55 protein-coding genes and 2 tRNA genes (1 of these 57 only partly in view) are annotated in these 56374 nt (G+C 64.8%); 14 read left to right on the top strand and 43 right to left on the bottom strand.

The genetic code is table 11. The annotated features are described in order from the left end of the window. The 4 genes from infB to rimP all read right to left on the bottom strand — a co-directional run. Positions 1–1388 carry the start of a translation initiation factor IF-2 gene (infB, locus tag CXQ89_RS15170; protein ID WP_104161836.1) on the bottom strand. The gene continues 1552 nt to the left of window position 1, outside the view, so 1388 of the gene's 2940 nt are visible here — the first part of the coding sequence; the start codon lies at positions 1386–1388; the stop codon falls past the left edge of the window. A 132-nt stretch (positions 1389–1520) separates the two neighbouring features. Continuing rightward, positions 1521–1898: a YlxR family protein gene (locus CXQ89_RS15165; RefSeq protein WP_104161835.1), complete on the bottom strand. Its 378-nt coding sequence runs from the start codon at positions 1896–1898 to the stop codon at positions 1521–1523. 50 nt (positions 1899–1948) lie between these two features. After that, the gene (nusA, locus tag CXQ89_RS15160; RefSeq protein ID WP_104055377.1) at positions 1949–2920 is read right to left on the bottom strand and encodes a transcription termination factor NusA; all 972 of its coding nucleotides are present in this window, start codon (positions 2918–2920) and stop codon (positions 1949–1951) included. Continuing rightward, the gene (gene rimP, locus CXQ89_RS15155) at positions 2921–3550 is read right to left on the bottom strand and encodes a ribosome maturation factor RimP (protein ID WP_104161834.1); all 630 of its coding nucleotides are present in this window, start codon (positions 3548–3550) and stop codon (positions 2921–2923) included. It lies immediately after the preceding gene. 106 nt (positions 3551–3656) lie between these two features. Between rimP and CXQ89_RS15150 the strand changes: the two genes are divergently transcribed. Together CXQ89_RS15150 and CXQ89_RS15145 are read left to right on the top strand one after the other, a co-directional pair. Then, positions 3657–4856: a DUF4439 domain-containing protein gene (locus CXQ89_RS15150; protein ID WP_219815620.1), complete on the top strand. Its 1200-nt coding sequence runs from the start codon at positions 3657–3659 to the stop codon at positions 4854–4856. 59 nt (positions 4857–4915) lie between these two features. Further along, positions 4916–5866: an aminoglycoside phosphotransferase family protein gene (locus tag CXQ89_RS15145; protein ID WP_104161832.1), complete on the top strand. Its 951-nt coding sequence runs from the start codon at positions 4916–4918 to the stop codon at positions 5864–5866. A 69-nt stretch (positions 5867–5935) separates the two neighbouring features. On the opposite strand, the gene CXQ89_RS15140 is transcribed toward CXQ89_RS15145, so the two are convergent. The 11 genes from CXQ89_RS15140 to dxr form a co-directional block, all read right to left on the bottom strand. Then, a complete protein-coding gene (locus tag CXQ89_RS15140) occupies positions 5936–6733 on the bottom strand; it encodes a TSUP family transporter (RefSeq protein WP_104055373.1) in 798 nt (265 codons plus the stop codon). Between the two features lie 9 nt (positions 6734–6742). Next, positions 6743–8542 (bottom strand): proline--tRNA ligase, encoded by a 1800-nt coding sequence (locus CXQ89_RS15135; protein WP_104104575.1) that lies wholly within the window; start codon positions 8540–8542, stop codon positions 6743–6745. Between the two features lie 190 nt (positions 8543–8732). Further along, complete coding sequence (locus CXQ89_RS15130) at positions 8733–9470, bottom strand: hypothetical protein (RefSeq protein WP_146067277.1); 738 nt, start codon at positions 9468–9470, stop codon at positions 8733–8735. 100 nt (positions 9471–9570) lie between these two features. Then, positions 9571–10296, bottom strand: coding sequence for a hypothetical protein (locus CXQ89_RS15125; protein WP_104161831.1), 726 nt, complete (start codon positions 10294–10296; stop codon positions 9571–9573). A gap of 141 nt (positions 10297–10437) precedes the next feature. Further along, the gene (locus CXQ89_RS15120) at positions 10438–11313 is read right to left on the bottom strand and encodes a DUF4081 domain-containing GNAT family N-acetyltransferase (protein WP_258060125.1); all 876 of its coding nucleotides are present in this window, start codon (positions 11311–11313) and stop codon (positions 10438–10440) included. A gap of 4 nt (positions 11314–11317) precedes the next feature. Then, complete coding sequence (ispG, locus tag CXQ89_RS15115) at positions 11318–12484, bottom strand: flavodoxin-dependent (E)-4-hydroxy-3-methylbut-2-enyl-diphosphate synthase (protein WP_104161938.1); 1167 nt, start codon at positions 12482–12484, stop codon at positions 11318–11320. 111 nt (positions 12485–12595) lie between these two features. Continuing rightward, on the bottom strand, positions 12596–12886 hold the full coding sequence (locus tag CXQ89_RS15110) for a YciI family protein (RefSeq protein WP_104055368.1): 291 nt from the start codon (positions 12884–12886) through the stop codon (positions 12596–12598). 25 nt (positions 12887–12911) lie between these two features. Further along, positions 12912–13397, bottom strand: coding sequence for a hypothetical protein (locus CXQ89_RS15105; RefSeq protein ID WP_104161829.1), 486 nt, complete (start codon positions 13395–13397; stop codon positions 12912–12914). Next, on the bottom strand, positions 13397–14074 hold the full coding sequence (locus CXQ89_RS15100; RefSeq protein WP_258060124.1) for a MarR family transcriptional regulator: 678 nt from the start codon (positions 14072–14074) through the stop codon (positions 13397–13399). Before CXQ89_RS15100 ends, CXQ89_RS15105 begins: the two co-directional genes overlap by 1 nt. Positions 14075–14167: 93 nt before the next feature. Further along, on the bottom strand, positions 14168–15514 hold the full coding sequence (locus CXQ89_RS15095) for an RIP metalloprotease (RefSeq protein WP_104161828.1): 1347 nt from the start codon (positions 15512–15514) through the stop codon (positions 14168–14170). A 39-nt stretch (positions 15515–15553) separates the two neighbouring features. Further along, positions 15554–16798 carry a 1-deoxy-D-xylulose-5-phosphate reductoisomerase gene (gene dxr, locus CXQ89_RS15090; RefSeq protein WP_104161827.1) on the bottom strand — a complete coding sequence of 415 codons (1245 nt, stop codon included), beginning with the start codon at positions 16796–16798 and terminating at the stop codon, positions 15554–15556. Between the two features lie 183 nt (positions 16799–16981). Between dxr and CXQ89_RS18960 the strand changes: the two genes are divergently transcribed. From CXQ89_RS18960 to CXQ89_RS15075, 4 genes are all read left to right on the top strand, one after another. Beyond that, a complete protein-coding gene (locus CXQ89_RS18960; protein WP_374952991.1) occupies positions 16982–17569 on the top strand; it encodes a transposase in 588 nt (195 codons plus the stop codon). Further along, complete coding sequence (locus CXQ89_RS18955) at positions 17566–18042, top strand: transposase (protein ID WP_374952990.1); 477 nt, start codon at positions 17566–17568, stop codon at positions 18040–18042. Before CXQ89_RS18960 ends, CXQ89_RS18955 begins: the two co-directional genes overlap by 4 nt. Positions 18043–18688: 646 nt before the next feature. Further along, positions 18689–19681, top strand: a complete 993-nt coding sequence (locus tag CXQ89_RS15080; protein WP_104161826.1) for a hypothetical protein — start codon at positions 18689–18691, stop codon at positions 19679–19681. Between the two features lie 307 nt (positions 19682–19988). Then, positions 19989–20474 (top strand): hypothetical protein, encoded by a 486-nt coding sequence (locus tag CXQ89_RS15075; protein WP_146067276.1) that lies wholly within the window; start codon positions 19989–19991, stop codon positions 20472–20474. A 591-nt stretch (positions 20475–21065) separates the two neighbouring features. Here the strand turns inward: CXQ89_RS15075 and CXQ89_RS15070 are convergent. The 8 genes from CXQ89_RS15070 to CXQ89_RS15035 all read right to left on the bottom strand — a co-directional run bounded on the left by CXQ89_RS15070 (position 21066) and on the right by CXQ89_RS15035 (position 29642). Then, entirely contained in the window at positions 21066–21785 is a 720-nt protein-coding gene (locus tag CXQ89_RS15070) for an NAD(P)-binding oxidoreductase (protein WP_258060122.1), read from the bottom strand. Between the two features lie 65 nt (positions 21786–21850). Continuing rightward, on the bottom strand, positions 21851–22648 hold the full coding sequence (locus tag CXQ89_RS15065) for a CoA ester lyase (protein ID WP_104161824.1): 798 nt from the start codon (positions 22646–22648) through the stop codon (positions 21851–21853). A gap of 46 nt (positions 22649–22694) precedes the next feature. Further along, positions 22695–23231 carry a MaoC family dehydratase gene (locus CXQ89_RS15060; protein ID WP_181032382.1) on the bottom strand — a complete coding sequence of 179 codons (537 nt, stop codon included), beginning with the start codon at positions 23229–23231 and terminating at the stop codon, positions 22695–22697. Further along, the gene (locus CXQ89_RS15055; protein ID WP_104161823.1) at positions 23221–23862 is read right to left on the bottom strand and encodes a CoA transferase subunit B; all 642 of its coding nucleotides are present in this window, start codon (positions 23860–23862) and stop codon (positions 23221–23223) included. The genes CXQ89_RS15060 and CXQ89_RS15055 overlap by 11 nt, the downstream gene beginning before the upstream one ends. Position 23863: 1 nt before the next feature. Further along, positions 23864–24643: a CoA transferase subunit A gene (locus CXQ89_RS15050; protein WP_104161822.1), complete on the bottom strand. Its 780-nt coding sequence runs from the start codon at positions 24641–24643 to the stop codon at positions 23864–23866. A gap of 68 nt (positions 24644–24711) precedes the next feature. Beyond that, positions 24712–25887, bottom strand: a complete 1176-nt coding sequence (locus tag CXQ89_RS15045) for an acyl-CoA dehydrogenase family protein (RefSeq protein ID WP_104161821.1) — start codon at positions 25885–25887, stop codon at positions 24712–24714. After that, on the bottom strand, positions 25880–28030 hold the full coding sequence (locus tag CXQ89_RS15040) for a biotin carboxylase N-terminal domain-containing protein (protein WP_258060121.1): 2151 nt from the start codon (positions 28028–28030) through the stop codon (positions 25880–25882). Before CXQ89_RS15040 ends, CXQ89_RS15045 begins: the two co-directional genes overlap by 8 nt. A gap of 7 nt (positions 28031–28037) precedes the next feature. Next, positions 28038–29642 carry a carboxyl transferase domain-containing protein gene (locus tag CXQ89_RS15035; RefSeq protein WP_104161819.1) on the bottom strand — a complete coding sequence of 535 codons (1605 nt, stop codon included), beginning with the start codon at positions 29640–29642 and terminating at the stop codon, positions 28038–28040. 159 nt (positions 29643–29801) lie between these two features. On the opposite strand from CXQ89_RS15035, the gene CXQ89_RS15030 reads away from it, so the two are divergent. Then, positions 29802–30458, top strand: a complete 657-nt coding sequence (locus CXQ89_RS15030) for a TetR/AcrR family transcriptional regulator (protein ID WP_104055358.1) — start codon at positions 29802–29804, stop codon at positions 30456–30458. Positions 30459–30495: 37 nt separating this feature from the next. Further along, positions 30496–30963, top strand: a complete 468-nt coding sequence (locus CXQ89_RS15025) for a GNAT family N-acetyltransferase (protein ID WP_104055357.1) — start codon at positions 30496–30498, stop codon at positions 30961–30963. Between the two features lie 73 nt (positions 30964–31036). Here CXQ89_RS15025 and CXQ89_RS15020 read toward each other — a convergent pair whose 3' ends face one another. Genes CXQ89_RS15020 through pdhA form a run of 3 tightly spaced genes read right to left on the bottom strand, consistent with a single transcriptional unit; the run spans position 31037 to position 34736 of the window. Further along, complete coding sequence (locus CXQ89_RS15020) at positions 31037–32524, bottom strand: dihydrolipoamide acetyltransferase family protein (RefSeq protein WP_104161818.1); 1488 nt, start codon at positions 32522–32524, stop codon at positions 31037–31039. After that, on the bottom strand, positions 32521–33558 hold the full coding sequence (locus tag CXQ89_RS15015) for an alpha-ketoacid dehydrogenase subunit beta (RefSeq protein WP_104055355.1): 1038 nt from the start codon (positions 33556–33558) through the stop codon (positions 32521–32523). Before CXQ89_RS15015 ends, CXQ89_RS15020 begins: the two co-directional genes overlap by 4 nt. Continuing rightward, positions 33555–34736 carry a pyruvate dehydrogenase (acetyl-transferring) E1 component subunit alpha gene (gene pdhA / locus CXQ89_RS15010; RefSeq protein WP_104161817.1) on the bottom strand — a complete coding sequence of 394 codons (1182 nt, stop codon included), beginning with the start codon at positions 34734–34736 and terminating at the stop codon, positions 33555–33557. Before pdhA ends, CXQ89_RS15015 begins: the two co-directional genes overlap by 4 nt. A gap of 166 nt (positions 34737–34902) precedes the next feature. On the opposite strand from pdhA, the gene CXQ89_RS15005 reads away from it, so the two are divergent. Continuing rightward, on the top strand, positions 34903–35376 hold the full coding sequence (locus CXQ89_RS15005; RefSeq protein WP_104161816.1) for an Lrp/AsnC family transcriptional regulator: 474 nt from the start codon (positions 34903–34905) through the stop codon (positions 35374–35376). Between the two features lie 72 nt (positions 35377–35448). Here CXQ89_RS15005 and CXQ89_RS15000 read toward each other — a convergent pair whose 3' ends face one another. Both CXQ89_RS15000 and CXQ89_RS14995 read right to left on the bottom strand, forming a co-directional pair. Next, positions 35449–37056, bottom strand: a complete 1608-nt coding sequence (locus CXQ89_RS15000) for a cation acetate symporter (protein WP_372434155.1) — start codon at positions 37054–37056, stop codon at positions 35449–35451. A gap of 14 nt (positions 37057–37070) precedes the next feature. Further along, the gene (locus CXQ89_RS14995; RefSeq protein ID WP_104055351.1) at positions 37071–37442 is read right to left on the bottom strand and encodes a DUF485 domain-containing protein; all 372 of its coding nucleotides are present in this window, start codon (positions 37440–37442) and stop codon (positions 37071–37073) included. Positions 37443–37664: 222 nt separating this feature from the next. On the opposite strand from CXQ89_RS14995, the gene CXQ89_RS14990 reads away from it, so the two are divergent. From CXQ89_RS14990 to CXQ89_RS14975, 4 genes are read left to right on the top strand one after another with little or no spacing between them, the layout of a single operon-like run. Beyond that, positions 37665–38876 (top strand): sensor histidine kinase, encoded by a 1212-nt coding sequence (locus CXQ89_RS14990; RefSeq protein ID WP_104161814.1) that lies wholly within the window; start codon positions 37665–37667, stop codon positions 38874–38876. A gap of 10 nt (positions 38877–38886) precedes the next feature. Then, positions 38887–39639, top strand: a complete 753-nt coding sequence (locus tag CXQ89_RS14985) for a LytTR family DNA-binding domain-containing protein (protein ID WP_104161813.1) — start codon at positions 38887–38889, stop codon at positions 39637–39639. Then, on the top strand, positions 39636–40064 hold the full coding sequence (locus tag CXQ89_RS14980; protein ID WP_258060120.1) for a hypothetical protein: 429 nt from the start codon (positions 39636–39638) through the stop codon (positions 40062–40064). The genes CXQ89_RS14985 and CXQ89_RS14980 overlap by 4 nt, the downstream gene beginning before the upstream one ends. A 31-nt stretch (positions 40065–40095) precedes the next feature. Further along, positions 40096–41580 (top strand): cation acetate symporter, encoded by a 1485-nt coding sequence (locus CXQ89_RS14975; protein ID WP_104161812.1) that lies wholly within the window; start codon positions 40096–40098, stop codon positions 41578–41580. Between the two features lie 50 nt (positions 41581–41630). Here CXQ89_RS14975 and CXQ89_RS14970 read toward each other — a convergent pair whose 3' ends face one another. The 6 genes from CXQ89_RS14970 to rpsB all read right to left on the bottom strand — a co-directional run bounded on the left by CXQ89_RS14970 (position 41631) and on the right by rpsB (position 46869). Then, positions 41631–42209 (bottom strand): DivIVA domain-containing protein, encoded by a 579-nt coding sequence (locus CXQ89_RS14970; protein WP_104055347.1) that lies wholly within the window; start codon positions 42207–42209, stop codon positions 41631–41633. 134 nt (positions 42210–42343) lie between these two features. Then, the gene (locus CXQ89_RS14965; protein WP_374952993.1) at positions 42344–43243 is read right to left on the bottom strand and encodes a phosphatidate cytidylyltransferase; all 900 of its coding nucleotides are present in this window, start codon (positions 43241–43243) and stop codon (positions 42344–42346) included. Positions 43244–43317: 74 nt separating this feature from the next. Further along, positions 43318–43875: a ribosome recycling factor gene (gene frr / locus CXQ89_RS14960; RefSeq protein ID WP_104055345.1), complete on the bottom strand. Its 558-nt coding sequence runs from the start codon at positions 43873–43875 to the stop codon at positions 43318–43320. Between the two features lie 282 nt (positions 43876–44157). Then, positions 44158–44889, bottom strand: coding sequence for a UMP kinase (gene pyrH, locus CXQ89_RS14955; protein WP_104055344.1), 732 nt, complete (start codon positions 44887–44889; stop codon positions 44158–44160). A 135-nt stretch (positions 44890–45024) separates the two neighbouring features. Continuing rightward, the gene (tsf, locus tag CXQ89_RS14950; protein WP_104055343.1) at positions 45025–45864 is read right to left on the bottom strand and encodes a translation elongation factor Ts; all 840 of its coding nucleotides are present in this window, start codon (positions 45862–45864) and stop codon (positions 45025–45027) included. A gap of 135 nt (positions 45865–45999) precedes the next feature. Beyond that, positions 46000–46869 (bottom strand): 30S ribosomal protein S2, encoded by an 870-nt coding sequence (gene rpsB / locus CXQ89_RS14945; protein ID WP_104055573.1) that lies wholly within the window; start codon positions 46867–46869, stop codon positions 46000–46002. Between the two features lie 483 nt (positions 46870–47352). On the opposite strand from rpsB, the gene CXQ89_RS14940 reads away from it, so the two are divergent. After that, positions 47353–47874 (top strand): murein hydrolase activator EnvC, encoded by a 522-nt coding sequence (locus CXQ89_RS14940; protein ID WP_258060119.1) that lies wholly within the window; start codon positions 47353–47355, stop codon positions 47872–47874. A gap of 184 nt (positions 47875–48058) precedes the next feature. Here the strand turns inward: CXQ89_RS14940 and CXQ89_RS14935 are convergent, their stop codons facing one another. The 9 genes from CXQ89_RS14935 to CXQ89_RS14895 form a co-directional block, all read right to left on the bottom strand. Continuing rightward, a complete protein-coding gene (locus CXQ89_RS14935) occupies positions 48059–49243 on the bottom strand; it encodes an acyl-CoA dehydrogenase family protein (protein WP_104055341.1) in 1185 nt (394 codons plus the stop codon). A 214-nt stretch (positions 49244–49457) separates the two neighbouring features. Continuing rightward, positions 49458–49531 (bottom strand) — tRNA-Ile (locus CXQ89_RS14930). A gap of 101 nt (positions 49532–49632) precedes the next feature. Beyond that, on the bottom strand, positions 49633–50832 hold the full coding sequence (locus tag CXQ89_RS14925) for a glycosyltransferase (protein ID WP_104161809.1): 1200 nt from the start codon (positions 50830–50832) through the stop codon (positions 49633–49635). Beyond that, positions 50829–51770 carry a DMT family transporter gene (locus CXQ89_RS14920; protein WP_104161808.1) on the bottom strand — a complete coding sequence of 314 codons (942 nt, stop codon included), beginning with the start codon at positions 51768–51770 and terminating at the stop codon, positions 50829–50831. Before CXQ89_RS14920 ends, CXQ89_RS14925 begins: the two co-directional genes overlap by 4 nt. Beyond that, complete coding sequence (locus tag CXQ89_RS14915) at positions 51770–52390, bottom strand: CDP-alcohol phosphatidyltransferase family protein (RefSeq protein WP_104161807.1); 621 nt, start codon at positions 52388–52390, stop codon at positions 51770–51772. Before CXQ89_RS14915 ends, CXQ89_RS14920 begins: the two co-directional genes overlap by 1 nt. A gap of 31 nt (positions 52391–52421) precedes the next feature. Further along, entirely contained in the window at positions 52422–53210 is a 789-nt protein-coding gene (locus tag CXQ89_RS14910; protein ID WP_181032380.1) for a phage holin family protein, read from the bottom strand. Positions 53211–53306: 96 nt separating this feature from the next. Beyond that, positions 53307–54743, bottom strand: coding sequence for a sugar porter family MFS transporter (locus CXQ89_RS14905; RefSeq protein ID WP_104161805.1), 1437 nt, complete (start codon positions 54741–54743; stop codon positions 53307–53309). 227 nt (positions 54744–54970) lie between these two features. Next, a complete protein-coding gene (locus CXQ89_RS14900; RefSeq protein ID WP_104161804.1) occupies positions 54971–56140 on the bottom strand; it encodes an NADP-dependent malic enzyme in 1170 nt (389 codons plus the stop codon). Between the two features lie 160 nt (positions 56141–56300). Beyond that, positions 56301–56373: transfer RNA gene (locus CXQ89_RS14895), tRNA-Asn, on the bottom strand. Between the last annotated feature and the right edge of the window lies 1 nt (position 56374).

Raw genomic sequence — 56374 nt, 5'->3', positions numbered from 1 at the left:
TCAAGCTCGGCGTCGAAGTCGATGTCGAACGTGCTCAGCAGTTCGCGCTCTTCGTCTTCCGGCGAGACAACCTGGATCTTGTAGCCCAGTTCCGAACCCAGGACACCGAAGGTCTCCTCGTCCAGGGACTGCGTGGCCGTTGCCATTTCACCGAGGTGGAACAGTACGGTCACGAGTGCTGCCGGGTTGGCCTCAATCTTGTCGGCGAAGTCCGTGATGGACGCGCCGCGGCGCAGACGGACAACAGTGTTGCCGTCACCGCGGGGTACTGAAACGCCGCCCAGCGACGGAGCTGACATCTGCTCCAGTTCCTGCCGCTTTGCCCGCTTCGACTTGCGCTGCTTGCCGCGACCTGCGCCGCCCTTGCCGAAAGCACCGGCAGTGCCGCCGCGTCCGCGGCCGCCCTTACCGAAGCCGCCGCCAACGGGTGCGCCGCCGCCTGCACCGGGAGCTCCGCCCGGAGCGCCGCCCGGTCCCCTGCGGGGTCCGCCACCGGCACCGCCGCGTGCCGGGGCTGCCGGACGCTCGGTGCGGTTGGGCATCATGCCCGGGGTGGGACGGGGGCCGCCGGGGCCTGCAGGACGTGCCGACGCCGGACGCGGGGCGCCCGGACGGGGTGCACCCGGACGCGGTGCGCCCGGACGGGGACCACCGGAACCGGCTGCGGGACGGGGACCGCCGGCGCCTGCTGCTGCAGGACGCTCGGTGTTCTCGTCACGGCGGCCCGGACGGGGCATGCCCTGGGACGGAGCAAACGGGTTGTTACCCGGACGCGGTGCGCCCGAACCACGCTCGTTCTCGCCGCGGCCACGGGGGCGCGGCATGCCCTGGGAGGTTGCAAACGGGTTGTTGCCCGGCCGTGCTGCCGGACGCGGAGCGCCCGGACGGGGCGCGTTGCTGCGTCCGCTGTCGCTGGAAGCGGCAGGCTTTTCAGCCTCCGGAGCCTTGGGGCCCGGACGTGCACCGGGCTTGGCGCCCGGCGGCGGAGCGGCAGCGGTGTCTGCTGCGGGAGCTGATGCTGCCGGAGCGGCCGGTGCCGGGGCTGCGGGAGCAGCTGTTTCGGCGGGGGCCGGTGCAGCGGGAGCCGGAGCAGCCGGTGCGGATGCAGCAGGTGCAGGCGCAGAGGGTGCCGGAGCGGGTGCGGACGGTGCCGGAGCAGCGGGTGCTGCTGACGGGCGGGGGCCGGGTGTTCCGGCCTTCTCGGCCGGCTTGGATTCGGGCTTTGATGCGGACGCCGGGAAAGCGCCGCGAAGCTTCTTGACTACGGGTGCCTCAATCGTTGATGAGGCGGAACGGACGAATTCGCCCAGTTCCTGCAGTTTTGCAACTGCGTCCTTCGAGGTGATGCCGAGCTCTTTGGCGAGCTCGTGTACGCGGACCTTGGCCACATTTCTCCTGTCTCGGTCCGCACCGAGCCAGGTACGAACCGTCTATTTCCTGCGGGCTTCCACTGCAGGTGCAGCAAAGCCCATCACAGAGCACAACAAAGCACTCATCGCTGGGTACTCATCGGGTTTCCATCAGATTTCTGACCCGCTTTCAGGTTGGACGGTTTCGAGTCCACTCCCGGTCGGAGCGTCCTCAAGAGCCTTGAACCAAGCTTCCGCATCTGCCGTGTCAGCCGGCCCCCGAAAGGCCCGGTTGAACGCATGCCGCCGAAGCGCTGCTGCAAAGCATGCTGATCCGCGGTGCACCCAGGCCCCGCGGCCAGACATACGACGGCGTTCGTCAACCCGGACGGCATTCCTGCCGTCCGTGCCAACTGCTGCCAGTCGCACCAGAACAGCCTGGTCATCCGTTTTCCTGCACCCTATGCATGTCCTTTTCGGGACGTGCGCTGCAGCGCCTGAGGCTGCAGGGGACAAAAAGAAAGCGGACGGTGACCCGGCCTTGTCCATTCTAACGCGTTTCTCTCCCTGTGCCGCATCCACGCGCAAGACCCTCGCGCTTAGGCGCTCTTGGCGTCGGAAACGATGTCGATTCGCCAGCCGGTCAGCTTGGCTGCCAGGCGGGCATTCTGTCCTTCTTTACCGATGGCCAGGGACAGCTGGTAGTCGGGAACAACAACCCGCGCCGAACGCGTGTCTTCGTCGGTGATGGTGACGGAGTTCACGCGCGACGGCGAGAGGGAGTTGGCGATGAAGGTCGCCGGATCTTCATCGAAGTCCACAATGTCGATCTTCTCGTCATGCAGTTCGGTCATGACCGCGCGGACCCGCGAACCCATCTCGCCGATGCAGGCACCCTTGGCGTTAATGCCCGGGACGTGTCCCTTGACGGCGATCTTGGTCCGGTGGCCTGCTTCGCGGGCCAGGGCAACAATCTCGACGCTGCCGTCTGCGATCTCGGGGACCTCCAGCTCAAAGAGCTTGCGCACCAGACCCGGGTGGGAACGGGAAAGCGTAATGGACGGACCCTTGAAGCCGCGGCGCACGTCCACAACAAAGGCACGCAGCCGGGAACCATGGGTGTATTTCTCGCCCGGAACCTGCTCCGTGGGAGGCAGCAGCGCCTCAACGGAACCCAGGTTGACCTGGATCATGTGCGGGTTGTTGCCCTGCTGGATCTGGCCGGAGACGATTTCTCCCTCACGGCCCTTGAACTCGCCGACGATGGCGTCGTCTTCGACGTCGCGCAGCCGCTGCAGGATGATCTGCCGTGCGGTGCTTGCGGCGATGCGGCCGAACCCGGTGGGAGTGTCATCGAACTCACCCACTGCCTCGCCGTCGTCGTCCAGCTCCGTGGCCCAAATGGTGACGTGCCCATTCTTGCGGTCCAGCTCTGCGCGGGCTTTGTCCTGCGCCCCGGCTGTCTTGTGGTAAGCCACCAAAAGCGCCTGCTCGATGGTCGGAATCAGCAGATCCAGGGGGATCTCCCGTTCGCGTTCCAGCAGCCTCAGCGCACTCATATCAATATCCATTTAGGCCTCCTCAGCTGTGGTTTCTTCATCGCTGTCGGCATCGCCGTCCAGCGGTACGTCGTCTATGTGCGCAAATTCGACTTCAACGCGTCCCTTGCGGATGTTGCCGAACGGCAGAGTGGTCTGCGCGCCCTGCTTGGGCTTCATGCCCTTTTTGACCGGCAGTTCCGGAATCAGCGTGATTCCGGTGTCCTCAACTGAGACCAGGCGGCCCATAACGTCGTCGCCGTCCACAATGTTCACGCTGACCATGCGCCCGACGTTGCGGCGCCAGTGGCGCGGCTCGGTCAGCGGGCGGGACACACCGGGAGAGGAAACTTCCAGGTGGTAGGGGCGTCCGTCGTCGTTGGGGTCCGCGTCCATGGCTTCGGAGACTGCGTGGGCCACGTCAGAGATCCGGTCCAGGCTTACGCCGCCGGCCTCTCCTTCGGGGAGGTCCACGATAACGTGCACCGTGCGGGTGACGCCGGCCATTTTGATCTCGATGTCTTCGAGGAAAAGCTGCTGCTGTTCAACCGTGGGGGCGAGGAAGTTCTTGAGACGCTGGGTTTCAGCGGTGATTTCTGCGTGCATGGCCTTCTTGCGGTAATCCGATGACGTGTCTTTTTTGGGGCTGGGCCGAACCGCCATAGGTGCCTCCCACTAGATGATGTTGTACGTACTAGCGTACCGACTTTCCTGAGTCCCCACGGCATCGCAGCAGACGGGGGACCGTTTCATGGCATCATCGAAGGTAGTGAATAAGCCCCCGTCCCGCACAGCGCCCGCGGCCGGCCGCGCCGGACGGGCGACGGCGGTCCTGGGCGGCGTGAGGCGTACCACTGTTCTGCTGGTCCTGGCAGCCGTGGTCCTCAGTTTCAATATGGTCGCCGGAAACGGTACCTCAGAGGATCGCCCCGCCAGTTTTTCCGAGGTTGCGCAGACCGACGCGCGTGCCGCCGCAATGGAACTGGCCCGGCAGGCGCGTGAGCTGTCCGATTTCTCATCCGAGGACTCCCCCAAGGCCGGGCTGTCCCGCCGGGAGGCCCAGGCTCTCGCTGACGAGTTCAGCGGCCAGGCCGATGTTCTCGCTGAGCAGTCGGTTCTCCTGACGCGCACCGGCAGCCTCCGGCGCGGCAGCCCGCCCCCCGCCGTTTCGGCGGCAGGATCGGTATCCGGTGCGGACGCTCACCCTGCTGCCGCGTATGTGCAGGCGCTGGCGGCATCTGCCCGCAGCAGCCTGGATGCGGCGATGCGGGCCGACGGCGGCACCGCACGGTTGCTGGCTTCCACCGGCGCCGCACAGCAGGTCCTGGCCCTGCGTGCGGCCGAGGCTGCGGGCCTGGATGTCCCCGAGGAATGGGAACCTGCCTCAGTTGTCAGCGCGAGCAGCAAATGCACTGACGCGACAACAGGCTCCGATGCCGCCGGCCGTGGCAGCGTATCGACGCCGCCATCCGGTGTTGCTTCGCCGGGCGCGAAGGAGTCCCCGGAAGCCGCGCGGGAGGACCAGCCCGATGCAGCCGGCGCCCTCCAAAGTGCCGTCGACACGGAATACGGCGCTGCGTACGCCTACGAGGTTGCCATGGCACGCACTTCCGACGCAGATTCCCGTGCGGCCCTGGCTACGGTCCGCGAAGATCATCTGGCTGCCGGTGAACAGGGCGTGGAGCTGCTGCCCGAACTTTGCCTGCCGGCGCTTACCCCGGCACCCGCATACTCCCTGCCGGCGTCGTTCGGCGATGATCCTGCCGAGGCGCTGGCGGATCTGGAAGCATCCCTGCCGGCCGTTTATGCCGATCTGGCCGGGCTCGGCACGGGCAGTCTCCGGGGTTGGGCCATTGACCGGCTGGCGGAACTGAGCACGGATCTGTACATGGAGGACGCCTCAGTGCCGGCAACCCCCGGCTTGGATGCCGGGCCTGAGGGGCTGCCGCGGGCAGCCGGCACCCCTTAGCCTGTAGTCATGCCAGAAAGCTCGCCTCTTTTGTCCGACCCGGCTGCCGGTGTGAAGCCGTGACGTTGCCCGTTTCCATTCCCGCTGCGCTGCGGCGGCAGTACAGCAGCTCCAGGGCCGGCCGCGACTGGCTCTCAGGGCTTCCGCAGGTGATTTCCGAGGCAATGGAGCGCTGGGAGCTCTCCTCGGATCTTCCCCCGGGAACCGAACCGTGGCACGGCCACGGAGCGCTGGTGCTTCCGGTGTCCTCTCCCTGCGGTCCCGCCGTCCTGAAAGCCGCCTATCCGCACCCGGAAGCACTCACCGAGCCTGCAGCCCTGGGCTTATGGTCCGGACACGGCGCGGTGCGGCTGCATGCCAGCCATTCCGACAGCGGCACGCTCCTGCTGGAGAGACTGAACCAGCGGCGGGACCTGACCGGAACGGATATGGACACCGCTGTGGATGTCTGGGGCCAACTCGTGCGGAAGCTGTCCCTGCCGGCGGGGAACTCCCCCGATTGGGCCGGAGTTCCGTCATTGGCGGAACGCGTCGAACAGCTGTCCGACGAGCTGCCCGCTGATTGGGAAGACCTGGGCCGGCCGTTTGACCGGCCGCTGCTGGAAGCGGCCCTGGAAGTGTCCCAGACCCGTGGAGCCGTGGGTAGGCGCAGCAGCAATGACGTGCTGATCCACACCGACCTGCACTTCGAAAACATTCTGTACCGCGACGGCGGTTCCGGCGGAGAAGGTGGTTTTGTCGCCATCGATCCGCAGGCCATGGTTGGTGAGCCGGAATTTGCGGCCGCTCCGATGCTCTGGAACCGCATGGAGGAGCTGGACCGGGACCAGCCCGGGGCAGCGCTGCGGCGGCGGCTCGCCCGACTGTGCAGCGCTGCCGGACTGGACTATGAGGTTGCCCGGCAGTGGAGCGTGCTCCGGGAGGTGGCGAATGCCCTGGAGTACACCCGGGCAGGACAGCGGGACAGCGCCGGCCGCTCGGTGTGGGTGGCCTCCACGCTCGCGGCCTGACCAACGATAGTAAAGACGGTACGGATCCGAGCCGCTGAGAGCGGCACCAAAGGGACCCTCGAGCCGATCCTAGCCGCGGATGTTCTCCACCCAGACGTCATAGCCGAGCTTGCAGATCAGCGCACTGACCACCACCAGGAACACGATGCGGATGAACTTGCTGCCCTGTTTCACGGCCATCCGCGCGCCGATGTAGCCGCCGATCATGTTGGAAAAGCCCAGGACCAGGCCGATTCCCCACAGCAGCGCACCGTTGGGCAGGAAGAAGGCCAGCGCTCCCAGGTTCGTCGCCATGTTCACGATCTTGGCCTTGGCGCTGGCCGCCAGGAAGTTGTAGCCCAGGAATGTCACCATGGCGATGATCAGGAAGGAACCCGTGCCCGGGCCGATCAACCCGTCGTAGAACCCGATCGCCAGGCCGATGCCGGCGGCGGTTCCGTAGTGCCGCCGGCCGGTGTGCCGCAGCTTGGTCAGCTCCCCCACCGTGGGCCGCAGGGCAGTGAAAACAGCCACCGCGATCAACGCGATGACGATGATCGGCTTAAACACCGAGGACGGCAGCGAAACAGCCAGCGCCGCTCCCCCGAAACTGCCGACCAGCGCGACGGCGGCCATGGGCAGGGCAGTTTTCAGGTCCGGGTGGGCACGGCGGTAGTACGTGATGGCGCTGGTGGTGGTGCCGAAGATGGAGCCCATCTTGTTCGTTGCCAGTGCCTGTACCGGGGTAATTCCCGGGATCAGCAGCAGAGCGGGGAGCTGCAGCAGCCCCCCGCCTCCCACTACTGCGTCAATCCAGCCCGCAGCAAGGCCCGCCACCACCACAAGGAGGATGGTGGCGAGCTGGATCTCCTCGAGACCGGAGACCACGCGGCGTCGTTACTGTGCAGCTGCGCGGCGCACGTACTCCACCGCTTCAGCCACCGGAACGTTTTCGGCATTGCCGGTGGCACGGTCCTTGATTTCCACGACGCCGTCAGCCAGTCCGCGGCCGACCACCAGGATGGTCGGAACGCCGATCAGTTCCGCATCGCCGAACTTCACGCCCGGGGACACCTTGGGGCGGTCGTCATAGATAACTTCCAGTCCTGCGGCTTCGAGTTCCTCGGACAGCTTGGCAGCTGCTTCGAAGATTTCCTCGCCGCGCCCGGTGGCCACCACGTGGACATCGGCCGGTGCGACTGAGCGCGGCCAGACGATGCCCTTGTCGTCATGGTTGGACTCCGCCAGGGCTGCGACGGCGCGGGTGACGCCCACACCGTAGGAGCCCATGGTCACGGTGACCAGCTTGCCGTTCTTGTCCAGCACCTTCACGCCGAGCGCCTCAGCGTACTTGCGGCCGAGCTGGAAAATGTGACCCATTTCAATGCCGCGTGCGGCTTCCAGCGGGCCGGTTCCGTCCGGAGCCTCGTCACCCTCGCGGACCTCAACGGCCTCGATGACGCCGTCCCAGGTGAAGTCACGACCGGCCACGAGGCCGATGACGTGCTTGCCTGCGGAGTTGGCGCCGGTAATCCAGCTGGTGCCGGAAACCACGCGCGGGTCCACCAGGTACAGCAGTCCGGTGGCTGACTCGGTGCCAAGGACCGGCTCCTCCACGGACAGTCCCGGGCCGATGTAGCCCTTGACCAGACCCGGGTGCTTCTTGATGTCCTCGTCGGTGGCGGCCTCCACCTCCAGTTCACCGCCGATTTCAACGTGAGCGGCAATGTTGGCTTCGATGCGCTTGAGGTCCACGGCGCGGTCGCCGGGAACGCCGACGACGACGATCCGGCGTTCGCCGGTGGGCAGCGTCACGGCCAGGACCACGTTCTTCAGGGTGTCGGCGGCAGTCCACTCGCCGGATTCGCGGCCAAACCGCTCGTTGGCCACAGCCACCAGGGTTTCAATGGTGGGCGTGTCCGGGGTGTCCACCACTTGGGCGGCAGGGGCACCGGAGTAGTCGATCTCGGACGGGGACACGGTGGTGACGGCTTCGACGTTGGCCGCATAACCGCCGGCGGAGCGTACGTAGGTGTCCTCGCCAACAGGCGTCGGGTGCAGGAATTCCTCGCTCTTGGACCCGCCCATGGCGCCTGAGACGGCGGACACCACAACGATTTCCAGGCCGAGGCGCTCGAAGATCCGGAGGTAGGCGCCGCGGTGTGCCTGGTAGCTGGCCTCCAGGCCGTCGTCGTCAATGTCGAAGGAGTAGGAATCCTTCATGATGAACTCGCGGCCGCGCAGCAGGCCGGCGCGGGGGCGGGCTTCGTCGCGGTATTTGTTCTGGATCTGGAACAGCGAGACCGGCAGGTCCTTGTACGAGTTGTACAGGTCCTTGACCAGCAGGGCGAACATTTCCTCGTGCGTGGGCGCCAGCAGGTAATCCCCGCCCTTGCGGTCCTGCAGCCGGAAAAGGTTGTCGCCGTACTCGGTCCAGCGGTTGGTTGCTTCGTACGGTTCGCGCGGCAGCAGGGCCGGGAAATGAACTTCCTGCGCTCCGATGGCGGCCATTTCCTCGCGGATGATGGTTTCGACCTTGTTCAGGACCCGCAGGCCCAGCGGCAGCCAGGAATAGATGCCGGGAGCGGCACGGCGGATGTAACCGGCACGCACCAGCAGGCGGTGGCTGGCGACGTCGGCGTCGGAGGGGTCTTCACGCAGGGTGCGCAGGAAAAGAGTGGAGAGTCGAAGGACCACGCTGGGTATCCGTTTCTGCAGCCGGTGGCTGCATTCATGCTGGGACAAATGAGGGAAATACTGCTCCCCTCTAATCTAGCGCCTGCCGCCCCCGCTGCCGGACAAGCGGACGACGACGGCGGGGCCGGACCCGCAGCGCAGGTCCGGCCCCGTTCGGGCGGGCGGAGGCCGCGGCCCCCGCCCGGAGCCCCTACTTCTCCAGCTCGGCCAGCACTTCGTTAATGATCGTTTCCGCCTGGGCGATTGCTTCCTCGGACTCCGCAGCAGTCGTGAGATTGCCGGTCATGCTGACCTGGACGTTGGTCGTGCCGGACACTGCACTGACCTGAACGGTGTCAGTTACCTGCTCAGCGGCGGTAATAGTCGTTCGGAACGCCTGGGTTGTCTGTCCGTCTGTGGACGCGTCGAGGGAATCAACCGCAGCGCTAATGACCTGCCCGCCGGCTTCCATCTGGAACTGCGCACAGTCCTCCAGCAGCCGGGTGTTGTCTTGAACCTGCTTGTCCATGATGGACGCACTCGGGTGGCTGGCAATAGTGAGGGTGTCCGTTTCGCTGAGCATGATCATGGCCATATTGGCGCTGTCCAGCGTGGCGGCAATGTCAGCGGATGCCAGGACATCGCACTGCTCCGGAGTGATAACCACCCCGGCCAGCTGATCAGGCGCACCTTCAAGCATGGGAGCCAGGTCCTGCTGGGTGATGACTTCACCCGCCATGCCCCGGTCGGCCAGGATGGCGGCCAAAGCGGTTTCAAGCTCAGCCGGCGTGTACTGCTCCTGCCCCACGGCCAGTGTTGGCGTGGGAGTGGGCGTTGCCGACGGCGAGGATTCGGATGCGGCCTCACTGCCCTCGTTTGAACTGCCGCAGCCGGAAAGTGCAAAAACGCCGGCCACAAGCAGTGCTCCGGCCTTCATGGATTTATTCATGGTTGATCCCCCAATATTCTGCTGCCCGGGTTGTCCCCGCCAGCGGTGATGGTTCCGGTACCTCCTGCCTGCGAAGCTACCGGGAGGCTAATTCGGTGCTTTACTTCTCCAGCTCCGCAAGAACCGCGTCAATGAGTTCCGCGGCCCGGGCTGAAGCTTCCTCCGGGTCCGCTGCGTCACTGTCGGTGAGAACGATGTTGGTGGTGCCCGTTGCGGCTGAGACCTTCAAACCGCTCAGGGTAGTGCCCTCGGCAGTCATCGTCAGGCTGAAGGCCTGAGTCTGCGGTGCCCCGGTGGACACATCGAGGCGCTCAGTGGTGCCGGCGGCGGTGAATTCCTCGTCGCCCATTTCGAACTCGGCACATTCGCCCAGCAGGCCGTCATTGTCCTGCATCTGAGCGTCAAGGGCCGAGGCTTCAGGATGGCTGACCACCGTGAGCTTCTGATCGGAACCGAGCTTTACGGACGCAAGGTTGGCCTGGTCCACGTCGCCGAAGAAGTTCGCAAAACCCGCGATTCCCTCACACTCGGCGGGCGTAACCATGATGTCCTCGGGCAGCGACTGGTCGGTCAGGTACGCACGGAAGGCCGCGTCGTCGGATACTTCACCGGTTCCGCCCTGCGCGGCGTTCACGGCTTCGATAGCCGCCAGGAGCTCATCCGCCGTGTACTGCTCCTGCCCGACGGCCAGCGTGGCCGTGGGAGACGGCGAAGCGGACGCCGCCTCTGAGTCCGAGGCGGAAGCCGGCTCATCGGAGCTGCCGCAGGCAGAAAGAGCCAGCATCCCCGCAAGCAGCAGGGCGCCGGCTTTCATGGTGTTCTTCATTTTCCCCCCAGGGTTGCACCATTGCCGGCAAACCGGCAACGGAACTTGATAGCCAATGCACCTTCTTATAGGCAGTGCACTGATGATCCTAGGGTGGTGATGCGCTTCACGCGAAATCGCCTGTGTGTACTTCGAAGAGGATTAGAAGAGGATGGTGGCGAAGGTGCCAACCTGTTCGAAACCAACGGCTTCATAAGTCGCCCGCGCCGGGGCGTTGTATGAGTTGACATACAGGCTGACCAGCGGCGCCACCTGCCGGGCTGCTTCAACGACGGCGGACATGTACGGTGCGCTCAGTCCCTGTCCGCGGTAGGCGGGGTTCATCCACACGCCCTGGATTTGAACGGCGCTGCTGGAGACCGTGCCGAGTTCGGCTTTGAAGACCACACGGCCGGAGGCATCGAAGTCCACCAGGGACTGCCCGCGCGCGATCAGGGACTTGACCCGCTGCCGGTAGTGGTGGCTTCCCCCGGAGATGGGTGAATAGCCCACTTCCTCTTCGAACATGGCAGCGCACGCGGGCAGGAGGACATCCAGCTCCGAAGCCTGGCTATAGCGGAGCCCGGGAGCGGGCTGCACCTGGGACACTCCGGTCATCTGCAGCAGCGGCTGGTCGCTGCGCACATCGAAGGGCCGGGGGCTGGAGTGCTGCAGTTCCGACCAGATGGACAACACTGCTTCCGCCGGACCGAAGATGGAGGAATAACGGTTTTTGGACCGGCCAAGGAACTGGCCAATCTCCGGACCGTTCTCCGCCGTCACCCCCACCGGAACGACGTTCACTCCCGCCCAGCAGGCGGCACTGAGTTCCCCGCCGTCGAATACTCCCACAATCCGCCCGCCGGCGGACGTGGGCGCTGCGGTACCCGTCGCCTCAAGGTGGGACAACATAAAAATGTTGGCCACCGGATCCTGCTCGGCAAGTTCCCTGAGGGCAGCGGTGTCACCCTTGCCCAGAATGCGCAGCTCGTCGGAACTGCCGCCGCGGACATCGCGTCCGCTGCGGTCAGTTGTCACGGTTTTAGCCGACTGTAACCATGGGGCCACCCGTGCCAGTATTTTCGCCATCGGACTCCCCCATGCTCTCTGCGATCTTCATAGCTTCTTCAATGAGGGTCTCAACGATCTGGTCTTCGGGAACAGTCTTGATGACTTCCCCCTTCACAAAGATCTGGCCCTTGCCGTTTCCGGAGGCCACCCCGAGGTCCGCTTCGCGGGCCTCGCCCGGTCCGTTGACGACGCAGCCCATGACCGCGACGCGGAGGGGAACTTCCATGCCCTCGAGTCCGGCGGTGACCTGCTCTGCGAGAGTGTACACGTCCACCTGGGCGCGTCCGCAGGAAGGGCAGGACACAATCTCCAGCTTCCGCGGACGCAGGTTCAGCGACTGCAGGATCTGGTTGCCCACTTTGATTTCCTCCACCGGCGGGGCCGACAGGGACACGCGGATGGTGTCGCCAATGCCCTTGGACAGGAGGGCCCCGAAGGCGGTTGCGGACTTGATGGTTCCCTGGAACGCGGGACCGGCCTCGGTCACGCCCAGGTGAAGCGGCCAGTCGCCGCGTTCTGCCAGCAGCTCGTAGGCACGCACCATGACCACCGGGTCATTGTGCTTGACCGAGATCTTGAAGTCGTGGAAATCGTGCTCCTCAAAGAGGGACGCTTCCCAGACTGCCGATTCGACCAGGGCCTCGGGGGTTGCCTTGCCGTACTTGGCCAGCAAACGGGGATCCAGGGAGCCCGCGTTGACCCCGATGCGGATGGATGTCCCGTGGTCTTTGGCTGCCTGCGCGATTTCCTTGATCTGGTCATCGAACTTGCGGATGTTGCCCGGGTTCACCCGTACTGCGGCACAACCGGCGTCGATGGCTGCAAAGACATACTTCGGCTGAAAGTGGATGTCCGCGATCACGGGAATCTGGGACTTCTTCGCGATGATCGGCAACGCTGCAGCGTCATCGGCACTGGGGCAGGCAACGCGGACAATGTCACAGCCCGACGCCGTCAACTCCGCGATCTGCTGCAAGGTGGCGTTGATGTCCGTGGTGGGCGTGGTGGTCATGGACTGGACGCTGATGGGGAAATCGGATCCGACTCCCACGGAGCCCACTTTGATCTGGCGGGTTTTTCGCCGCGGTGCCAAGGTGGGCGGCGGTGCTGCTGGCATTCCAAGGTTGACCGAGGTCAAAACGTCCTCCATGTGCCTTATCGGCATGTATTCGGCAAAAGTGCGGTACGGATCCGCGCTAATCCATTATCCACCCGGACGGGCGCCGGGGGTACGAATATCGTTCAGGGCTTAGACAAGGTGAGCGAAGGCACCTACTGCAGGTGACCACTGAGTGGTCTTCATCCCGGAAATGGCCCCGACCGAGGCAAAGGGGTCCTGCTTGAGCAGGGAGAGCAGGTCCGACTCGTCTTCGGCGGTGAAAATCAGCAGCGCTCCCGCTCCGTCCGCGAACGGACCCGATGCGAGCACGCGGCCCTCTTCCACCAGGCCGGACAGCCACTGGCGGTGGCGGGGACGGTGCTCCTCGCGGATGGAGGCGGAATCGGCGTCGTACACGTATTCAACTGCGAAAATGCTCATTAGCCCAGCCTACGGGATGCCTTTCTCACAGCAGGAAGGCGCGCGCTGCCGTGGCCACCGCCACAGCCCACAGCATGGAGGTCAGGGTGCCGATGATGAAACGTTCGGCTGCCGCGGGTGTTTCCTTCAGCTCGGCATACCGCCCCAGGCCCTTGATGGCCACCACATAGGCGATCGCCACCGGTTCTGAGGCGAGGATGGCACCCGCGACGGCCAACCGTTCGAGTACACCGATCACCAGTCCGCCGCGGAGCACGGAACCCGGAGCCGGGGTGCTGCCTGCCCGTACCCGGGGGCCGGCTGCAGGCCCTCCGGACCGGATTCCGCCCGGGGCTGCCCGGCTGCCTGCCACGAGTTCGGCATCGAGGTTCTGATCGGCCGCCGGATCGGCTTCGGAGAACGGCGGTCCGGAATTTTCCACGGCACGGGCCAGCCTCAGCACGGCGGCTGTGACCGGCCAGCCCAACGCTGCTGCTGCCAGCAGGGCCAGGACAACCCACAGAAAGTCCATCACAGGAGCATTCCTTCGCCGGTTGCCGAACCCGGCGTGGTGTTAGTTCGGGCCGGGTCAGTAGAGCGGGCCGGGTCGTCCGGACCGGCCTGTTCATCGGCGCGGGCCAGCAGCACGGCTGCTGCCGGACGGGCAGCCCATTCTTCCTGCCATCCGGCGCGCGCCGTAGTCTTTCCCACGGACTGCGGGGTGATCCCGAGCTTGCGGGCGGCCGCACTCTGGGAGCCCCAGGTTCCGGGTTCCACATGCTCCAGGATGCGCCACTGCTCGGGGGTGCGGTCCCGGATCAGCCGTCCAATCAGCACCAATACGGCTTCAGCCTCAGCTGCTCCCGGCGCTCCGGCGACTGCCAGGGGCGGGCGGTCACCGGTCTTCTTGGCCCGGTCCACGGCTTCACGCGCTGCCACAAAGGCGGGGCCCGAGGCTTCCCGGGTGCTGGCCGGCAGGGGCAGATCAACCGCCCCGACCCCGATTCCCACAGACCAGTGGCCGTTGCGCAGGGCGAGCAGGGCGGCTTCCACCGCCGCACCGGCATCTTTGGTGATGCCCTGGACTTCATCGCCGACCGACCGCTCAAAGGGCCGGTCCATCGGCACCGTCCCGAGCAGCTCCAGCAGCTCCGGCACCCGGTCCCGGCCTTTGCGGCTGCCTTTTTGATCGATCGTCAACACAAACATGTTGAAACCGTATGCGGTTGTAATTGAAATAACAACCGTTTTCGGATTCAATTCTCCGGCGACCCGGCGCAGGCGTTCCGGGGTCGGCACACCCTAGTTGAAGAGGCTTACCGGTTTCACGATGTCCGCGTAGATCAGCAGCACACTCATCCCCATCAGCAGGGCGAAGACCACGTACGTGACCGGCAGCATTTTCGCCAGGTCAAAGTGTCCCGGGTCCGGACGCTTGAACAGCTTCGCTACCCGCCGGCGCAGCCCCTCCCAGAGGGCTCCGGCAACGTGGCCGCCGTCCAGCGGCAGCAGCGGAATCAGGTTGAAGACGAACAGGGCCAGGTTCACGCTGGCCACCAGGCCAACGAGGGTGGCCACCTTACTGGCTACCGGAACTTCCTCCAGGGCTGAAATTTCACCCGCGATGCGGCCCACGCCCACCACGCTGATCGGCCCGTTCGGGTCACGCTCTTCGGAGGAGAACGCTGCCTGCGCCACGTCCACGACCCGCTGCGGCAGGTTGATAACCACTCCCGCAATGCTGCGCAGGTTGTCCCCCACTGCAGGCAGGACCTCAGTACCAGGTTGCCGGACCAGTTCCGTGGCGGCGGCCACCCCGATGAATCCGACTTCCTTCGTCACCGGGTTGCCGGCGTCATCGGTGACGGGGGCGCCGTCGTCGTCCGTCACGGGACGTTCGGTCAGCAGCGGCGTGATCATGGTGTCCTGCTCCACACCGTCGCGCACGTAGGTGACGGGCACCGACCGGCCGGCCGCTTCCTTGATGCGAGCGGAGAGATCGTCCCAGCCGTCCACCGGCTGTCCGTCGAAGGCGGTGATGGTGTCCCCGGGCAGCAGCCCCGCTTCATAGGCGGGTGCGGCCGGGTCCGCGTCGGTGCATTCCGTCTGTCCCTGGGCGGCCTGGTCGGACGTGATCACGCACTGGTTGACCTCGGCGAGCCGGGTGGTGCTCTGCGCCGTCCCGAACCCCATGAGCAGCACGGCGAAAAGCACGACGCCGATCAGCAGGTTCATGAAGGGCCCGCCGAGCATGACGATGATGCGCTTCCAGATCGGCAGGTTGTAGAACATGCGGTTTTCGTCGCCGGGCTGAAGCTGCTCGGCGGCCGCTGCACGGGCATCCGTGGCCAGCTGCTGGAACATGCCGGTGCTTGAACTGCGGACGGTGCCATCGGCGTCGTCGGCCTTGTTCGGCGGGTACATGCCCACCATCGAGACGTAACCGCCCAGCGGCAGTGCTTTGACGCCGTATTCGGTTTCACCGCGGCGCCGGGAGAACACAGTAGGACCGAAACCGATCATGTACTGCGTCACCCGGACCTTGAAGGCCTTCGCCGGCACCAGGTGGCCCACCTCGTGCAGCGCAATGGACACGGCGATACCCACCGCCACGAACAAGACGCCCAGGATGAAGAGCAGAACGGTCAACGGTTTTCCTTCGGTTCAGCGGAACTGCGGGTCATGGCTTTAGCGTCCGCACCGTTTGCGTGCGGCGGTGCGGGCCCATTTCTCGGCTGCCAGGACCGACTCCAGCGTCAGCGGCGCAGTGTCGGTGTGTTCAGCCAGTACGGCGGCGATCGTATCAACGATGTCTGTGAATCCGATGAGACCGTCATGGAAGGCATCCACGGCTTCCTCGTTGGCGGCGTTGTAGACCGCCATTCCGGTTCCTCCGGCCGCCGCTGTGCGCTTGGCCAGCGCGACGGCGGGGAAGGCCTCCTCATCCAGCGGCTCGAAGGTCCATTCCGCGGCCCGGGTCCAGTCACAGGGTTTTGCCGCTCCGGGAACGCGGTGCGGCCAGCCCATGCCCAGCGCGATCGGCAGGCGCATGTCCGGGGGCGACGCCTGGGCAATGGTGGAGCCGTCCACGAACTGGACCATGGAATGGACCACTGACTGGGGATGGACAACGACGTCGATCCGTTCCAGCGGGATGTCGAAGAGCAGGTGGGCTTCGATGACTTCCAGTGCCTTGTTGACCATGGATGCCGAGTTGGTGGTGACCATCCGGCCCATTTTCCAGGTGGGGTGGGCCAGCGCCTGATCGGGGGTGACGTTCTGGAGTTCGGCACGCTTCATGCCGCGGAACGGGCCGCCGGAGGCGGTGACCACCAGCCGGTCCACTTCCTCCGGTGTGCCGGAACGCAGTGCCTGGGCCAGGGCGGAGTGTTCGGAGTCCACGGGGACCAGCTGTCCGGGGGCGGCGGCCTTCTTGACCAGCTCTCCCCCGACAATCAGGGATTCCTTGTTGGCCAGGGCCAGCAGGTGTCCGGCGGCAAGGGCCGCGAGGGTGGGTTCCAGGCCGATGGAACCGGTGATGCCGTTGAGCACCACTTCGGCTTCGGGCCAGGCGGCAATAGCGGTGGCGGCGGAGGGGCCGGTGAAAAGCTCCGGATCGTAGTCCGTGACGCCGGCATCGCGGGCGGCGTCCTGCACCGCTTTGTGCAGGGTGTCGTTGTCCGCCAGGGCGCAGCCGACGGCGGCGGCCCGTGTGTGGACGGCCTGCTGCGCGAGCAGCTCCAGGTTGGAGCCGCCCGCGGCGATGGCGACGATGGTGAAGCGGTCCGGGGCGGCGTCCGCCACATCGATGGCCTGGGTGCCGATGGAACCGGTGGACCCCAGGAGCACTACGCGGCGGGGCACGCCCTCAGTGCTGCCGAAGGGTCGGCCGGTGGCTGCGGACGGGGTGCCTGGAATTCCTGGAAGCTGCATTCTTCCAGTATCGCCCACGGTAATGATGGTAAAGGTCCTGAACCGGCGTGACTCGTCGCCCACCTGACGCGTGCGAACACTGTCTTTCTCATGATTTGTCCACCGGTTCAGGACCTTTACCAAGCCCGTTGAGCCAGGCGGACATGACCTAATAGGAGCCTGAAGCGCTTTAGTCCCATTACCGTGCTGTCTGCCGGCCTGGCCAACGTGCAACACACAAAGACCAGGAAGAGCAGGGCCGTCGCCATATTGGCCGAGGAACTACCCCAAGTCATTGTCGGCGTTGATACCCACGCCGACACCCACCACGTCGCCGTAGTCACCGAATACGGAAAACCCATCGCTGATCAAAAGTTCGCAACAACAGCCGCCGGCTACAGCAAACTGCTTCACTTCATCACCAGCCATGGCACGGTGAGCGCCGTGGGAGTCGAAGGGACAGGTTCCTACGGGGCCGAACTGTCCCGCGTGTTAGCCAAAGAAGAACTGAAGGTCTTCGAGGTTAACCGGCCAAACCGTCAGCAGCGTAGGATCCGGGGAAAGTCAGATCCACTGGACGCCTACCAGGCAGCGCAATCGGTACTCGCCGAGAGAGGCATCTCGACCCCCAAAACCAAAGACGGACCAGTGGAATGCCTCCGCATCCTGCGGACGGCACGGACCTCGGCTATGAAGCGCGCACAATCGCTATCAACCAAATCCGGAGCCTGCTCGTCTCCGCGCCGGAACCGATCCGAGCCAAGTACCGCGGCCTCCCCACATCAGCGATGATCACCGCGCTTGCTCGTTCGCGGCCCTCCGGGCACCCCGCAGACACGGCATACATCACCGCGTTGACGTTGAAAACGCTGGCTTTGCGGTATCAATCCCTGCGATCCGAAATCGCTTCCACCGATGAGCTCCTGCAAGAAATCCTCGACTCATACGCGCCACTGCTGACCGAACTGACAGGCGTAGGCGTTGAAGTCGCCACCCAACTCCTGGTCACAGTCGGAGACAACCCCGAACGGATCAACAACGAAGCTCAATTCGCAGCCCTTACCGGCACCGCACCCGTGCCCGCATCATCGGGCAAAACCCACCGCCACCGACTCAGCAAAGGCGGTGACCGCCAAGCCAACAGCGCCCTCCACCACGTTGTCCTCTCCCGCATGCAATCAGACCACCGAACCCAGGACTACGTTGCCAAACGGATGGCCGACGGCAAGAGCAAAAGAGAAACCATGCGCTGCCTGAAACGCTAGGTCGCCCGGGAGATCTACCGCCAAATATTCAGCCCCATTGCACCACCTGACATCACTGACCTCCGCCCCCTCAGACGGCAGCTCGGCGTCACGCTGCAGCAAGCCGGCGAACAACTCAACCAGTGGCCCTCCAACCTCTCCCGCATAGAACGAGGGATCGCAAGAAACGATCACGTCGCCCAAACGTACCGACAATGGCTCACCCAACAGCACCTGTCCACAACCGGGGACAATTCCCACGGGTTATCCACCGCCACCACCGCCGAGGGAGCTACCCCAACGGCTCCCAAAAAACCAAGCCGTGGATAACCCGAATTGACCCCAGCCCTGGACAGCTCAAGTCGTCCGGGTCCGCTGGCGGGATCTGCGGTCCTCCTGGAACAGTTCAGTCGGCTACGCACCGAGATGCGCGGACTTGTTGTACTTCGTGCCGACTTCGCACTCACTCGCCCCGGTTCTTCGACCTTCTACGTCGCCTTGACTCCGATTCGGTGACGCTCGCAGGGCGTTGGTCGCGACAACGAAAACTTGTACACGGCCTTCGAGCTTGTCATACTAGTGGGACACCGCGAGAACGTATGGCCTCAGCTATCAAGGCACGCCGCTAGACTCGCGGTGCGCTGTCTCGACTAGGGGATCGGTGCGAATGGTAACGCCGAAGATCTTTTACGAGCATCTGCTTGATGGCTTCGAGCTGCGTGAGCGCATCGATAAGGAACTCGAGTTCGAGCAGGACTATCTCAATCACGTTCGCAAGCTTTTGGCCGTCGCTCAAGTGGACGCGGACGTGGACGCAGACTATAGTCGCCCCTTCAGCTTCAGCGGCGGGAAAGTATCTCCCGAGGTCGTCCTCAGCGCTCTCCTGGACCAGGTCCAAGATTGTGTGGGCATCAAGCGCCCTGTGCATTGTGGCCTCTGGCCGAGTGGTGAGCTCGGCGCACGGACGCGTCGGCACGGAGACACGGCGATCATACTCGTTGATGTTGGGCTGTGGTTTTACCTTCGATTCGCTTGTCAGCAGGTCACCCTCGCGGTTGAGGCCATAACGGCTCGGCCGGAACAGTGGGGACCGGACGACGCCTCGAAAGACCCGGGAGGTTTGCTACGAGACTACTTGCATCGATACATAAGCGGAGAGTCCAACCTCCGAGACTCCACACGGCTGACTCTACTGGCGGGGCCGCGAGAGACTTTGCGTCGCGACCTTAATAGGGCGGCGTTGTTGTATGTTGTCGCCCACGAGTACTCTCATGCAATCTCCTCAGATGCGGAGTTGAAAACGGTCGTGTGGAGCGAACGCAACGAACTCGCTAGTCAAGCAGTGGAGAATAATGCGGACCAGCTCGCGGCGAACGTGTTAGGCGCGACGACGTTCACTAGTGGCCCACTCGCCGCCGTCCTGGGTCCGGTACTCACCCTCTATCTTCAAGCCTTCGCGCTGCGGACGCAGCAGGCGAATGGGCTCGATCCGGTCAATTGGACACACCTCGCTCCCGAGATTCGTGCAGAAATCGTGCAGTCGATGCTGATCACGAAACACCCCATGCACGAGGCGGTAGCCATCCGATTTCGGGAGTGGCTGTGGGCCCGCCTACAGTACGAGGAACTTTGGGGGCAGGGGATAGAGAAGGCGACATGACAACACTTCCAAGCGGCAGCGTAGCTCCAAGCGAATTCGGTTGGACGCGGGGCGTTCCCCCGAATTGGACTGATGGCCTGAAGAAAATCGTGGCCGAATCAATTAGCGACCACGTAACCGTCTCCGGGCCTTGCCCGCGCTGCCACCATGGGCTTTGGACGGACGTCGGCCCCGGAATCGTCGGAATTGCCCTCTCAGCCGAGGGGATTGAATTCTTGCTTTATTGCAATTGTGCAGAGCCACACGAGGGCCGCCCGGAAACTGAAACGGCCGGATGCGGTGCGTACGGCCGGGTGGTGATACCCCGGTGACGGCCGTCGATCCGATGCCGAGTGGTCCAAAGCCCGTTACTGGCGGCGGCAACGTGACAGCGGCTGAACTGCAAGCAGACGACTGGGCGCGTCAAGCGATCACGGAGCGTTTACCGAGGTTGCGCGCCGTTGCCACGGCTTGGGGCGCAACAGTGACAGCCCTCACAGCAATCTTTGGTCTGGCCACTTTGACCGACTCTGACGCCGTGGTCTCCAAGCTCGATTCTCCCTTCGACTGGATTTTCGGAGTAAGCGCGGCCCTTGCCGCGATCACAGCAGCACTCGCGATTTTCTTGGCTTCGCTAGCGGCGCAACAAGGAAAGAAGGAGATCCCTCCGGACTTGGCTGAAAGGGTGAGGCTTTACAACGAAACGTTCGAAAATGCGCTCAACCGGCTTGAGTGGTCCCGAAGATGGACTGGAATCTCGATAGTCTTTCTGATTGGGAACTTCGCGATCCGTTGGTACGCACCGAGCAGTTGATCCGCCACGAGACGTTCGGGCTTTTTGGGTGCGAGCGGGATGAAAACGGACCGCCCCGCGAACGACTCGCGGAGCTCGTCGAGCAGCTCGGGCCGGTCTAGCAGCTTCGCGCTGATCGAGCGGCTCGTGCCGTCGTCCGCAGTAGAGGTGGCGCTGCGGCTCCCGACCCCGATGAACGGAGCCGCTCCCGAGCTCTGGCCCCTGGGCTACAAGAGTGCCGGACGCCGACTCTTCTCGCGGGCACGGCTGCCGGTCCCGTTCGGCCGGCAGGATGTCCACGATGAACGAGATCGTCGCTGCGGAGGTTTCACGGGCTGACCCTCTGGGCGGTCAAAGTCGACGCATGGATGAAAGAACAAGGGTGGCTTGAGCGACTTCAGAGGTGAAAGAAGTCATGGCTGTCGGCGCCAAACTGAATTTGACGCCTATAGGAGCATCATGGGGACGGCCGGGTTGTCCGCGATAGGACAGGAGGCACCGGAAAGGACCGGAGGCCGGATCCTTCGTGCAGATAACGGGCTCACACGGGCAACGAGGGTGCAGTTTGGCGGCTCCTGCTGCCGCTGGCCCATCCGCAGCGCAGGAACGCGGCTACAGCGTGATGGGCAGCGCCGCCACGGCGTCCGGAATGTTCGACGTTCCGGACGCCACTTCCAGGATCTGCCGGCTTCCGCGGCCGCTGTTGATCAGCTCCGCCAGGACGGCGGCGACGTCGTGCCGGGGAATGCTGCCCTGCTCCACCGAGGGCGCCAGATCCACCCGCCCCACCGCCGGGTCATTCGTCAGCCGGCCGGGCCGAAGAATGGTCCAGTCCAGGTCCCGGGTCATCAGGTCCTCCTCGGCTGCCAGCTTCGCGGTGAGGTAGGCATACATGACGTCGTCCAGACCCTCCGGTCTGGCACCGTCGCGGACCGCGTCCAATCCCACGGAGGAGATTTGAACGAACCGGACCACACCGGCCTGCTCTGCTCCCTCGGCCAGCAGTACAGCGGCGCCCCGGTCAACGCTGTCCTTCCGCTCCGCCCCGCTGCCCGGTCCCGCTCCGGCGGCGAACACGGCCGCATCGGCTCCGGTCAGCACCTGGATGACATCGTCCAGGATGCTGTTCTCCAGATCGATCACCACTGGTGCCACTCCGTCGGCCTCAAGGTCCCCTGCCTGATCGGGGTTGCGGATCAGACCGGCCACATCGTGGTCATGGGCGACGAGCAACCGGCCCAGTTCGCGGGCAATCTGTCCATGGGCTCCTGCAATGACTATGCGCATCTTTCGAAGGTAGCGCAGCGCACCGCAGGTGTCCCGGGTGGACATCGCAAATCCGGTTCAGGTACCGCAGTCGTACACAGGCATCTGAGCCGGCGAAGGTGGGGACAGGATCAGCGGCCGGCCCGGTCCAGGGTCTGGCGTGCCTGCTTCAGCAACGGGCCGTCGATCATCTCGCCGCGAAAGTTAAAGACTCCTCCGTGGTTAGCGGCTTCGGCAATCACATCCGCGGCATAAGCCACCTCGTCTGCGGACGGCGCATAGGCAGACCGGACCGCCGCCACCTGCCCGGGATGGATGCAGGCCTTCGCAGCGAATCCGGAAGCCACGGCGTCGCGCGCTTCCACTTCCAGTCCCTGAGTGTCCCCAATGTTGCCGTAGATCGAGTCGATGGCACCCTTGCCGAACGCGCCGGCTGCCAGCAGCACGGCAGCGCGGGCGTGCAGGGCAACACCGCGATAGGTGCCGTCCGGACCGCGGCTGGAGTCACCGCCCAGGGAGGCCATCAGGTCCTCGGCACCCCACATCAGAGCGGCAACACAGGAAAGCTGGGCAATCTCCGGCGCCCGAACCACGCCCAGGGCGGTTTCCAGCAGCGCGACGACGGTGAAGTCGGCGAGCGCCTCGCCCATGGCGGAAGCGTCTTCGGATTTGGCGACCATCAGGGTCCGGTACGGAGTCTGGCGCACAGCCGCCAGGTCCTTTTCGAAGTCTTCGGTGCCCACGGGATTGACGCGCACCATGGTGGTGGCCGGATCGAGGGTGGAGGCGATGAGGTTCCGGCGGGCGGCGTCCTTGTCTGCGGGTGCGACGGCGTCTTCCAGATCCAGGATCACGGCATCTGCCCGGTCGGCCGCCTTGGCGAACCGTTCCGGCCGGTCCGCCGGGCAGAAAAGCAGTGCAGGTCCCATGGGGAATGTAGTCACGCGGAGATCTCCTTGAGTTTGGTTCGTTGCTTCAACCTATCTCAGCGCCCGTTCCGGCGGCCCGGGTCCATACCAGGGCGGTCCGGGTACACCGTCCCACCACCTCGCCGTCCTGGTTCCTGCCCGTGTGGGCCAGGGTGACAATCCCCTGCCCCGGCCGGGAACCGGAGAGCCGCTTGTCCAGTACCTCGGTTTCCGTATACAGGGTGTCCCCGTGGAACAGCGGATGCGGGAAGCTGATATCCCCCAGTCCCAGCTGCGCCACGAGAGTGCCCTGGGTCAGCTGCCCCACGGACTGTCCCACCATGGTGGCCAGGGTAAACATGGAGTTCACGAGCCGCTGTCCAAACGGCTGGTCCGCACTGTAGGCAGCGTCCAGGTGCAGTCCCTGGGCGTTCATGGTCAGGGTGGTGAACAGGACGTTGTCCGCCTCGGTGACGGTGCGGCCCGGCCGGTGCCGGTACACCGTGCCCGGCTCGAACTCCTCAAACCAAAGACCGCGCTGCTCCACGACACGCGGTGCCCTGGCCAGCTCTTCGGTGCCGGCGTCCGGTTCCTCATACGTCAAGGCGAACCTCCAGAGGTGCACCGGTGGCGGCAAGGACTTCGTCCACGCTCACTCCGGGTGCGGTTTCGCGCAGTATCAGTCCCTCCGTGCCCACCTCGATGACGGCGAGGTCGGTGACGATCAGGTTCACGCAGGCTCGGCCGGTCAGCGGCAGGGAGCATTCAGAGACGATTTTCGGCTTGCCGCTGCGGTCCGTATGGTCCATCATCACGATCAGCCGCTTGGCGCCGAACACCAGATCCATGGCGCCGCCCATGCCCTTGACCATCTTGCCGGGAATCATCCAGTTGGCAAGGTCTCCGTTGGCAGCCACTTCCATGGCTCCCAGCACGGCCACATCCACGTGCCCGCCGCGGACCATGCCAAACGAGGCCGCGGAATCGAAGAACGAGGCACCGGCGTTCACCGTCACGGTTTCCTTGCCGGCGTTGATCAGGTCCGGGTTCAGGTCTTCTTCCAGCGGATAGGGCCCGACGCCGAGCACACCGTTTTCGGAGTGCAGCACCACTTCCACTCCCTCGGGAATGTAGTTGGGGATGAGGGTGGGCATGCCGATGCCGAGGTTGACGTACTGTCCGTTTTCCAGTTCGCGGGCCACCCGGGCGGCCAGTTCTTCACGGGTCAGGGCCATGTCAGGCCTCCTTCGGGGAAGTTGAGGCAGCTGCCGGGGTCACGGTGCGTTTTTCAATGCGTTTTTCTCCCGGCCCCACCTCCACCACGCGCTGGACAAAGATTCCGGGAACGTGGACGGATGCAGGGTCCAGTTCTCCGGGTTCCACCAGTTCTTCAACTTCGGCGATGGTGATCTGCCCGGCCATGGCGCAGAGCGGGTTGAAGTTCATGGCGGTGGCAGAGAACACCAGGTTTCCGTGCCGGTCCCCCTTCCAGGCATGGACCAGGGCGTAGTCCGGAGTGAGGGATTCTTCCAGCACAAACGGAGCGTCCCGGAAGGTGCGCACCTCCTTGGGCTCCGATGCCTGCAGAACCGCGCCGTCGGCGTCGTACCGCTGCGGCAAACCGCCCTCGCTCACCTGCGTGCCCACTCCGGCGCTGGTGTAGAAGGCGGGAATTCCGGCGCCGCCGGCCCGCAGCTTTTCGGCCAGGGTGCCCTGCGGTGTCAGAACGACTTCCAGCTCCCCGGCCAAAAACTGGCGGGCGAACTCCTTGTTCTCTCCGACGTAGGAACTCACCGTGCGGCGGATGCGGTGATCGGCGAGGAGCCGGCCCAGACCCCAGTCATCCACGCCGCAGTTGTTGCTCACCGTTTCCAGGTCGGTGGCCCCCTGATCATGCAGGGCGTCGATCAGCGCCACGGGGATCCCGCACAGCCCAAAGCCTCCCACAGCCAGCGACGCGCCGTCGGGGATATCTGCCACGGCTTCGGCGGCCGTGGCTATCACCTTGTCAATCATGAATTTGTCCGTTCGTTAATCGTCCTTGACCAACCTGACCTGCACCCCACCGGAGTGTTCCGCCTATCCTAGAGCCCCAGTTCGCGGGCAATGAGCATCAACTGGACCTCTGTGGTGCCCTCGCCGACTTCCAGGATCTTGGAATCGCGGTAATGCCGGGCCACACGGTACTCGTTGATGAAGCCGTAGCCGCCGAAAATCTGCGTGGCGTCGCGGGCGTTGTCCATGGCCGCCTCACCGGCAACCAGCTTGGCCATGGCAGCCTGGGTCTTGAACGGCTTGCCGGCCAGCATCCGCGCCGCTGCGTCATAGTAGGCCAGACGGGCGGTGTGGGCGCGGGTCTGCATGCGGGCGATCTTGAAGGAAATAGCCTGGTTGGTGCCGATGGCGGCGCCGAACTGCTCCCGCTCCCTGGCGTAGCGCAGGGACTCCTCCACGCAGCCCTGTGCCGCTCCCGTGGCCAGGGCGGCGATGGCGATGCGCCCTTCATCGAGGATCTGCAGGAAATTCGCATAACCGCGTCCCTCGGCGCCCAGCAGGTTTGCTTCCGGGACGCGCACGTTCTCCAGCGTCAGCGGATGGGTGTCCGAGGCGTTCCAGCCGACCTTGTTATAGGCCTTTTCCGCGGTGAATCCCGGCGTGTCAGTGGGGACCATGATGGTGGAGATCTGCTTCTTGACCCGGGTTCCGCCCTGCCCGTCCGGGACTTCGGAGGTGCCGGTGACGGCAGTGACGGTGACCAGGCGCGTGACGTCGGTGCCGGAGTTGGTGATGAACTGCTTGCTTCCGTTGATCACCCATTCTCCGTTGTCCCGGTAAGCCTTGGTCCGGGTGCCGCCGGCATCGGAGCCGGCTTCGGACTCCGTCAGGCCAAAGCCGGCGAGCGCTTCACCGGAGGCCAGCATGGGCAGCCACTGCTGCTTCTGCTCCTCGGTGCCGAACCGGTAGACGGGCATGGCGCCCAGGGAAACGCCGGCCTCCAGGGTGATGGCCACCGACTGGTCCACCCGGGCCAGCTGCTCCAGCGCCAGGGCGAGGGCAAAGTAGTCGCCGCCCATGCCGCCGTATTGCTCCGGGAACGGCAGGCCGAACAACCCCATCTCGCCCATCTGCGCCACCACCTTGTAGGGGAAGCTGTGTTCCTCGTCGTGCTGGGCGGAGACGGGGGCCACCACGTTATCCGCGAAGTCACGGACCATGTCCACCAGGTCCTGGTAATCCTCACTCAGTTCAAAATCAGGCATGTCCTGCTCCTTCGAGCGGTTCGGCGGTCCCGGCGGCGGAAGCTGCGGCCGGGGATGCTGGGGATGCTGGGGATGCTGCGGGTTCTTCAGGTGCTGCGGGTTCTCCGGGTTCAGCAGGTTCAGGATCGGGCGTTACCACGGCCAGCACCTGGTCGGCCTTGACCAGGTCTCCGGGGCGCAGGTTGAGGGAGACAACGCCGCCTGCCGGAGCAACAAGCTGGTGCTCCATCTTCATCGCTTCCACGCTGAGCAGCGGCTGGCCGGCGGTGACCCTGTCGCCGTCGGCCACTGCCACGGCCACCACGGTGCCGGGCATCGGCGAGCGCAGCACCGGATCGGCGGCGCCTTCGGCCCTGCCGGCCGACGCCCGGTCCGCAGCCAGCAGTTCAGTCCGGGTCCTGCGCCGCAGGGGCGCGGCGTAACCGGCATCGGCGGTCCACAGGGTCGGCGTTGCACCGTCCTCGCCGGGAAGAGAGGCCAGCATCAGCGGATACATGACGCCGTTCAGCGTCACCAGGGCATGGTGCCCGTCCCGGCGCAGCGAGGCCCGCCGCTCGGGTCCGCCGTTGACGGTGACCGCAGCATCGGAGGCATTGCCGCGGAGGATGACGACGTCGTCGGGCAGCTCGGGATCCGCCGCGGCGAACACGAGGGTCAGCGGTGCCCGCACCCCCAGCCGCCAGCCGTCGGCCCGCCCCCAGGGAGACGGTCCCGCCGCGAGTTCCTCCGCCGTCGCCAGTGCTGCGGCAGCCAGTTCAGCCTCGCCGGGCCGGCGGAAATCCAGGTCCGGAAGCTTGCGCTCGATCATGGTGGTATCCAGGCGCCCGGCCCGCACGTCCGGGTCATTAATCAGCAGGCGCAGGTATTCAATATTGGTGCCGATGCCAAGGATCATTGTCTCGGCCAGCGCCGCGTCCAGCCGGCGCAGCGCGGTGTCCCGGTCCGGGCCCCAGGCGATGATCTTCGCCAGCATCGGGTCATAGCTGGAAGACACCGTCAGACCGGGAAGCAGGGAGGAGTCCACCCGGATTCCCTCCCCCGAGGGCTCCTGCAGGATGTGCACCTGTCCGGAGGTGGGCAGGAAGTCCCGGGCCGGGTTTTCCGCGTAGACACGGGCCTCAACGGCGTGTCCGTGCAGGCGGACGTCGCCCTGGTCCAGGTCCAGCTTTTCTCCGGCGGCAATGCGCACCTGCCATTCCACCAGGTCCAGTCCGGTGACCATTTCCGTGACCGGATGCTCCACCTGCAGCCGGGTGTTCATCTCCATGAAGAAGAACTCACCCGGTGAGGCATCGGAGACCAGGAATTCCACTGTGCCGGCGCCGGTGTAGTCCACGGACCGGGCGGCGTCACAGGCCGCTTCGCCGATGCGGGCACGCGTCGCCTCATCCAGCAGGACCGACGGTGCCTCCTCAATGACCTTCTGGTGCCGGCGCTGCAGCGAGCACTCCCGCTCCCCCAGATGAATGACGTTGCCATGCGTGTCCGCCAGGATCTGGACCTCGATGTGCCGGGGCACCGCGATCAGCCGTTCCAGAAAGAGGGTGTCATCGCCGAAGGCCGAAGCCGCCACGCGGCGTGCGGTGGGCAGCACAGCGGGGAGCTGCTCCGTCCGCTCCACCACGTGCATGCCCTTGCCGCCCCCGCCGGCGGAGGGCTTGATCAGCAGCGGGAACCCCACCCCTGCCGCTGCCGCGATGAGCTGCTCATCGGTCAGTCCGGGCTCGGCGATGCCGGGAACCACGGGAACCCCGTGGGAGGAGACATGGTTCTTGGACCGGATCTTGTCCCCCATCAGCTCCAGGGCCTTTACCCCGGGGCCGATGAACACGATTCCCGCCTCCTCCAGCGCGCGGGCGAAATCCAGGGACTCGCTGAGGAACCCGTAGCCGGGATGGACCGCCTGCGCGCCGGCGGCACGGCAGGCGGCCAGGACGGCCTCCACGTTGAGGTAGCTCTCACGCGGTGCGGCCGGACCCAGCCGCACCGCAACGTCGGCCTCCCGCACGTGCCGGGCGCCGGCGTCGTCGTCGCTGTAAACGGCAGCGGAACGAATGCCCATCCGCCTCAGGGTGGCGATGATGCGGCAGGCAATTTCGCCGCGGTTGGCTACCAGGACGGTGTCAAAGCGCTGTTCAGTCATTAGTGGCTCACATCCGGAAGAGGCCGAAGGAGGTCTCCGGCAGCGGGGCGTTGGCGCAGACGTCCAGGGCCAGGCCCAGGACGGTGCGGGTGTCCGCCGGGTCGATGACGCCGTCATCCCACAGCCGGGCCGTGGAGTAGTACGGGCTGCCCTGGGTTTCGTAGGTGTCGCGGATGGGTGCCTTGAATGCTTCTTCGGCGTCCGCGGCCCATTCCTCGCCGCGGGCTTCAAGCTGGTCGCGCTTGACGGTGGCCAGGACCGCAGAGGCCTGTGCTCCGCCCATGACCGAGATGCGGGCGGCGGGCCACATCCACAAAAAGCGCGGTGAGTAGGCGCGGCCGCACATCGAGTAGTTGCCGGCGCCGAAGGAGCCGCCCACAATCACGGTGAGCTTGGGAACCCGGGCGGTGGCGACGGCGGTGACCATTTTGGCGCCGTTCTTGGCAATGCCGCCGGCCTCGTAGTCCCGGCCCACCATGAAGCCGGAGATGTTCTGCAGGAAGATCAGCGGGATGCCGCGCTGGTCGCACAGCTCTATGAAGTGCGCGCCCTTGAGTGCGGATTCGGAGAACAGGACCCCGTTGTTGGCCACGATGCCCACACGGTGTCCGTGCAGCCGGGCAAAACCGGTGACAAGGGTGGCTCCGTACTCCTTCTTGAACTCGGAGAACTCACTGCCGTCCACCAGGCGGGCGATCAGTTCCCGCACGTCATAGGGGGTCTGCAGGTCAGCGGGCACCGCCCCGTAGATCTCCTCTTCGGAGTACGACGGCGGCCGGGTCGGCAGGATTTCCCAGGCCGGGGTTTGTTCGGGCAGGGTTTCCACGATGGTGCGCACGATTTCCAGTGCGTGGGCGTCATTGTCGGCCAGATGATCGGTCACGCCGCTGATACGCGAGTGCAGGTCTCCGCCGCCAAGTTCTTCAGCGGTGACGATTTCGCCGATGGCTGCCTTCACCAGGGGCGGCCCGCCGAGGAAGATGGTGCCCTGGTTGCGCACGATCACGGTTTCATCGCTCATGGCCGGGACGTAGGCCCCGCCGGCGGTGCAGGAACCCAGCACCGCGGAAATCTGCGGGATCTTCCGGGCGGACATCTGTGCCTGATTGAAGAAGATCCGGCCAAAATGCTCCCGGTCCGGGAAAACGTCGTCCTGCTTGGGCAGGAACGCACCGCCGGAATCCACCAGGTAGATGCACGGCAACCGGTTCTCCAGCGCAATCTCCTGGGCCCGCAGGTGCTTCTTGACCGTCATCGGATAGTACGTGCCGCCTTTGACGGTGGCGTCATTGGACAGCACCATCACGTGGCGGCCCTGCACGAGGCCGATCCCTGCAATCAGGCCTGCCCCCGGGCACTCGTCGTCGTACATGCCGTTGGCTGCCAGCGGCGAAATCTCCAGGAACGGGCTCCCTTCATCCAGCAGCCGGTCCACGCGTTCACGCGGCAGCAGCTTCCCGCGTGCCGCATGGCGTTCCCTGGAGCGAACCGGTCCGCCCAGAGCAGCCTGCGCCAGCCGTTTGCGAAGGTCCTCGGCAAGTTCCGCCTGGGCAACGGCGTTTGTCGAGTAGTCGGGTGAGGCGGGATCCAGCCGGGTTGCAAGGGTCTCCATTGACGTCTCTCTGCTTGGTGCGGGCAGCTGTTCGGCACATGTGCCGGAAGCTCCATCGCCAGTTAATGACGGCTAACTCAAATCAGGTTATTGGTTATTAACTCAGCTGTCCACCACAATGGAAGCTGTTTGTGAATCGAATCTGCCGGAAAGGTTGGCATGAACGCAGCCAAAGAAGGAACAACCCCAGCAGCTCCTTCGAAACACGGAAAACCTGTGTCCGCCGCCCGAACCACCGGACGCAGCCTCGCCAAGGCATCCCGCAGGGCAGCCATGCTTGAGGCCGCTGCCTCGCTTTTCGCTGAACGCGGCTACAACGGAGTTTCCATTGAAGAACTCGGTGCAGCCGCCGGTGTCAGCGGTCCGGCCGTGTACCGGCATTTCAGCGGCAAACCCGCTGTTCTGTCCGCCTTGCTCGTGGGAGTGAGCGAGGACCTCCTGGAGGGCGGGAAAGCTGTCATGGCCGAGTCCGCCACCGCTGAAGCGGCATTGCGGGGACTGGTGGAATTCCAGGTGGACTTCGCCCTGCGACAGGCCAACGTGATCCGGGTCCAGGACCGGGACCTCAACAGCCTGCCCGCCGAGGATGAACGCACGGTGCGGTCCCTCCAGCGCCAGTACGTGGAGGTGTGGGTTGATGCACTGTCCGCCCTGCACCCCGACTGCGGCCTTCCGCTGCTGCGGCACCGGGCCCAGGCGGTCTTCGGACTGATCAACTCCACCTCGCATACCCTGCACGACAAGATGAAGCCCCGGGAGACGCTGCGGCTTCGTTCACTCCTCGAAACAATGGCTTGGGCCGCCCTGAATGCCTAGTAGTCTGATTCAAACCCCTCGAGCAGAAAGACCTGCTGTGATTGAGCTTCGTGCCGTAGTTCCCGCCGACCTGGATGAATTCTTCTCCCATCAGCTGGACCCAAGTGCAAACCATATGGCAGCGTTCGCCGCCAAGAATCCGTCGGACCGCGGTGTGTTTGACCACCACTGGCAGACCATCCTGAACGATCCCAGCGTGACAGTCCGCACCATCGTGGCCGACGGTGACGTGGTTGGCGGCATCATGGCCTACCGCGACGGCGGCGTCCCGGAGATCAGCTATTGGATTGACACCGACCGCTGGGGCCAGGGCATCACCACCAAGGCCGTTGGGCAGTTCCTCGAGGAATTCTCGGAGCGGCCCATCCGGGCCCGGGCTGTTGCGGACAACGCCGGCTCCATCGCCATCCTGGAAAAATACGGCTTCACCGTGGTGGGCGAGGCCCAGGGTTTCTCCAATGCCCGCGGCGCCGTGGTGCGCGAACTCGAGCTCGAACTGCGCTAGCCGCACCGGCAACAACCAAACAGAAACCCGCAGCCCCTGCCAGGGGGCTGCGGGTTTCTGCTGTCCTGCGGAGCTACATCAGCGCAAGCGCCATCGCCGGTTCCTCCAGCACCGCTCCCACATCGCTCAGGAAGCGGGCACCCTGTTCGCCGTCCACCAGCCGGTGGTCAAAGGACAGGCTGAGGGTCATGACCTGGCGCACTGCGAGCGCGCCGTCATGCACCCAGGGCTGCTGGCGGACGGCGCCCAGCGCCAAAATGCCTGCCTCCCCGGGATTGAGGATGGGTGTACCGGCATCAATGCCGAAAACCCCCACATTGGAAATCGAGAACGTTCCGCCGGAAAGGTCCGCCGGCGTCGTTTTGCCGGCCCTCGCGGTCTGCGCCAGCGTTCCCAGTGCAGCGGCCAGCTCACGCAGCCCCAGCGCCTGGGCGTCCTTGATGTTGGGAACCATCAGTCCGCGCGGCGTGGCCGCCGCGATCCCGAGGTTCACGTACCGGTACTGCACGATGTCGCGGGCAGCCTCATCCCACCGCGAATTCAGCGACGGATGCCGCTGAAGCGCCAGGCACACGGCTTTTGCCGCCAGTGTCAACGGGGTCAGCTTGACGCCCTCAAACGTCTTCTGCCCGCGAAGCCGTGCCAGCAGCTCCATCGACTCGGTGACATCAACGGTCAGGAAGACGGTCACATGCGGAGCGGTGAAGGCACTGGCAACCATGGCCGCAGCAGTGTGTTTGCGCATCCCGGCAATGGGAATCCGTTCCTCGCGTACGCCGGATGTTCCGGCCCCGGGCGCCGGACCCGGGTCAGCGGACGACGGCGGCAGCAGCCGGGCGCCAACGTTCGGCTGGGTCGCATCCCCCAGCACATCGGCTACATCGGCTGCGTTTTCTTCCGCCGCACGGGTGACGTCGGAGCGGACGATCAGACCGTGGGGACCCGTTCCGCTGATGTCCGCCAGGTCAATCCCCAGGTCCCGGGCGAGTTTGCGCACCGGAGGGGTGGACCTCGGACGTTCAGCTGTCGGTGACACTGAAGACTCTGCCACGACGTCCGGCTCCGCTGCGCCGGCGTTCGGCGAAGCGGGCGCTGGCGCGGGTGCTGAAGCAGCAGCCGCAGGAGCCTGCGCCTGGCCGTCAGTCAGCCAGCGCCGGCGGGCCGGCCTGCCGGTCCTTTCGGGCACGGCGCCGTAACCCACGAGGTTGGGCGTACGCTTTTGCGGTTCCTCCGGGGAGAACGTCGCAGGAGCAGTGCCCTCGGCTGTTGCGCCGGACGCACCGGCCCTGCCGCCTGCATCGCCTCCGTTGCCCGTATCGGTTCCGGCTACCTCGAAGGACACAATGGGTGCGCCCACCTCCACCACGGTGCCGGCCTGTTCATGCAGCTGGGCAACCCTTCCGGCATAGGGTGAGGGCAGTTCCACCACGGCCTTGGCGGTTTCGACGTCGGCAATGACCTGATTCAGGGTGACGATGTCGCCCACGGCCACGTGCCAGCTGACGATTTCAGACTCGGTGAGGCCTTCGCCCAAATCCGGCAGCAAAAATTCCTTGATCACAGACCGGCCCCTTCCAGTGCGGGAGCGGCGGCAGCACCGAACGGACTCTGCGAGTTTGGACGGCGCATGGCGCGGTCCACGCCGTCCAGAATCCGGTCCAGGTCCGGCAGATGGTGGTGCTCCAGCTTGGAGGACGGGTACGGAACATCGAAGCCGGTGACCCGCACGGGAGCGTGTTCAAGATAGTCGAAGCACCGCTCGGTAATGCTGGCGGAGATCTCCGCACCCACGCCGCCGGACTGGCCGGCCTCATGGGTGATGACAAGGCGCCCGGTTTTGCGGACGGATGCCTCCACCGTGGCGAAGTCCACCGGCGACAGCGACCTCAGGTCGATGACCTCCACGGAAACGCCCTCGTCCGAGGCTGCCACCGCCGCGTCGACAGCGGTCATGACCAGCGGACCGTAGGTCACCAGGGTGACGTCGGTGCCCTGGGCAACAACGCGTGCCGATCCCAGCGGCATTGCGCCGTCGAGCGTCTCATTGACTTCGCCCTTGACGTGGTACCGGCGCTTGGGTTCGAAGTACAGCACCGGATCATTCGAGGCGATGGCCTGCTGGATCATGGTGTAGGCGTCCTGGGGGTTGGACACGCTGACAACGCGCAGGCCCGAGGTGTGGGTGAAATAGGCTTCCGGGGATTCCGAGTGGTGTTCGGGCGAACCGATGCCGCCGCCAAACGGCACCCGGATGGTCAGCGGCATGTTGACCGTTCCGCGGCTGCGGTAGTGCATCTTGGCCACCTGGCAGACAATCTGGTCGAAGGCCGGATAGATGAACCCGTCAAACTGGATTTCCACCACCGGGCGGTAGCCGCGGAATGCCAGTCCGACGGCGGTTCCCATGATCCCGGATTCCGCCAGCGGTGTGTCGATCACCCGCTGTCCGCCGAAATCCTTCTTGAGCCCGTCGGTGATACGGAAGACTCCGCCCAGGGTGCCAATGTCTTCACCCATCAGGACCACCTTGGGATCGGCATCCATGGCGGCGCGCAGGCCGGCATTGATGGCCCGGCCAAATGTCATGGTGCTCATGCTGATTCTCCGTTCGCTCCGGCGTGCCCCGCCGGGGTGCCGCCGTCCCCCTCCGCGCCGTACAGGGCGAGGTAGCGTTCGTAGTCCGCCCGCTGGGTTTCCAGCCAGGAGTTGGGCTCGGCGTAAACGTGGGCAAAGATGTCCAGCGCCGGAGGCGCGGGCATGTTGATGCAGGAGCTGCGCAGTTCGGCGGCGACGGCATCAGCCGTGGCGGCCACAGAGGCCGCGAAATCGTCGGTGAAGTGACCATCGGCCCGCAGCAGCGCTTCGATCCGGCTGATGGGATCTTTGGCACGCCATTCCTCCAGTTCGGCGGCGTCACGGTACCGGGTGGGGTCGTCGGCGGTGGTATGCGGACCCATCCGGTAAGTCACGGCTTCGATGAAGCTGGGGCCGCCGCCGGTGCGTGCCCGGTCCAGGGCTTCACGGGTCACCGCCATAACGGCAAGGACATCGTTGCCGTCCACCCGGACGGAGGGAATCCCGAAACCCGGAGCACGATTGGCGATAGGAACCTGTGCCTGCAGCCCCACCGGCTCGGAGATGGCCCACTGGTTGTTGGAGCAGAAGAAAACGACGGGCGTGTGGAAACTGGCCGCGAAGACCATAGCCTCGTTCACGTCTCCCTGGCTGGTGGCGCCGTCACCGAAATAGGTGATGACGGCGTCGTCCGTTCCGTCCGCAACCACGCCCATGCCGTAACCGGCGGCATGCAGTGCCTGCGCACCGATGATCACCTGGGTGGGAGCCATGTTGACGCTGAAGGGATCCCAGCCGGCGGCGGCATTGCCGCGCCAGACACGCATGAGGGATTCCGGGTCCACGCCGCGGCACCAGGCAACGCCGTTTTCACGGTAGCTGCCAAACACGAAGTCGCTGGGGCGAAGGGTGCGTGCGGAGCCAATCTGGGCGGCTTCCTGGCCGAGCAGCGGCGGCCAGAGCCCCAGCTGGCCCTGGCGCTGGAGCGCTGTGGCCTCCGTGTCGATCCGGCGGATGACGACCATGTCCTCATAGAGGCTGCGCAGCTGATCGGCGTCGACATCGGAAACCCAGTGGTCGTACGGGGAGGGTGTCCGGGAGCCGTCGGGGCGAACCAGCTGGACGTAGGGGCCGGCCGCGGTGGCGCCGGCATCATGTGGGGGACGAACAGGAGTATGCAGAGACACGTCGGTACGCATCCTTCCGTGTTGGGCCCCAGGGGTGGCGGGACCGAACCGATGCCCGGGCGACGTTGCCCGGATAGGTGTGACACTACTCACACTCATCAGGTGGCACAACCATCTGCGCTATTGCTGAGCACTATGCCCTACGAGTCGCTGGCGGGCCGTGCTAATCTTTCGCACTATGCGCCTGCTGGACAGTACCGACACCCGACTGCTTCTGGCGATGGCAAAGGATCCCCGGCGCACTGTCGTTGCGCTGGCCACCGCCCTCGGCATCTCCCGCAACACCGTCCAGGCGCGGCTGACGCAGCTGGAAAAGAAGTCGGTGTTCCTGTCCTTTGAGCGCCGGATCAGCCCGGCCGCCCTGGGCTATCCGCTGATGGCTTTTGTTCACGTGCATGTGCAGCAGCAGCGCCTCGCCGAGATTACGGCGCAGCTGGCCGGCGTCCCCGAGGTGGTGGAAGCGCACGGTTTGACGGGCGATGCAGACATCCTGCTGCGGGTGGTGGCCGAAGATGCCGAGGACCTGTTCCGGGTGAACAAAGCGATCCTGGCCGTCCCCGGCGTCGAGCGCTGCGACACGAACCTCGCCATGGGCGAACTCATTCCCTTCCGGGTGTCGCCGCTTCTGGAGCGCGGCGAGGCCGGAGCCTGAACCCAAAACACCCGGGTTCCGTACCGAAGTACGGAACCCGGGTGCCCCCCAACGTTTTGAGGCCGGACCGGGTTAGTGGTCCACTGCCTTTTCCGCGCCGACGCCGGTCAGCGAGCGGACTTCCATTTCCGCCTGCTTCTGCGGCGACTCGTCGTCCTTGCCCAGGACAGTTCCGAGCCAGCCAAGGAAGAAGGCCAGCGGGATGGAAACCAGTCCCGGGTTGTTCAACGGGAAGATGGAGATGTCGATGCCCGAAACCATGGATGTCTCGGCACCGGAGAAGACCGGCGACAGAATGATCAGCACAATGGCCGAGATCAGCCCGCCGTACATGCTCCAGATGGCGCCCTGGGTGTTGAAGCGGCGCCAGTAGAGCGAGTACAGGATGGTGGGCAGGTTGGCGCTGGCCGCCACGGCGAACGCCAGGGCCACCAGGAAGGCAACGTTCTGCCCCTGGGCGCCGATGCCGCCGAGGATGGAGACCACGCCGATCACCAGCACCGTGCGGCGGGCAACCTTAACCTCGCCGTCCGCGTCCACTTTGCCCTTGCGGATGACGTTGGCGTAAATGTCATGGGCAAAGGATGCCGCCGCCGTGATGGTGAGCCCGGCCACCACGGCCAGGATGGTCGCGAAGGCCACTGCGGAGATCAGTCCCAGCAGCACCGGGCCGCCGAGGGCGAACGCCAGCAGCGGGGCCGCAGAGTTCACGCCGCCGGGAGCGGAGGTGATGGTCTCGGCCGGGATCAGCGCAGCGGCACCGTAGCCCAGGATCAGGGTGAACAGGTAGAAGATGCCGATCAGCCAGATGGCCCACACCACGGAGCGGCGGGCTTCCTTGGCCGTGGGCACTGTGTAGAAACGCATCAGCACGTGCGGCAGGGCGGCAGTTCCCAGCACCAGGGCCATGCCCAGGGACACGAAGTCCAGGCGGGTGGTGCCGGTCTTGCCGTACTGCAGGCCCGGGTTCAGGAGCTCCGGATTGCCGGACATTTCCACCGCGGAACCGAGCAGTTCGGACAGGTTGAAACCATTGATCGCCAGGACCCAGATGGTCATGATGCCGGCGCCGGCAATGAGCAGGCAGGCCTTGATGATCTGCACCCAGGTGGTGCCCTTCATGCCGCCGATCAGTACGTAGATGATCATCAGGGCGCCAACCACGGTGATGACCAGGGACTGGCCGATCTTCGAGTCGATGCCCATCAGCAGGGAGACCAGCCCGCCGGCGCCGGCCATCTGGGCCAGCAGGTAGAAGAAACAGACGGCGAGCGTGGTGATGGCCGCAGCAATCCGGACCGGGCGCTGCTTCAGGCGGAAGGACAGCACGTCGGCCATGGTGAACTTGCCGGTGTTGCGGAGCATTTCGGCCACCAGGAGCAGTGCCACCAGCCAGGCCACCAGGAAACCGATGGAGTAGAGGAAGCCGTCATAGCCGTTGATGGCGATGGCTCCCACGATGCCCAGGAAGGACGCCGCCGACAGGTAGTCGCCGGCAATGGCAGTGCCGTTCTGCGGTCCGGTGAAGGACCGGCCTGCAGCATAGTAATCGGCCGCAGTTTTGTTGTTGCGGCTGGCCCGCAGCACGACAATGAGCGTCACTGCCACAAACAGGCCGAAGATCAGCATATTCAGCCAGCCGGTTTCCCGGACGGCCTCGGCGGACACCTCGGCCGCCATGATGTTCACCGTGCTCATTTGGTCTCCTCCGGACGGCGGACGCCCTTGGCCTCAAGTTTTTCGCGCAGGTCCGCAGCAATGGGGTCCATGCGGCGGTTGGCGTAGCTGACGTACCACATGGTGATGCCGAAGGTTGTGACGAACTGCAGCAGGCCCAGGATCAGCCCGATGTTGATGTTGCCCCAGACCTGGGTGGACATGAAGTCGTGGGCGTAGTCCGCCAGCAGCACGTACGCGAAGTACCAGAGCAGGAAAACCACGGCCATCGGGAAAATGAAACTGCGCTGCCGCTTGCGCAGCTCCTGCAGCTCCGGAGATTTTTGAACCTCCGTGAAATCGACCGGCGCCGCATGGGCGCCGGATCCGGCGGGTTGCTGTTTTGCCATCGCTCCTCCTTGAGTTGGGCACGTCCCGGCAACCGTCCCTTGGGACAACCGGCTCCGGACAGCACGCACGTACAAATTGTGATCAGCATCACCCTGCTACGAATGGCGCCGGTGCACCAGATTCTCCGGCGCTGCCTCGCTGAACGGTCATTCCCCTGCGGTAAGCGGTCCGGCCTGCCGCGGCGAGCGGTGCTGCCGGCGCCGGCGGCTAGGCTAAAGGGCATGTTCAGCCCCGCCGTCGATATCGCCGTGATCTGCGCCTTCGCAGTGCTCACGGTGGCGGCCATCGCTGCGCTGGGCTACCGCCTCAGCCGCTCGCAGCGGGACCTCGGCTCTGATACTGAACGGGCCGCCTATGCCGCGCTCCACACCGCCACCCTTGCCTCGCGCCATTTGCGTACCGGACTCACGGCCTCCGGCGCCGGCAAGGCCGCCCGGCACCTGCGCGCACTGCTGGGCTGCGACACGCTGATCCTTGCCGACGCGGCTGCCGTCCTGGCCTGGGAGGGAACATTGCCGGACGGCCCTGCCCCACGCGCCCGGCTGCTGGCAGCCTCCGCCGCGGTGCTGGAGAGCGGCCGCACCCGGGTCTTCCGCGGCGCATCACTGCGCACGCTGGGGTTCGACGACGACACCGGACAGCTGCTGCTGTGCCCGCTGCAGGTAAACCGGCAGACCGTGGGCACGCTGGCCGTTTTTGCGCCCGCTGTAAGCGCCGGACTGGTCCGGGCCGCCAACGACGTGGCCGGCTGGGTGGCTGCCCAGATGGAGCTGGCCGAGCTGGACACCTCACGCACCCTGCTGATGGAGGCGGAGGTGCGCGCGCTGCGGGCGCAGATCAGCCCGCACTTTATCTACAACTCGCTCAACGCGATTGCCTCCTACATCACCACGGATCCGGTGCGGGCGCGGGAACTGGTGGTGGAGTTCGCGGATTTCACCCGCTATACGTTCCGGCGCAGCGGAAACTTCACCACTGTCGCCGAAGAGCTGCAGGCGATCGACCGCTATCTGCTCCTGGAGCGTGCCCGTTTCGGTGAACGCCTGAAGATCAGCCTGCAGATCGGCCAGGAGGTCCTCGGCACCGTCATCCCCTTCCTGTCCCTGCAGCCGCTGGTCGAGAATTCGGTGCGCCACGGGCTGGAAGCCGCCGACGGCGAGGGACACATCACGATCACGGCCACGGATGCAGGCGCCATGGCGGTCATTACCGTCGAAGACAACGGCGTAGGCATGGACCCCGATTATCTGCGGTCCGTCCTCGCCGGGCATGCTGAGGGCGACCACGTTGGCCTGCGCAACGTCGACGTCAGGCTGCGCCAGGTATACGGCGAGGATCACGGGCTGGTCATCGACACCGCCCCGGGCGCAGGCACCCTGATTACCATGCGCATCCCCAAGTCGCAGCCGGGCCACCGCACCCGGGTCTTGTAACCTGATTCACATGTCAGCTCTTGGTAAACCCGGTACCCGGCAGATTTCCGTGGTTGTGGCCGATGATGAACTGCCTGCCGTCAACGAGCTGGCGTTCCTCCTGGGCAAGGATTCCCGGGTTGGCGAAATCCACCGGGCCTCCAGCGGCGCCCAGGCGCTGAAACTCGTGGAAAGCCATGCCGTGGACGCGGTGTTCCTGGACATTCACATGCCGGCGTTGTCCGGGCTGGATATTGCGCGCGTGCTGGGGGCCATGGAACGTCCGCCGGCACTGGTGTTTGTCACGGCGGATGAGGAACAGGCACTGGCCGCCTTCGACCTCGCTGCTGTGGACTATCTGCTCAAGCCGGTCCGTCCGGTGCGCCTGGCTGAATCAGTGCGCCGAATCTGTGACCTGGTGGCGGAAGCGGCAGCCGGGGACAGCGACGTCGTCACGGTGGTTCAGGGCGGCACCACCCGCATCATCCGCCGGGAAGACATCCTGTATGTGCAGGCGCAGGGCGATTACGCCCGGCTCCACACGGACACTGCGTCCTATCTGATCCGGGTTCCCCTCACCGAGCTTGAAGAACAGTGGGCGGAGGCGGGTTTTGTCCGCATCCACCGCTCCTATCTGGTGTCCCGTGCGCACATCCGGCAGGTGCGGGTAGCCGGCGGCCGCGCCGGCATCACTGTGGGATCCGCCGAACTGCCGGTCAGCAGGCGCCACCTGCCGGGAGTACGCAGCACGCTCTCCGCCAGCCGGGTGCGTGCCCGCTCATGAACGGTGAACCCGGTGCGGACACCTCCGCTTCCTCCACCAACGCTTCCCCGGCGGCCGGCGGACAACCGCAGCGCGTGCGGGTGAGGGCTGCGCGGTCCGCTCCGGCTTCCGCTGCGGCCTACACCGTCTCGCGGGAACTGGACGAGCAGACCGAAGTGGGTGAGCTGTTTATCGGTTCACTGATCCGTTCCCAGCTGCGGCTCGCGCTGGTGGTGGGCGGGGGTTTCATGGTGATCCTGCTGGGCGTGCCGGTGCTGCTGGCGTTCCTCCCGGTAGTTTCCGGCCTGACGCTCTTCACTGTCCCGCTGCCCTGGTTCCTGCTCGGGGTGGGCGTATACCCGCTGGTGATCATCTGCGGCGCACTGTATGTCCGCAGTGCGGCCCGGAACGAGCAGCGGTTCCTGGATTTGGTTGATGACGCCTGATGCCGGTGCTTTCTAATCCAGGACGGGCGGCATGAGCCCGGCGGCAGGCTATGCGGCCCTGGCAGCGGTCACCGCCGCCACGCTGCTGATCGGTGTCTACGGGCTGCGCATTTCCCGCACCACCGGGGACTTCTATGTTGCCTCCCGCACCGTCCGTCCGTGGTGGAATGCCTCAGCCATCGGCGGCGAGTATCTGTCCGCCGCGAGCTTCCTGGGTGTGGCCGGGCTGATCCTGGTCTCCGGCGTGGATGCCCTCTGGTTCCCCATCGGCTACACGGCCGGCTACCTGATGCTGCTGCTGTTCGTAGCCGCACCGCTGCGCCGGTCAGGGGCGTACACCATCGCCGACTTTGCCCAGGCCCGGCTCGAATCGCTGCCCGCCCGCCGCATCACCACTCTCCTGGTGATCGCCGTCGGCTGGCTGTACATTGTGCCGCAGCTGCACGGAGCGGCCCTGACCATCCGGATCACCACCGGGCTGCCGGGATGGGTGGGATCCGTGGCCGTGGTGGTGGTGGTCTGCCTGAGCGTGATGACCGGCGGAATGCGCTCCATCACCTTTGTCCAGGCCTTCCAGTACTGGCTCAAGCTGGTGGCCATCGCGGTGCCCGTTCTCTTTGTCCTCTTTCGGCTTTCCCGCGAAGGTTTGCCCTGGACCGACGGCGGTGCGGCCTTTGCCGCCGCACTGGACCCCCAGACGCATGCGTCCCTCTACCGCAACATATCGCTGAGCATCGCACTGCTCTGCGGCACCCTCGGCCTGCCGCACGTCCTGGTGCGTTTTTACACGAATCCCGATGGAAGCTCGGCCCGGCGGACCACTCTGATCGTGCTGGGCCTGCTCTCGCTGTTCTACGTGTTTCCCATCATCTATGGGGTGCTCGGCCGCATCTACACTCCGGATCTGGCCGCCGGCGGTTCGGATTCCACAGTGCTGCTGCTGCCGGGCCGGGTGTTCGACGGCGCCCTGGGAGACCTGCTGTCGGCGCTGGTTGCGGCGGGGGCCTTTGCGGCCTTCCTGTCCACCACAAGCGGGCTCGTAGTGTCACTGGCCGGAGTGCTCAGCCAGGATCTCTTCCGCGGCAGTGTCGGCGGGTTCCGGCTCTCAGCTGTTCTGGCCGCCGTCGTGCCCCTGGGGCTGGCGCTGCTGACCAGCTCGCAGGCACTGGCGGGCAGCGTGGGCATGGTGTTCGCTTTCACCGCATCAACCCTGTGTCCGCTGCTGGTGCTGGGCATCTGGTGGCGGGGGCTCACCGCCCCCGGAGCCGTGGCGGGCATGGTCACCGGAGCAGTGCTGTGCGGAGGCGCCATGGTGGCCGGCGGCGTGCTGGCCACTGCCGGCGGGCCGGTGCCGGTGTGGCTGGAGCAACCGGCGGCCTGGACCGTGCCCGCTGCGTTTCTGATGACCGTGGTGGCCTCCAGGCTGCGGCCGGACCTCGCACCTGCGGGTGCCGCGAAGATCCTGGCACGGCTGCACACGCCGGAACGGCCGCATGCCCCTAAGCGTCGGAGCTGAGGACGGAACTGCGGCGGCGGACCAGCCGTTCCGCCGCCCTTCAGGCGAAGCTAGTCGATCGACGCCATCAGTTCCACAACGCGGTCAAGGAACACGTCAACCTGCGTTTCTTCATACCCTTCGGGGCCTTTGGCCTCGCGGAAGACGGCACGCCGCACCACGTCGACGCTCAGGGGCTTGTCATTTTCAAAGTATCCGAGCAGTTCGTTGCAGAGCGCATCGACGTCCTGCACGTTGTAGCTGGGCACCTTGCGCCGGCTGGGGCGGCGGAACCGTTCCCCGGGCTTCCGGTGAAGCCGGCCGCGCAGGACGGCCGAGGTGCGGCCAATCTGCATCAGCCAGGCTTCTTCGCCCTTGTCTTGAATCAACTCATCTCTTTCACGCTGTGCAAAGACGTCTTCGAGCCGGTCCAGCGCGGCGTCCACGGCCTGCGGTTCGTATCCGGCCTTGGCCGGATCAAACGCCATGGACCGGACGTTACGGCTGGTGATGGCCGTTGCGGCTGGATTTTCGCCGTTGTAGTAGCTGCGGGCCTTCGCCAGAAACTCGTCAACCTGGCGTGTGTTGTACCCGTATTCCCGACGCCCCACACGCTCGAAAGGGGCGCTGGCCTGCCGCGCTTCGTCCATGTCTTACTGTTCCTCTGTGGTCATGCCGCTTGCCGAGACTGATGGAAAACCTGTCACTATCCTACGTTGCCGCACCTCAGGGACCTGTTCGGCCCGCCACCGGTGCCTGATGGCTGCGGATCAATCTGCTGCCGCTAAGCCCCAGGCACCAGCAGCACCGAAAGCATGAAGACCACGGGTGAGGCAAAGACCACGGAGTCCAGCCTGTCCATGATGCCTCCGTGCCCGGGCAGCAGGTTGGACATGTCCTTGACGCCGAGTTCGCGTTTGATCATGGACTCGGAAAAGTCTCCCGCCGTTGCCGCGGCAACCGTGGCAACAGCGAGGACAAGGCCAAACCACCACGGCTGGTCCAGGAAATAGAGCGCAGCAATAATGCCCACTACGGTGGCGCCGGCAGCCGAGCCCGCAAATCCCTCCCAGGACTTTTTCGGACTGATCTTGGGAGCCATCGGGTGCTTTCCGAAGATTGCCCCCACGAGGTATCCGAAGGTGTCGTTGGAAACCACCAGCAGCAGCAGCACGGCAACACGGACCTGGCCGCCGGGCTCCCCCAGCAAAAGCATGGCGAAGCTCAGCATGAAGGGCACCCAGAGCAGCACGAAAATGCCGGCGAGGATGCTGCGCACGGCGTCGTCCGCGGTGTCGATGGTGCGCCAGAGCAGGAGCGCGACGACGGACGCCACAAGGGCAAAAGCCAGCGCCTCGCTGCCGCCGAAGTAGGCAGCAAAGGGCAATGCCACGGTTCCGACCAGGACCGGAACCATGGGCACCTTGATGCTCCGGACTTCCAGCGCCCGGCTCACCTCCCAGACGCCCACGGCGGCAAAGACCGTGGCGATGGCTACGATCGCGAAGGGAAAGAAGAGCAGCCCGGCCAGCAGTGCCCCGAGCAGGACGACGCCGACCCCAATGGCGGCGGGCAGGTTACGCCCGGCTTTGGAAGGTTTCGCCGGGGCCTTGGGCATTTTGCCCCGTCCGCGCTTGGATGGCTTTCCCGGTTCAGGAGAACCGGTTCCTTCGGTAGCACTCATGTCCGTGGCCTTTGCTGCCGGATCAGTCTCAAGGGACGCACCGCCAGCCTTGCTGTGAGGCTGGTCGTTGCTCATCAGACCTCGAGCAGCTCGGCTTCCTTGCGCTTGAGCAGATCGTCGATGGCCTCGGTGTGGGCCTTCGTCTGCGCATCGAGGTCCTTCTCGGCACGGGCGCCGTCGTCCTCGCCAATTTCGCCGTCCTTGACCAGGCGGTCCAGGGCGTCCTTGGCCTTGCGGCGGATGTTCCGGACCGAAACCTTGGCGTCTTCGCCCTTGGTCTTCACGATCTTGACGTATTCCTTGCGGCGGTCCTGCGTCAGCTCCGGCATGATCACCCGGATGACCTTGCCGTCGTTGGACGGGTTGGCACCCACCTCGGAATCGCTCAGTGCCCGCTCAATGGCCCGGAGCGCAGTGACGTCATAGGGGGTGATCAGCAGGGTACGGGCATCAGGCGTCGCGAAGGACGCCAGCTGCTGCAGCTGGGTGGGAGATCCGTAGTAATCCACCAGAACCTTGGAGAACAATGCGGGGGTGGCACGGCCGGTGCGGATCGTCGAAAAATCCTCCTTGGCCACTTCCACCGCCTTGTCCATTTTGTCGGTGGCCTCTTTCAAGGTTTCGTCGATCATGGTGTCTCCTAACACACAAAAAATGTCCACGCTGTGGTGGCTGGGCTCTCTTATTCATCCTAAGCCAAAAGGGTCAGGGTTCCCTGCACCGAGCTTGCGAGGTGGAGGGGGGACCCTCTGGCGCAAAAGGGTCAGGGTTCCCTGCACCGAGCTTGCGAGGCGGAGGGGGTGGGGCCTGCAAGGCCTGGAACGGCGGCAACGATATCCCGTCGGCCGCGGACGGCCTCCGGAATAATAAAGCCGCCTTCCTCCAGGCCTCTCCGGCCCCAGGCTCCCGGTCCGCTAGTTCGAAACGACGGTGCCGATCTTCTCACCGCGGATGGCGCGGGTGACGTTTCCTTCGCCTTCCATGCCAAAGACCACCATGTTCAGGTCATTGTCCTTGCACATGGTCATGGCAGTCTGGTCCATGACGCGGATGTCCTGGCGCAGGGCGTCGTCGTATGTCAGCGTTTCCAGGCGGGTGGCTTCGGGATCCTTGTTGGGGTCCGCGGTGTAGACACCGTCCACCCCGCTCTTGGCCATCAGGACCTCATCGGCGTGCACCTCAAGGGCCCGCTGGGCCGCCACGGTATCGGTGGAGAAGTAGGGCAGGCCTGCACCGGCACCGAAGATGACCACACGGCCCTTTTCCAGGTGCCGGATGGCGCGCCGCGGAATGTAGGCCTCGGCAACCTGTCCCATGGTGATGGCGCTCTGGACACGCGTTTCGACGCCGGCCTGCTCCAGGAAATCCTGCAGAGCCAGGCAGTTCATCACGGTGCCCAGCATGCCCATGTAGTCCGCACGCGAACGGTCCATGCCGCTCTGTGAGAGTTCAGCGCCGCGGAAGAAGTTTCCCCCGCCCACAACGATGGCGACTTCCACTTCACCGACCGTGGCGGCGATCTGCTTGGCTACGGCGCGGACCGTGTCGGGGTCGACACCCAGCTTCCCTCCGCCGAAGACTTCCCCGGACAGCTTGAGCAGTACGCGTCGTCGCGTCAAATCGGTGTCTTTCAGGACGTGGGCCATGGTGCCTCCCGGGCTTAGGAAAGTTCTTAGTACAGAATTTTGAGAAAGGTTTTGGGCAAACAAAAGGGGCGGCCACCTTGGTGACTGCCCCTTTTGCTCATGATGACGTGTCCGTCAGGTCCAGTGCCTTGTGGGCTAGGCGCCTACGCGGAAACGGGCGAAACCGGACGGTGCGGTTCCGGCCTCTTCGAGGACCTTCGCAACGGTCTTCTTTGCGTCCTTCGCGAACGGCTGGTCCAGCAGAACGATTTCCTTGAAGAAACCGGTCAGGCGGCCTTCGACGATCTTGGTCAGCGCGGCTTCGGGCTTGCCCTCGGCGCGTGCCGTCTCGTCTGCGATGCGGCGTTCGTTCTCCACAGTCTCGGCGGGGACTTCGTCCCGCGTCAGGTAGGTGGGAGCGTAAGCAGCGGTGTGCACGGCGATGTCATGTGCAGCAGTCTTGGCAGCATCGCTGTCGCCGTCGACGGCGAACAGGACGCCAACCTGAGCAGGCAGATCCTTGGAGGTCTTGTGCAGGTAAGCATCAACGGCCTTGCCCTCGATGCGTGCCACGCGGCGGACAACAACCTTCTCGCCCAGGATTGCGCCTTCTTCGACAACAACCTCGGACAGCGGCTTGCCGTCAACGTTGTAGGCGAGGAGGGTTTCTGCGTCGGCAGCACCGGACTCAACAGCGGCAGCCAGAACCTTGTCGGCCAGTTCGATGAACTTGGCGGACTTGGCAACGAAGTCAGTTTCGCAGTTCAGCTCGATCATGACGCCGACGGTGCCGTCGATAACCTTGGCAGCAACCAGGCCCTCTGCGGTGGAACGGCCTTCGCGCTTGGTTGCGCCCTTGAGGCCCTTGATGCGGATGAGCTCCATGGCCTTGTCGGCATCGCCGTTGGCCTCGTCCAGAGCTTTCTTTACATCCATCATGCCGGCGCCGGTGCGCTCGCGCAGTGCCTTGATGTCAGCAGCGGTGTAGTTCGCCATTTGGACTCCAGTCCTCCCGTTATAAGTTTTGGTGAGATTCCGCCAGAGCGGCTGGCCGGAAAGTTCCGGCCAGCCGCGCCAGCAGATACCCTTGGGTTCCCGCTGGCAGGCAGCCGGAACCCAAGGAACTTCTATTTACTTCTCTGTTGCGTCCGCGGCGGGAGCTTCGGCAGCGGCCTCGGCCGGAGCTTCTTCAGCAGCCGGAGCGGCCTCAGCCGGAGCGGCTTCGGCGGCGGGTGCTGCTGCGCCTTCGAGGAGCTCGCGCTCCCACTCAGCCAGCGGCTCAGCCGCAGCTTCCGTGTTGCCGGACTTGTTGTGGCGGGCGATGAGGCCCTCAGCAACAGCGTCAGCGATAACGCGGGTCAGCAGGTTGACGGAGCGAATGGCGTCATCGTTGCCCGGGATCGGGAAGTCGACGTCATCGGGATCGCAGTTGCTGTCCAGGATGGCAACAACGGGGATGTTCAGCTTCTTGGCCTCGTCAATGGCGAGGTGTTCCTTCTGGGTATCAACGATCCAGACCACGGACGGAGCCTTGGTCAGGTTGCGGATGCCGCCGAGGTTGGTCTGCAGCTTGGTGAGCTCGCGCTTCAGCAGCAGCAGTTCCTTCTTGGTGTGGCCGGAGCCGGCAACGTCGTCGAAGTCGATCTCTTCGAGTTCCTTCAGACGCTGGATGCGCTTGGCAACGGTCTGGAAGTTGGTGAGCATACCGCCGAGCCAGCGCTGGTTCACGTACGGCTGGCCAACACGGGTGGCCTGCTCGGCGATGGCTTCCTGAGCCTGCTTCTTGGTACCGACAAACAGTACGGTTCCGCCGTGGGCAACGGTGGCCTTGACGAACTCGTAGGCGCGGTCGATGTAGGACAGCGACTGCTGGAGGTCGATGATGTAGATGCCGTTGCGCTCGGTGAAGATGAAACGCTTCATCTTCGGGTTCCAGCGACGGGTCTGGTGTCCAAAGTGGACGCCGCTGTCGAGCAGCTGGCGCATTGTAACGACGGGCATGTCGTCACTCCTTCCGGCAGCGGATCGGCGTGCCGAAGCACATGTTTCCTGCTGCCAATTGACGGTTGATAGCTGTACACCCGGGCGGGTGAAGCTCCTGGTGCCCATCAGCTGAAACAGCATGCATCTCCTGCCGGCTTACCGGACCGATGGAGAGGCACCCCGGCTTTTCCATGGGAAAGGTCGGGATAATTGGGGCACGCGTAGTCAGATTCCAGTGCCGGACACGCGCTTGCGTTTCGGTGAAACACGGGCGGCATCCCCCTGCGGGCAGGGAACATGGCACAGCAAACTGCTTCGTCAACTATACACCAGCTCGGGGGACGTTCCGCCCTCCCCAGGGTCCGGCACCGCGGCCGGAGCGGCAAGGTTTTCCACCGCCGTCCAGAAAGCCCCCGACGGGGCCCCGCCGCCGGTTCATGATGGGGCATGATCACGCGATCCCGGGGCCGCAGCTTACTGGCTGCTCTTCTCATACTGCCCGTGTCCGCCTCGATGCCGATCCAAGCCCTGAGCCCTCCGACGCCGGCCGCAGAACCCCGGGCCGGCGCCTCCCGCGTCGCCACGACAGCCTACGAGCCTGCGTGGAGCTGGCCCCTCTCCCCTGCCCCGCAGGTTATCCGGGATTTTCGGGCGCCGCCGCAGCGCTGGCTGGCCGGTCACCGGGGAGCTGACCTCGCGGCACTGCCCGGGGCGCAGGTGCTCAGCCCGTCAGCAGGGACCGTGGTCTTTGCCGGCTGGGTGGTGAACCGGCCGGTCATGACGGTTGATTTGGGCGGAGGGTTGCTGGCGAGCTTTGAACCGGTGGACGCTTCCGTGTCCACCGGGGACTCGGTCACTGAAGGCGAGGTTATCGGCGTGCTGGCGGAGGCACCGTCTCCGGGCCACTGCGCGGTGTCCTGCCTGCACTGGGGCGTGCGGCTGAACGGCGACTACGTCAATCCGCTGATCTACGTGACGGACCGCAGACCTTCGGTGCTGCTGCCGCTGCAGCGGGGCCGCTGACCTGTCCGCTTCGAGGGAGGACTGATCCGTGAACGCGCGGGTCCGTCAACTCAGTGGTCCATTAACCGTTCCGTTAACGCACTGTGGCCAGCCCCCGGAGGGACTGACCACATGTCAGGAACAGCGCCAGGCCCGAAGAACTCCCGGCGGAAACCGCCAGGCCGGACCGTCCGCATCCTCTGCTTTAGACGAACGCGGCTACCCCGGTGATGGCACGGCCGGTGACCAGCGTGTTGATCTCGTACGTTCCTTCGTAGGAGTAGATCGCTTCGGCATCGGCGAAGATCTTGGCCATTCCGTAGTCCGTAACGATTCCGTTTCCGCCAAGGATGCTGCGGCCCAGCGCCACCGACTCGCGCATGCGTGCCGTTGTGAAGGCCTTGGCCAGTGCGGACTGTTCATCCTTGGCCCGGCCCAGGTCTTCCAGCTGCGCCAAACGGACCATCATGCCCATGGAGCTGACGGTGTTTCCCAGGATCTTGACGAGCTGCTCCTGGACGAGCTGGAAGGACGCAAGAGGCTTACCGAACTGCTGGCGCTCCACGGCGTACTTGCGGGCCACATCGAAGGCGGCCATTTGCTGGCCCACAGCCTGCCAGGCCACGGCAAGCCGGGTGACCTTGAGGACCTTGTTGGTGTCCTTGAAGCTGTTGGCGCCCTTCAGGTGGAAGTCATCGCTAACCACCACGTTGTCCAGGACAATATCGGCATTCTGCACCGTGCGGAGGGCAATCTTGTTCTCGATCTTGGTGGCGCTGTAGCCCTCGGTCTTGGTGTCCACGAGGAAGCCCTTGACCTGGTTGTCTGCAACGTCGCGGGCGTAGATGACCACCCAGTCGGAGAACGTGGCGTTGCCGATCCAGCGCTTTTCGCCGTTCAGAATCCAGTTGTCGCCATCGCGGCGGGCCGTGGTGCGGGTACCGCCGGCAACATCGGAGCCGCCCAGCGGCTCGGTCAGTCCGAAGGCGCCAATCTTCTTCATCGCATAGATGTCGGGCAGCCAGGCAGCCTTCTGCTCCTCTGAAGCCAGCGCTTCGATGGAGCCGGTGAACAGGCCGTCGTGCACACCCAGGAATGTTGCAAAGGAGGTGTCGGCACGGGTGAACTCGGCGTGGCAGAGACCTGCGAAGAGGTTGGAGTGGCCCTGGCGGTAAACCGGGCTCATGACGTCCAGCTCGGCGATTTTCGGGATCATGTGGTGCGGGAATTCACCGGCATTCCACCAGTCCGCAGCGTGCGGAGTGACCTCTGCCTTCAACCAGGCGCGGACCTCAAGGAGGCGGTCCCGCTCCTTGTCCGAGAGGAGCTCTTCAAATGCGTAGAAGTCGCCGTCCGCGTACGGGAGATTGTCGACGTCGATAGTTGCCATGGAAATATCCTTCGCTGCTGATCATCAGTGATCTGTAGGCTGTGAAGCCGGTCTCACCCATGTTACCCATCGGTAACATGATGTACAACACGATCGCCTTCTGCGGGTGCAGGACTGCCGGCCTGCCGTGCATAAGAAAACACCCCGGTCAGAAGACCGGGGTGTTACCTATGTCGCGACTCATTCGGAAATGATGTCTCGACTCATCACAAAGTAGGGCTGGTGGGGCTTGAACCCACGACCCACGGATTATGAGTCCGCTGCTCTGACCAGCTGAGCTACAGCCCCTCGACGCCCGCACGCGGGCAGTGCTGCGACGAACGCAACATGGACATCCTAGTGGCAGGCATGTCCCTCCCACCAATCCGGCGGGAGGGACACACGGCGAGCTAGAGGGTTCCCTGGTCCAGAGGCCGTCCGTAGTACAGGTCCTCAAAGGTGGACAAGGTGGCGTCCAGGCTGTGGCGCTCGACCATCGAGCGGCTGTGCGCGCCCATTGCGGCCCGCTCGGCGGAGTCTAGTTCCAGGATGGACGTCAGCCGGTCACTGAGTTCATCGCTGTTGCCTGGTTCAAACAGGTAACCGTTGCGCCCCGGGTCCACGAGGTGCGGCAGTGCCATCGCATCGGCCAGCAGTACCGGGGTGGACGCCGACATCGCCTCAAGGGTCACTAGCGACTGAAGTTCAGCGGTCCCGGGCATGACGAACACATCGGCCCGCTGATAGGCCCGCCGCAGGTCAGCGTCGGAAACCAGGCCATGGAAGACAACCCTGCCCTCTAGTCCCAGCCGCTTCACCTGCGCCTGCAGACTGCTCTTGACCTCGCCGCCGCCAATAATGTCGGCGCGGACGTTCAAATGGGCCGGCACCTTCGCCACGGCATCGATCAGCACGTCAACGTGCTTTTCCTCCGCCAGTCGGCCAACAAAAAGCACGGTGGGGTGTTCGTGCGCTTCGATTATCTCGCCGGGCTGCAGTTCGTAGACCGATGCATCGATGCCGTTGGACAGGGGCAGCACGTCGGACAGGAAGGCATGGTCATGCATGGCCTTCGCAGCCAGCGGCGTCGGGGTGGTGACAACCGCGGCACGGCCCATGACCTTGCCCATGTCCTTCCACGAGTTCTTGGCAACGATGTTCTTGAACCAGCGGGGGAACGGCAGGAAAGGGTCAAGGTTTGCGGGCATGAAGTGGTTGGTGGCAATGACGCGGATCCCCCGCTTTTCCGCCTCGTACAGCGTGTACTCCCCCACCATGTAATGGCACTGGATATGGACCACATCGGGCTGCACCCGGTCGAAGAGCAGGCTGATTTCCTTTTTGATCTCCCACGGCAGGCAGATGCGCCAGTACTCGTGGGTGGGGACACCGTGTGACCGGAGCCGGTGCACGGGCCAGTCTCCGTCCAAGTCGCTGCGGCTGCCGCCGTCGACGTCGTTAGGCGCGAGAACGTGCACGTCATGGCCGCGTCCGTTCAATCCGCGCGCCAGCCGGTAGCCGAACTGGGCGGCACCGTTCAGGTGCGGCGGGTAGGTGTCGCACGCAATGAGGATGGTCAGCGGTTTGTCGGCCGATGCGTCGTCGGTCACAGGGAGCCCCTCTTTTGGTCTTTCGAAGTTTTTGCGGCACCTTGCTTTTGCCGGCGCCGTGCCTCTGCCCGCCTCTGGATGACGTCCGGATGGTACCGGGACAGGGCAACGACCCCCACGATAGCAATCAAAGCTGCGACCCCCATGGCAACGGCCGCAACAGCAGGCACATCGGGCACCAGTTCATGAAGCACTCCGATGCCGATGGCGATGCCCACCATCGGATCAATCACCGTGAGCCCGGCAATCACAAGATCCGGCGGGCCGCTGGAGTAGGCGCTTTGCACAAACCAGGCCCCGAGCCCGCCGGCGACGGCGATGCCCAGAAGCGTGTACCACGGGACGTTGAACAGGAACCGGCCGTTGGGATTCAGCAGATCCGCCGCAATGACCTTGGTCAGTACCGCCACAAAACCGAACAGGACTCCGGCGCCCACGATGAAGCCGATGGCGCCGATCCGCCGCCCGAACATTGCGTTCAGTGTGCCGAAGAACACCACGGCCACTGCCAGGATCAACACGATGGTCAGCTCCTGTGCGGGCCGCACCTCCTGCTGGTCCCGGGTGACGCCGACGGCGAGGGAGACAAACAGTGCGCTGCCCACCACGCACGCCACGATGGAGACGACGGTAATGCGGTTCATCCGCAGGCCCTGGTCCCTGGAATTCACGATGGTGGTGATCACCAGCGCGATCGAGCCGATGGGCTGGACCACGGTCAGCGGAGCCAGTGTCAGCGCCGTGACATTCAGGGCGGTACCCACCCCCAGCAGGAACAGTCCCAGCAGCCAGCGGGGATTGCGCAGCAGCCGCAGCAGCTGCGAAGAACGCAGCTCCAGTCCGCCCGTGTCGGCGCTGACCGCGCTTCCCTGGCGCTGGGCACCAAAGGCCAGGAACACCGCGCTGGCCAGGGCACACGTGATGGCGATGCCGACCATTAGCCGTTCCCGGCCGCAGCGCGTTCCCGGGCATGCTTATTCCAGGACGCGCGCAGATAACCTGCCGCTGCAAGAATGTGGCCAATGCAGCCGAGCAGAAGCACTGCCGTCCCCGCTGCGGACAGCCAGGCGTATTCAAATCCCGGGACCCGCTGGAGCAGCAGCATCGGCGCGCCGAGCAGAAGCAGGGCAGTCCGTATCTTGCCGATGTTGCTTACGGGGAGATTGGGACTGCCCCGGAACAGCACGAGGGCGTTAATGATGAGGACGGCGTCCGGAATCACGATGGCCAGGACCAGCCATGACGGAGCTATTCCATCCACCACGAAGGTTACTGCAACAACGATCAGCGCCAACCGGTCAGCCACCGGGTCCAGCCACTTGCCCACCCGGGACACCTGCCCCAGCCGGCGCGCCAGATATCCGTCCACCCAGTCGGTGGAACCCACGGTCACGAGGGTGATGAACGCCGGCCCGTACTCGTCACGGACGATGAACCAGACAAACAGCGGTACTCCGAGAAAGCGAAGGACCGTGATCAGGTTCGGAAGGGTCCAGAAGGTGTCCAGTTCCGCTGGCGCACGGCCCGGGCGCGTTCCCGCACCGATCACTCTGATCACGGCCCACTCCCCTTGTCAGCGATGATGGGACCTATTTTTGTGAGAGCCTGCGCATCATGATGACCATGGCCAGCAGTGATGCCGCCAGCACCGTCAGCGGCTGCCAGCGTTCCTTGATCAGGGCCATGATTTCGTCGCTGGAGGACGCGGAGCCCTGCCCGTCGGTGCCGGAGCTGCGGTGCTGAGCGGCGCGGCGCGCCTTGAGCTCCCGGATCTGTTCCTTGACGTCGGCTTTCTCACCCAGTCCGTCCCGGACGGCGGCCATGTGCTCGCGGCGCTGCCGGGTGCGGGTCCGCAGTTCCTCGGGCGTGGCCTGCTTGGGGGCGTCGTCGTCGTTCTTCTTCTTGTCTTTGTCCTTGTTCTTGTCCTTGGGCTCCGCAGGCTTCTTCTCCAGCGTGGCCGGGTCGAAGCTGCGTCCTTCCTTGAGGACCCCAAGGTCATACCGAAGGCCATAGATGGCTTCCTCGGGAAGCAGCGGCAGGGTCTTCTTGAACCGGCTGTATCCGATCAAACCACCCACTGCGGCGATGATCAGGAACAGCAGGGCCACCAGCAGCGCGGCAAGCCACCCCGGCATGATGGTGCCCAGGCCAAGGATCGCGGCGACAACCAGCGCAACGGCCAGACCGGCGATGAAGAGCAGCGCAATCACCATGAATGCTGCGGCGATTCCTGCCTTGATGCCCTTCTGCTTCATTTCGGCAGTGGCCAAGCCAAGCTCATCCGTCAGCTGGCGGGGGGTCAGCCGGGCCATTACTTTCGCTAAACCGACCAGCGAGGAGTTCCCTGCGGTCCTTCTTGTACTAGCGGAGCGTTTCATGCGCCCAGCCTCCGTCCCCTGATTATTCTTCGCCGTTGCCATTACCCAAAATTACCATTGTCCTCACCTTTCACATTGTGAACAGGGGGAACCCGCCTACGTGGTTTCCAGACCTTCCCGATCTTCGAGGTCCCGGCCTGAGAACTCCGGCAGCTTTGTCTTGACGAACCAGAACGAGATCACGGCAAAGATGGTGAAGATGGCGTACATGATCCAGACCCCAAAGTTGTCGCTCACCCAGGGGAAGGAAAGGGTGACTATGAAGTTGAAGATCCAGTTGACCATCGCTCCCAGCCCAAGGGCCAGCGAGCGGATGTTGTTCGGGAAGACCTCGCCGAGGGTGACCCACATGACCGGTCCCCAGGTAGCGGCAAAGAAGATGACGAAGAGGTTCGCGCCCACGAGCGCCACCGGTCCCCATATACCGGTCAGTTCCACGCTGTCGCCAATACCTTCGGCCTGGGAGAAGGAGATCGTTGCCATCAAAAGGCCCACGAACATGCCCGCGGAACCAATCATCAGCAGCTTGCGGCGACCGATCCTGTCGACAAAGGCAATGGCCACAATGGTCATAACGACGTTGATGACGGAGGTGATGACCGACGTCGTGAACGAGTCGCTTTCGCTGAATCCCACGGACTTCCACAGTGTCGTGGAGTAGTAGAAGATGGCGTTGATGCCCACCAGCTGCTGGAAAGCGGCGATGGCCATGCCAACCCAGAGGATCGGCTGGAGTCCGAACTTCGGGCCGCGCAGGTCCTTGAAAGTGGGCTTCTTGCTGTTGAAGCTCTCCCTGATCTGTCGGATCTTCAGGTCCGTGTCCTGAACCCCGGAGACCGAGCGCAGCACCCTCGCCGCGTCTTCGTCCCGGTTGTGGCGGACCAGATACTGGGGAGATTCCGGAATGGTCAGGGCCAGCACACCGTAAACGATGGCGGGAAGGACACCAACCAGCAGCATCCAGCGCCACGCCGCCAAGCCCCACCACAGTTCTCCGAGGGCGCTGCCCGCGGTATCAGCCAGGAAAGCGTCGGACAGCAGCGCGGCAAAGATGCCCAGGGTGATCGCCAGCTGCTGGACCGAGCCCAGCGCTCCGCGCCACTTGCTGGGGGCAACCTCAGCGATGTAACCCGGTGCGATGACGGACGCGGTACCGATGGCGAGGCCTCCCACCAGACGCCACCACATCAGGTCCCACTCGCTGAAGGCATAGGCGGAACCCACGGAGTTGGCGGCGAACAGAATGGCAGCGCCCACCATGACCTTCTTGCGCCCCAGCCGGTCTGCCAGCTGACCGGCAAACCAGGCGCCCGCTGCGCAACCCAAAAGAGTGATGGCGACCGTAAAGCCCAGAATCCCGGGGCTCAGTGTAAATTCTTCGCCAATGGCGTCCACGGCGCCGTTGATCACCGCCGTGTCAAACCCAAACAGCAGGCCGCCCACTGCTGCCGCCACGGTAACTGCAATCACCTTGAACGGGTGGGCCACCTTGTCGGATTCACCCGGGTGAGGCTCTGGCTGGCTTGCGCCCATTGAAGGTTCCTCTGTCTCTCGTAGATGTTGTGAAAGTCCCGCCCCAAACCTACTAATCCTACGCATAACCCTAGGCACGAAGGGCCTAGGTGGGAACAGGCCGAGAAGCAGAGGCCTTGTCGCTGCGGCGAAAGCAGTGCCGGGGCGGACTTTACAACCGCCGAAAAACGCTGCAGGCCGCCGATGTCCTGCGTGCGGCGGCCTGCAGGGGCGTTTTTTCCGTAAGGCTAGCGGTCCCGTGCGGCGGCGGCCACTGCTGCTGCGACGGCCGGCGCGACTCGGGGGTCCAGCGGGTTGGGAACGATGCAGCGGGCGCTGAGATCGGCTCCCACCAGGTCTGCGATGGCTGCAGCGGCGGCCACCTTCATGGCCGGGGTGATTCGCCGCGCACCGCTGTCCAGGGCGCCGCGGAACACCCCCGGAAAGGCCAGCACGTTGTTAATCTGGTTCGGGAAGTCGCTGCGCCCGGTGGCAATCACGGCGGCATAGCGTGCAGCCACCTCGGGATGGACTTCCGGATCGGGATTGGAGAGGGCAAAAATCACCGCATCCGGGGCCATGGTGGCCAGAACTGCCTCATCCACAGTGCCGGAGGATACTCCGATGAAGACGTCCGCATCGTTGAGGGCTTCAGCGGCTCCGCCGTCCACGCCTCGGGGATTGGTCCTGGCGGCCAGGTCAGCCTTGACTCCGGTGAGATCCGTTCGTCGCTCAGAGAGGATCCCGCGCGAATCGAGGACCACCACGTCCCGGATTCCGGCCTCCAGCAGGATGTTGGCGCAGGCCACTCCCGCGGCGCCGGCGCCTGAGATCACCACCCGCAGGCCCTCCAGCGGGCGGTCGACGACGCGCGCAGCATTGCGCAACGCGGCGAGAACCACGATGGCGGTGCCGTGCTGATCATCATGCATGACCGGGCAGTCCAGGGCTTCGATGAGCCGCTGTTCCAACTCAAAGCAGCGCGGTGCGGCAATGTCTTCGAGGTTCACGGCACCGTAGCTGGGCCGCAGCCGCACCAGCGTTTCGATGATTTCATCAACGTTGGTGGTGTTTAGAACCAGCGGGATGGAATTTAGCTTGCCAAAGGCTTTGAACAGTGCAGATTTTCCCTCCATCACCGGCAGGGAAGCAGAGGGACCGATGTTCCCGAGTCCCAGCACTGCCGTACCGTCGCTGACCACAATCACCAGCCGGGAGGCCCAGGTGTAGGTGTCCGCCAGTTCGGGATCTGCGGCGATCGCCCGGCTCACCTCGGCGACCCCGGGGGTGTAGGCGATGGACAGGTTCCTGATGCTGTCCAGCGGAAGCCGTGATTCAACAGATAGCTTGCCGCCCTCATGCGAACCGAAGATGTCCCCGGTGCTGATGGGCTGCCGGGCATGTGCGTGTGCTGTCATGACGAGGCTCCTGCCGATGTTGCCGGAAAAGGCAGTGAGACGGCCGGCGGGGAATGTCCGGGACTGGCCGTCGTCGGCAAACTATCGACCCACTGTAACCGCAGAAGATATAAAAAATGACCCCCTGGGAGGCATTTTCAGCCTCGCAGGGGGTCTCTTGCTCCTCCGACTGGACTTGAACCAGTAACCCTTCGATTAACAGTCGAATGCTCTGCCAATTGAGCTACGGAGGAA

The organism is Arthrobacter sp. ZGTC212 (genome assembly GCF_002929255.1).
GTDB classification, from domain to species: Bacteria; Actinomycetota; Actinomycetes; order Actinomycetales; family Micrococcaceae; genus Arthrobacter_B; species Arthrobacter_B sunyaminii.
The sequence above is the reverse complement of the archived record's forward strand: the minus strand, read 5'-3'. Positions and strand labels throughout refer to the sequence as shown.

What these genes read in the sequence shown, in the direction of transcription:
- CXQ89_RS15165 (WP_104161835.1), bottom strand. Translation starts at nt 1,898, where the DNA reads ATGGACAAGGCCGGGTCACCGTCCGCTTTCTTTTTGTCCCCTGCAGCC.
- nusA (WP_104055377.1), bottom strand. Translation starts at nt 2,920, where the DNA reads ATGGATATTGATATGAGTGCGCTGAGGCTGCTGGAACGCGAACGGGAG.
- rimP (WP_104161834.1), bottom strand. Translation starts at nt 3,550, where the DNA reads ATGGCGGTTCGGCCCAGCCCCAAAAAAGACACGTCATCGGATTACCGC.
- CXQ89_RS15130 (WP_146067277.1), bottom strand. Translation starts at nt 9,470, where the DNA reads ATGAATAAATCCATGAAGGCCGGAGCACTGCTTGTGGCCGGCGTTTTT.
- CXQ89_RS15125 (WP_104161831.1), bottom strand. Translation starts at nt 10,296, where the DNA reads ATGAAGAACACCATGAAAGCCGGCGCCCTGCTGCTTGCGGGGATGCTG.
- CXQ89_RS15110 (WP_104055368.1), bottom strand. Translation starts at nt 12,886, where the DNA reads ATGAGCATTTTCGCAGTTGAATACGTGTACGACGCCGATTCCGCCTCC.
- CXQ89_RS15105 (WP_104161829.1), bottom strand. Translation starts at nt 13,397, where the DNA reads ATGGACTTTCTGTGGGTTGTCCTGGCCCTGCTGGCAGCAGCAGCGTTG.
- CXQ89_RS15100 (WP_258060124.1), bottom strand. Translation starts at nt 14,074, where the DNA reads ATGTTTGTGTTGACGATCGATCAAAAAGGCAGCCGCAAAGGCCGGGAC.
- dxr (WP_104161827.1), bottom strand. Translation starts at nt 16,798, where the DNA reads ATGCAGCTTCCAGGAATTCCAGGCACCCCGTCCGCAGCCACCGGCCGA.
- CXQ89_RS18955 (WP_374952990.1), top strand. Translation starts at nt 17,566, where the DNA reads ATGATCACCGCGCTTGCTCGTTCGCGGCCCTCCGGGCACCCCGCAGAC.
- CXQ89_RS15080 (WP_104161826.1), top strand. Translation starts at nt 18,689, where the DNA reads ATGGTAACGCCGAAGATCTTTTACGAGCATCTGCTTGATGGCTTCGAG.
- CXQ89_RS15070 (WP_258060122.1), bottom strand. Translation starts at nt 21,785, where the DNA reads ATGTCCACCCGGGACACCTGCGGTGCGCTGCGCTACCTTCGAAAGATG.
- CXQ89_RS15065 (WP_104161824.1), bottom strand. Translation starts at nt 22,648, where the DNA reads ATGGGACCTGCACTGCTTTTCTGCCCGGCGGACCGGCCGGAACGGTTC.
- CXQ89_RS15055 (WP_104161823.1), bottom strand. Translation starts at nt 23,862, where the DNA reads ATGGCCCTGACCCGTGAAGAACTGGCCGCCCGGGTGGCCCGCGAACTG.
- CXQ89_RS15050 (WP_104161822.1), bottom strand. Translation starts at nt 24,643, where the DNA reads ATGATTGACAAGGTGATAGCCACGGCCGCCGAAGCCGTGGCAGATATC.
- CXQ89_RS15045 (WP_104161821.1), bottom strand. Translation starts at nt 25,887, where the DNA reads ATGCCTGATTTTGAACTGAGTGAGGATTACCAGGACCTGGTGGACATG.
- CXQ89_RS15040 (WP_258060121.1), bottom strand. Translation starts at nt 28,030, where the DNA reads ATGACTGAACAGCGCTTTGACACCGTCCTGGTAGCCAACCGCGGCGAA.
- CXQ89_RS15035 (WP_104161819.1), bottom strand. Translation starts at nt 29,642, where the DNA reads ATGGAGACCCTTGCAACCCGGCTGGATCCCGCCTCACCCGACTACTCG.
- CXQ89_RS15030 (WP_104055358.1), top strand. Translation starts at nt 29,802, where the DNA reads ATGAACGCAGCCAAAGAAGGAACAACCCCAGCAGCTCCTTCGAAACAC.
- CXQ89_RS15015 (WP_104055355.1), bottom strand. Translation starts at nt 33,558, where the DNA reads ATGAGCACCATGACATTTGGCCGGGCCATCAATGCCGGCCTGCGCGCC.
- pdhA (WP_104161817.1), bottom strand. Translation starts at nt 34,736, where the DNA reads ATGCGTACCGACGTGTCTCTGCATACTCCTGTTCGTCCCCCACATGAT.
- CXQ89_RS15005 (WP_104161816.1), top strand. Translation starts at nt 34,903, where the DNA reads ATGCGCCTGCTGGACAGTACCGACACCCGACTGCTTCTGGCGATGGCA.
- CXQ89_RS15000 (WP_372434155.1), bottom strand. Translation starts at nt 37,056, where the DNA reads ATGGCGGCCGAGGTGTCCGCCGAGGCCGTCCGGGAAACCGGCTGGCTG.
- CXQ89_RS14995 (WP_104055351.1), bottom strand. Translation starts at nt 37,442, where the DNA reads ATGGCAAAACAGCAACCCGCCGGATCCGGCGCCCATGCGGCGCCGGTC.
- CXQ89_RS14990 (WP_104161814.1), top strand. Translation starts at nt 37,665, where the DNA reads ATGTTCAGCCCCGCCGTCGATATCGCCGTGATCTGCGCCTTCGCAGTG.
- CXQ89_RS14985 (WP_104161813.1), top strand. Translation starts at nt 38,887, where the DNA reads ATGTCAGCTCTTGGTAAACCCGGTACCCGGCAGATTTCCGTGGTTGTG.
- CXQ89_RS14980 (WP_258060120.1), top strand. Translation starts at nt 39,636, where the DNA reads ATGAACGGTGAACCCGGTGCGGACACCTCCGCTTCCTCCACCAACGCT.
- CXQ89_RS14975 (WP_104161812.1), top strand. Translation starts at nt 40,096, where the DNA reads ATGAGCCCGGCGGCAGGCTATGCGGCCCTGGCAGCGGTCACCGCCGCC.
- CXQ89_RS14970 (WP_104055347.1), bottom strand. Translation starts at nt 42,209, where the DNA reads ATGGACGAAGCGCGGCAGGCCAGCGCCCCTTTCGAGCGTGTGGGGCGT.
- CXQ89_RS14965 (WP_374952993.1), bottom strand. Translation starts at nt 43,243, where the DNA reads ATGAGTGCTACCGAAGGAACCGGTTCTCCTGAACCGGGAAAGCCATCC.
- frr (WP_104055345.1), bottom strand. Translation starts at nt 43,875, where the DNA reads ATGATCGACGAAACCTTGAAAGAGGCCACCGACAAAATGGACAAGGCG.
- pyrH (WP_104055344.1), bottom strand. Translation starts at nt 44,889, where the DNA reads ATGGCCCACGTCCTGAAAGACACCGATTTGACGCGACGACGCGTACTG.
- tsf (WP_104055343.1), bottom strand. Translation starts at nt 45,864, where the DNA reads ATGGCGAACTACACCGCTGCTGACATCAAGGCACTGCGCGAGCGCACC.
- rpsB (WP_104055573.1), bottom strand. Translation starts at nt 46,869, where the DNA reads ATGCCCGTCGTTACAATGCGCCAGCTGCTCGACAGCGGCGTCCACTTT.
- CXQ89_RS14935 (WP_104055341.1), bottom strand. Translation starts at nt 49,243, where the DNA reads ATGGCAACTATCGACGTCGACAATCTCCCGTACGCGGACGGCGACTTC.
- CXQ89_RS14920 (WP_104161808.1), bottom strand. Translation starts at nt 51,770, where the DNA reads ATGGTCGGCATCGCCATCACGTGTGCCCTGGCCAGCGCGGTGTTCCTG.
- CXQ89_RS14910 (WP_181032380.1), bottom strand. Translation starts at nt 53,210, where the DNA reads ATGAAACGCTCCGCTAGTACAAGAAGGACCGCAGGGAACTCCTCGCTG.
- CXQ89_RS14905 (WP_104161805.1), bottom strand. Translation starts at nt 54,743, where the DNA reads ATGGGCGCAAGCCAGCCAGAGCCTCACCCGGGTGAATCCGACAAGGTG.
- CXQ89_RS14900 (WP_104161804.1), bottom strand. Translation starts at nt 56,140, where the DNA reads ATGACAGCACACGCACATGCCCGGCAGCCCATCAGCACCGGGGACATC.